General features: G+C 66.0%; 36 protein-coding genes and 1 pseudogene (1 of these 37 running past the window's edge). 10 read left to right on the top strand and 27 right to left on the bottom strand.

What is annotated here, in order from left to right; all coding sequences use genetic code 11:
• The 5 genes in view from eccA to A5699_RS23250 are tightly spaced (at most 30 nt apart) and all read right to left on the bottom strand, a layout consistent with a single transcriptional unit that may run on beyond the window.
• Nucleotides 1–130: the start of a type VII secretion AAA-ATPase EccA gene (gene eccA / locus A5699_RS23270; protein WP_067774575.1), read on the bottom strand. It extends 1,595 nt beyond the left edge of the window; only the first 130 of its 1,725 coding nucleotides appear in the window; its start codon is at nucleotides 128–130; its stop codon lies off the left edge, out of view.
• On the bottom strand, nucleotides 123–689 hold the full coding sequence (locus A5699_RS23265) for a secretion protein EspD (RefSeq protein ID WP_067774535.1): 567 nt from the start codon (nucleotides 687–689) through the stop codon (nucleotides 123–125). The genes eccA and A5699_RS23265 overlap by 8 nt, the downstream gene beginning before the upstream one ends.
• A gap of 13 nt (nucleotides 690–702) precedes the next feature.
• Nucleotides 703–1,551 (bottom strand): ESX secretion-associated protein EspG, encoded by an 849-nt coding sequence (locus A5699_RS23260; protein ID WP_067774533.1) that lies wholly within the window; start codon nucleotides 1,549–1,551, stop codon nucleotides 703–705.
• A 12-nt stretch (nucleotides 1,552–1,563) separates the two neighbouring features.
• Nucleotides 1,564–1,875, bottom strand: coding sequence for an ESX-1 secretion-associated protein (locus A5699_RS23255; protein WP_067774530.1), 312 nt, complete (start codon nucleotides 1,873–1,875; stop codon nucleotides 1,564–1,566).
• A 30-nt stretch (nucleotides 1,876–1,905) separates the two neighbouring features.
• On the bottom strand, nucleotides 1,906–3,501 hold the full coding sequence (locus tag A5699_RS23250; RefSeq protein WP_067774528.1) for an EspA/EspE family type VII secretion system effector: 1,596 nt from the start codon (nucleotides 3,499–3,501) through the stop codon (nucleotides 1,906–1,908).
• Nucleotides 3,502–3,890: 389 nt separating this feature from the next.
• Between A5699_RS23250 and A5699_RS23245 the strand changes: the two genes are divergently transcribed.
• Nucleotides 3,891–5,366: a MinD/ParA family protein gene (locus A5699_RS23245; protein ID WP_067774526.1), complete on the top strand. Its 1,476-nt coding sequence runs from the start codon at nucleotides 3,891–3,893 to the stop codon at nucleotides 5,364–5,366.
• A gap of 9 nt (nucleotides 5,367–5,375) precedes the next feature.
• Here A5699_RS23245 and A5699_RS23240 read toward each other — a convergent pair whose 3' ends face one another.
• Complete coding sequence (locus A5699_RS23240) at nucleotides 5,376–6,167, bottom strand: helix-turn-helix transcriptional regulator (RefSeq protein WP_067774523.1); 792 nt, start codon at nucleotides 6,165–6,167, stop codon at nucleotides 5,376–5,378.
• Nucleotides 6,168–6,554: 387 nt separating this feature from the next.
• Here A5699_RS23240 and A5699_RS23235 point away from each other — a divergent pair, with 387 nt between their 5' ends.
• Nucleotides 6,555–6,848 carry a WhiB family transcriptional regulator gene (locus A5699_RS23235; RefSeq protein ID WP_067774520.1) on the top strand — a complete coding sequence of 98 codons (294 nt, stop codon included), beginning with the start codon at nucleotides 6,555–6,557 and terminating at the stop codon, nucleotides 6,846–6,848.
• Nucleotides 6,849–7,053: 205 nt separating this feature from the next.
• Here the strand turns inward: A5699_RS23235 and A5699_RS23230 are convergent, their stop codons facing one another.
• Entirely contained in the window at nucleotides 7,054–7,311 is a 258-nt protein-coding gene (locus A5699_RS23230) for a DivIVA domain-containing protein (RefSeq protein ID WP_067774517.1), read from the bottom strand.
• A 53-nt stretch (nucleotides 7,312–7,364) separates the two neighbouring features.
• Between A5699_RS23230 and A5699_RS23225 the strand changes: the two genes are divergently transcribed.
• Complete coding sequence (locus A5699_RS23225; protein ID WP_067774513.1) at nucleotides 7,365–8,330, top strand: pirin family protein; 966 nt, start codon at nucleotides 7,365–7,367, stop codon at nucleotides 8,328–8,330.
• A 2-nt stretch (nucleotides 8,331–8,332) separates the two neighbouring features.
• Here the strand turns inward: A5699_RS23225 and A5699_RS23220 are convergent, their stop codons facing one another.
• The 4 genes from A5699_RS23220 to A5699_RS23205 form a co-directional block, all read right to left on the bottom strand.
• Nucleotides 8,333–8,842: a pyridoxamine 5'-phosphate oxidase family protein gene (locus A5699_RS23220; RefSeq protein WP_067774509.1), complete on the bottom strand. Its 510-nt coding sequence runs from the start codon at nucleotides 8,840–8,842 to the stop codon at nucleotides 8,333–8,335.
• 63 nt (nucleotides 8,843–8,905) lie between these two features.
• Entirely contained in the window at nucleotides 8,906–10,063 is a 1,158-nt protein-coding gene (locus A5699_RS23215) for a hypothetical protein (RefSeq protein ID WP_067774506.1), read from the bottom strand.
• A 1-nt stretch (nucleotide 10,064) separates the two neighbouring features.
• Nucleotides 10,065–12,515 carry a hypothetical protein gene (locus A5699_RS23210; protein ID WP_067774504.1) on the bottom strand — a complete coding sequence of 817 codons (2,451 nt, stop codon included), beginning with the start codon at nucleotides 12,513–12,515 and terminating at the stop codon, nucleotides 10,065–10,067.
• Complete coding sequence (locus A5699_RS23205; RefSeq protein WP_067774501.1) at nucleotides 12,512–14,476, bottom strand: hypothetical protein; 1,965 nt, start codon at nucleotides 14,474–14,476, stop codon at nucleotides 12,512–12,514. The genes A5699_RS23210 and A5699_RS23205 overlap by 4 nt, the downstream gene beginning before the upstream one ends.
• A gap of 648 nt (nucleotides 14,477–15,124) precedes the next feature.
• On the opposite strand from A5699_RS23205, the gene A5699_RS23200 reads away from it, so the two are divergent.
• Entirely contained in the window at nucleotides 15,125–16,204 is a 1,080-nt protein-coding gene (locus tag A5699_RS23200; RefSeq protein WP_067774498.1) for an acyltransferase, read from the top strand.
• Nucleotides 16,205–16,221: 17 nt separating this feature from the next.
• Here the strand turns inward: A5699_RS23200 and A5699_RS23195 are convergent, their stop codons facing one another.
• The 6 genes from A5699_RS23195 to mtf2 form a co-directional block, all read right to left on the bottom strand.
• Complete coding sequence (locus A5699_RS23195; protein ID WP_067774495.1) at nucleotides 16,222–17,022, bottom strand: GAP family protein; 801 nt, start codon at nucleotides 17,020–17,022, stop codon at nucleotides 16,222–16,224.
• An 8-nt stretch (nucleotides 17,023–17,030) separates the two neighbouring features.
• On the bottom strand, nucleotides 17,031–24,767 hold the full coding sequence (locus tag A5699_RS23190) for a non-ribosomal peptide synthetase (protein WP_067774492.1): 7,737 nt from the start codon (nucleotides 24,765–24,767) through the stop codon (nucleotides 17,031–17,033).
• Entirely contained in the window at nucleotides 24,764–35,116 is a 10,353-nt protein-coding gene (locus A5699_RS23185; protein WP_067774488.1) for a non-ribosomal peptide synthetase, read from the bottom strand. The genes A5699_RS23190 and A5699_RS23185 overlap by 4 nt, the downstream gene beginning before the upstream one ends.
• Before the next feature lie 23 nt (nucleotides 35,117–35,139).
• The gene (locus tag A5699_RS23180; protein ID WP_067774486.1) at nucleotides 35,140–35,370 is read right to left on the bottom strand and encodes an MbtH family protein; all 231 of its coding nucleotides are present in this window, start codon (nucleotides 35,368–35,370) and stop codon (nucleotides 35,140–35,142) included.
• Nucleotides 35,371–36,076: 706 nt separating this feature from the next.
• Complete coding sequence (locus tag A5699_RS23175; RefSeq protein WP_067774484.1) at nucleotides 36,077–36,322, bottom strand: hypothetical protein; 246 nt, start codon at nucleotides 36,320–36,322, stop codon at nucleotides 36,077–36,079.
• A 119-nt stretch (nucleotides 36,323–36,441) separates the two neighbouring features.
• Complete coding sequence (mtf2, locus tag A5699_RS23170) at nucleotides 36,442–37,263, bottom strand: fatty-acid O-methyltransferase Mtf2 (RefSeq protein WP_082957841.1); 822 nt, start codon at nucleotides 37,261–37,263, stop codon at nucleotides 36,442–36,444.
• A 119-nt stretch (nucleotides 37,264–37,382) separates the two neighbouring features.
• On the opposite strand from mtf2, the gene A5699_RS23165 reads away from it, so the two are divergent.
• Nucleotides 37,383–38,633 carry a glycosyltransferase gene (locus A5699_RS23165; protein ID WP_067774482.1) on the top strand — a complete coding sequence of 417 codons (1,251 nt, stop codon included), beginning with the start codon at nucleotides 37,383–37,385 and terminating at the stop codon, nucleotides 38,631–38,633.
• A 128-nt stretch (nucleotides 38,634–38,761) separates the two neighbouring features.
• Nucleotides 38,762–39,985, top strand: a complete 1,224-nt coding sequence (locus A5699_RS23160) for a class I SAM-dependent methyltransferase (RefSeq protein WP_067774479.1) — start codon at nucleotides 38,762–38,764, stop codon at nucleotides 39,983–39,985.
• A gap of 7 nt (nucleotides 39,986–39,992) precedes the next feature.
• On the opposite strand, the pseudogene A5699_RS23155 reads toward A5699_RS23160, so the two are convergent.
• From A5699_RS23155 to A5699_RS23130, 6 genes and pseudogenes are all read right to left on the bottom strand, one after another.
• A pseudogene (locus A5699_RS23155) lies at nucleotides 39,993–40,775 on the bottom strand (class I SAM-dependent methyltransferase); the annotation flags it as partial.
• A 147-nt stretch (nucleotides 40,776–40,922) separates the two neighbouring features.
• Nucleotides 40,923–41,711, bottom strand: a complete 789-nt coding sequence (locus A5699_RS23150) for a TylF/MycF/NovP-related O-methyltransferase (protein WP_067774477.1) — start codon at nucleotides 41,709–41,711, stop codon at nucleotides 40,923–40,925.
• Nucleotides 41,712–41,900: 189 nt separating this feature from the next.
• On the bottom strand, nucleotides 41,901–43,169 hold the full coding sequence (locus A5699_RS23145) for a glycosyltransferase (RefSeq protein WP_067774475.1): 1,269 nt from the start codon (nucleotides 43,167–43,169) through the stop codon (nucleotides 41,901–41,903).
• 78 nt (nucleotides 43,170–43,247) lie between these two features.
• Nucleotides 43,248–44,048 (bottom strand): TylF/MycF/NovP-related O-methyltransferase, encoded by an 801-nt coding sequence (locus A5699_RS23140; protein WP_067774473.1) that lies wholly within the window; start codon nucleotides 44,046–44,048, stop codon nucleotides 43,248–43,250.
• Between the two features lie 256 nt (nucleotides 44,049–44,304).
• Entirely contained in the window at nucleotides 44,305–45,039 is a 735-nt protein-coding gene (locus tag A5699_RS23135) for a class I SAM-dependent methyltransferase (protein ID WP_067774568.1), read from the bottom strand.
• A gap of 197 nt (nucleotides 45,040–45,236) precedes the next feature.
• On the bottom strand, nucleotides 45,237–46,493 hold the full coding sequence (locus A5699_RS23130) for a glycosyltransferase (protein ID WP_067774471.1): 1,257 nt from the start codon (nucleotides 46,491–46,493) through the stop codon (nucleotides 45,237–45,239).
• Between the two features lie 425 nt (nucleotides 46,494–46,918).
• On the opposite strand from A5699_RS23130, the gene rfbA reads away from it, so the two are divergent.
• On the top strand, nucleotides 46,919–47,785 hold the full coding sequence (gene rfbA, locus A5699_RS23125) for a glucose-1-phosphate thymidylyltransferase RfbA (protein WP_067774468.1): 867 nt from the start codon (nucleotides 46,919–46,921) through the stop codon (nucleotides 47,783–47,785).
• A gap of 265 nt (nucleotides 47,786–48,050) precedes the next feature.
• The gene (locus A5699_RS23120) at nucleotides 48,051–48,386 is read left to right on the top strand and encodes a hemophore-related protein (protein ID WP_067774465.1); all 336 of its coding nucleotides are present in this window, start codon (nucleotides 48,051–48,053) and stop codon (nucleotides 48,384–48,386) included.
• A gap of 107 nt (nucleotides 48,387–48,493) precedes the next feature.
• Here A5699_RS23120 and A5699_RS23115 read toward each other — a convergent pair whose 3' ends face one another.
• The 4 genes from A5699_RS23115 to A5699_RS29365 all read right to left on the bottom strand — a co-directional run bounded on the left by A5699_RS23115 (nucleotide 48,494) and on the right by A5699_RS29365 (nucleotide 55,012).
• The gene (locus A5699_RS23115) at nucleotides 48,494–51,424 is read right to left on the bottom strand and encodes an RND family transporter (protein WP_067774463.1); all 2,931 of its coding nucleotides are present in this window, start codon (nucleotides 51,422–51,424) and stop codon (nucleotides 48,494–48,496) included.
• 6 nt (nucleotides 51,425–51,430) lie between these two features.
• Nucleotides 51,431–54,298 carry an RND family transporter gene (locus tag A5699_RS23110; protein ID WP_067774457.1) on the bottom strand — a complete coding sequence of 956 codons (2,868 nt, stop codon included), beginning with the start codon at nucleotides 54,296–54,298 and terminating at the stop codon, nucleotides 51,431–51,433.
• Between the two features lie 10 nt (nucleotides 54,299–54,308).
• Nucleotides 54,309–54,728: an MmpS family protein gene (locus tag A5699_RS23105; protein ID WP_067774455.1), complete on the bottom strand. Its 420-nt coding sequence runs from the start codon at nucleotides 54,726–54,728 to the stop codon at nucleotides 54,309–54,311.
• Between the two features lie 125 nt (nucleotides 54,729–54,853).
• On the bottom strand, nucleotides 54,854–55,012 hold the full coding sequence (locus A5699_RS29365) for a hypothetical protein (RefSeq protein WP_157561417.1): 159 nt from the start codon (nucleotides 55,010–55,012) through the stop codon (nucleotides 54,854–54,856).
• A gap of 395 nt (nucleotides 55,013–55,407) precedes the next feature.
• Between A5699_RS29365 and A5699_RS23100 the strand changes: the two genes are divergently transcribed.
• Together A5699_RS23100 and A5699_RS23095 are read left to right on the top strand one after the other, a co-directional pair.
• Nucleotides 55,408–56,484, top strand: coding sequence for an acyltransferase (locus A5699_RS23100; protein ID WP_067774566.1), 1,077 nt, complete (start codon nucleotides 55,408–55,410; stop codon nucleotides 56,482–56,484).
• 289 nt (nucleotides 56,485–56,773) lie between these two features.
• On the top strand, nucleotides 56,774–57,526 hold the full coding sequence (locus A5699_RS23095; protein WP_157561416.1) for a hypothetical protein: 753 nt from the start codon (nucleotides 56,774–56,776) through the stop codon (nucleotides 57,524–57,526).
• The last annotated feature ends 145 nt before the right edge of the window (nucleotides 57,527–57,671 follow it).

Here is a 57,671-nt window from a genome sequence, read left to right as displayed (position 1 = left end):
GGCCTACCCAGGCGTCACACGCAGTCTCGTCGTAACTGGTGATCTCGGTGAACATTTCGAGTGAGCGGGCCGGAGAGCTGCTCAGCATCCCGACTGCGGTGCCGAACATCCCAGCGAGATGGTCAACCATGATCGCCTCCATAGCGGGTCGAAAAGACCTGGGCCCGAGCATCATCGGCTTGCTCCGGGGTGGGCAGATTCAGGTCACGGGTCAAAAAATCGCGGGTCGCCGCGTCGTCGTGGCCATGCTCACGCATTCCCGCGAGCATGAACGAGTACTGGGCGGACTTGGCCTGTTGTGCGGCCAGGTCCGCGATGAGCAGGATCTCCTCGGCGAGATCCCGCTCGCTCAGATCGGTGATCTTCGGCGCCAGCTCGATCTGCTGAACCCGACCATCCATGTACGCCGTCACCGTGACAGTTTCAGGTGGATTGGTGACGGTGAACAGCGGAACGGCCAGTTCATCGTCGTCGTCACGCTCGAAGAACCCGGGCACCGTCCCGTCGGAGATGGACCCGTCGGACGTGTCATCGGATACCGCGCCGTCGGATATGGCGAGGTCGTCATAGGTGCCGAGCGCGTCCAACCCCAACGCATTCGAATCGTCGTCGGAATAGTCGAAATCCAGCGCCGAGAGGCCGTCGTAGTCGTCATCGTCGTCCGGATAGTGTGGCGGAAAGTCACCCACCTTGGCGGCCCTTTCAGTGCAGGTAGGAACTATCCGACTCGGACTTGTCGAACCACGAACCCGAGGGCAACAACTCGACCAACCCGTCCAGGGCCCGCTGCAGGTTGTCCTTGGTACCGGTCAGGAAGCTGCCGTAGAGCTCACCGTTGACCCGGCGCGGGATGGACACGATGCGTCCCTGCTTGGAGTCCAGGACACCGGCGGCCACGTCGACCTGGGAGATGGTGCCGCCCGGATTCCGCTCGGACGCGATGAGTTCCACCCAACTCTCGGGCTCGGAGATGATGTTCGCGTACACCCGGGCCGAGGTGGGCGGGATCCCGTAACCGGTGAGCTCGTCCGCGGTCCGGCACTTGGCCAGGGTTTCGGCGACACCGGTCAACGGTTCGACATTGGCCGGTGAGCCCTCGCCGAGCACGGTCGTCACCATGCCGGCCAGACCCACCTGCGCAGCCACCCGCTGGAACACCAGGATGTCGTTGTCACGGGCGACGACCACGTGCCGACCGCCCTTGCGGCACACCACAAACCGGATCATCTTCCCGCCCACGTCACGACGCCACCAGCGGCCCTCCAACGTGCGGTCGGGCCGGCTCAGGGTGTCGAGCATGGCGGCCACCTCGGGATGGGGGTTGCCGTAGACATCCAGCACGCCCTGGGCCATGAGGTCACGGGCCACCTGGTCCCACACGATCTCGCGCAGGTCGGGTTGGGGGATGTTCAACCGGATGCCCATCGAGGGCGGAAAGTCGGTGAGGCCCAGCTTGTCGGCGACGACCAAAACCCCGTCGATGGTCAATTCGACCCCGACGACGTCATCGATCGCCTGTACGTTCGCGTCCGCGCTGAAGGAAGAAGTCATCTGTGCGCCCCCCTATCGAACTGTCCCGCTGAGGGCGTCGCCCATTGCCGAATCCGTCCGGTCGTATCCGCTCGCCGCGCGGGTGAGCTTGTCGCCGAGGTCCTGTGACACCTGGGCCATACCGTTGCCCGCGGCTCGGCGCGCGGTCAACGCGGCTTCCACCGCCGTGGCCGTCGACGACGAAATCGGTCCATGTGTCATGCGCACGGAGGCGTCGAGACCCTCGACCGCCGCCGTGGCCAGCGCCAGACCGGAGGCAGCCTCGCCCTGTCTGACCGACAACTCCTGCAAATGAGCGGTGGCAACCCGCAAATCACCCGACATGAAATCCCCTCGATCCCTGTACCTGGATTCTCACCGCTCGATCACGGCAGCAGATCCGGGTACACCGCGGTCTAATGTAGCCGCCGCCGCGACATGCAGCGGGCCCTGCTCGAAATCCGCCCCGACATGCACCGGAGCCGGCCCGGCCGCACCGCCGCCGGCCGCCATCGCCTCGAGGTCGGGTGGCAGGGTCTTGGCGGCCTCGCGATCCGGCTCGGCGTCCATCAGATCGGAGGGTCCGTCGAGGGAAACCGCAGGCGGCAGGCCGTCAGCCCGGTCCTCGTCGGCCCCGTCGGCCGACTCCTCGTTCTCGTCCTCGATGCCGTCCTTGTCGTCCTTGTCGTCCTTGTCGTCCTCGTCGTCCTTGTCCTCTTCGCCGTCCCGGTCTTCGTCCTCGTCAGGTCGGCCGTCGCCGTCGACATCCGTCGGACCTGCGGCCAGGTCGCCCGACGCCTTGTCGAGCTGTGCGGCCTCGGTGCCGCCCGCCATGGCGGGCCCGGCCGCTTGACCGGCCATCTGCGCGGCCTGGCTCGCCGCCTGGGTGGCGGCTTGCGCGGCCTGTCCGGCCGCCTGCGTGACCCCGCTCAACATTCCGCTCAGGGGGCTCATCATCGAGCCCAGCAGTGTGCCCATCGCGCCGGCCGCATCACCGGCCGCATCCGACGCCGGCGCACCGGCGCCTGAGGTCGACGGTATCGATTGCATCGACGGGGCCGACGACGGAGCGCCACCGGCACTACCACCCCCACCGCCCGACGGCATTCCGCCTCCGCCGCCCGACGGGGCTCGGCCTCCACCGGACGGGACGCCCGGCGCGCTCGACGCCGGATCGTCCGGCGCACTGCCGACGGGCGGCTCGAACTCTGCGCCGGTGGGCGCCGCTCCGGCAGCCAGGGTCTGGTACTGCGCTGCCGCCGTCTGCAGAACCGCCGCGTTCTCGTTGATCTGGCCGCGCAAGGTGTTCAGGTCGTCGTTCGACTCACCGACGGCCTTGGCCACCATCGCGATCTCGGCACCCATGCGGGCGGCCGGACCGAAACCGGGGATGATGCCCGCGCTCGTGGTGAGCAGGCTCATCGAGCCGAGCCAGTCGGAATGAGCGTCGAGCTTGGCGCGGGCAGCCGAGATCTCGCCGGCTTCCTTGGTCAGCACCCCGGCCACGGTGTTGTCCAACTCGATCATCCGCTGCACCCGGCCCACCTGTTCGGTGTTGCGGGCCGTGTAAGCGCTGGCCCCGCCGCTGTTCCAGCTCTCGTTCGGGACGGCCGAGGCGAGTACTTGGCCGGCCGCGCTCAACTTGGCGGCGGCGTCGCCGAAGCGTCCGCCGTTCTCCGGGGCACCGACGCCGGTGCTCTTCTTCATCGTCTCGATGGTCTGCTGGCCGGCCGCCAGGATGGGTGACCGCGCGGCCCGGACCAGAAGTGTGCCGATGCGCGTCTCGAGAAGGTCGGCGGCTTTCTGCCCGAGTTCGATCACCTGGCTGCCGAGCTTGGCCACCTGCTCGAGTTGGGCCCCCACGGTGTTGCGGACGATGAACTCTCCGGCCTTGACGGCGCGCTCGGTCCACTTCGCGTTGTTCTCGATCACGCCTTTGCCGAAATCGGCAATCTCGCCCAGCAGTCCCATTCCCCGTTTCCCCTTCGCCGCAACAGAGGTTACCAGCGCATCCGACCCGGTCAGCGCACCAATTTCCGGCCTCAGAAGCGGCCGAAATCCGGTTCTGAAACCGCTGCGGCACACGGTTTATCGCAGTTGAGTCCGGGTTTTATCGGGCCGGTCCACCGGTGGCCGCATTGCCGGGCCGGTGACTCGGGCGCCGCCGCGACGGTCCGTCGACCCCACGGCCCGTCCGGGCCGTCAGCTACCGTCACATGTGGTTGTGAACTTTGCCGCCGGTATTTGCTGGTGCGTTATTTCGGCCGGATTGTGGTCGGATCCTGCACCGCGGGCGGGTTGTGGTCGATACTTGAGCACTGTCAAAGTTCCCGTGTGTGAGTTCCGGAGGAGATTCAGGCGTGTCCGACCCCGACGACACCTTGCGTAGAGAGCTCGGCTGGACGGGTCCGGAGGAATCCCACTTCGAGCCCGACACCCGACCGACCCGGCGTCAGCCTCCGGCGCCGCCCTCGATCCCCGGGCGCCCCCCGGTCGACTTCACCCCGAAGCCATCCGGCAACTCCGAGTCCGACGATCCACAGGGCGTCCCCACCGATCCCGACGCCGAACGGGCCCGCAGCACCTTCCGCGAGGCGCCGGCGGCCCAGCCGTCCCCGCAACAGCAACAGCCGCCGCAACAACAGATGCCACCGCCTCCCCCGCCTCCGGTGCCGTCGCCGCCTCCGCACGACTCTCGGCCGGTACCGCCCCGGCCCGATGCGTGGGAGCAGCACCCGCCGGGCTGGCAGCTTCCGTCCCAGCGTCCACCCGGCCCAGGTGGGCCGAGCGGTCCACCGCACCAGCCCTATGGCCCGCCGCCGGGCCAGCCGTGGCCCGGCGACGGTGGTTTCGCACCGGAGCAGGGTGGGATGCCCGAGGCCCCGCCGGTACCGCCGGGCTCGTACGCCGATCGGATCCGGGTCAACGACCTCGTGCCGCCCAAGCGGCAACCGCCCGGCAGTGGTTGGCGGCTGTTCGTGTACCGGGCCACCTTCGGGCTGGTCAACCTGGGCCCGTCGGCCGACGACATCCGTCAGGCCGAGCTCGAAGCCAAGATCAAAGGCGCCCTACGCGGTCACTACAAGGTGGGCGTGATGGGCAAGGGCGGGGTCGGCAAGACCACCGTCTCGGCCAGTGTCGGGTCGATCTTCGCCCAGCTGCGCCAGGACGACCGGGTGGTGGCCATCGACGCGGACACGTCGTTCGGCAAGTTGGGCAGCCGTGTCGACCCGCAGGCCCAGAGTTCGTACTGGGAGCTGGCCAACGACAAGCATCTCGACTCGTTCGCCGATGTGCGCAGCCGGGTCGGCAACAACGCGGCCGGACTGTTCGTGTTGGCCGGTGAGGGGACGCCCGCCCGCCGCCGGGTGCTCGATGCGGCGATTTACCGCGAGGCCACCACGCGGCTGGACAAGCACTTCTCCATCTCGGTGGTGGACTGCAGTTCCACCATGGATTCGCCGGTCACCCAAGAGGTTCTGCGTGACCTCGACGGGTTGATCGTGGTCTCCTCGCCGTGGGTCGACGGCGCCGCCACCGCCGGTCAGACCCTGGACTGGCTGGCCGCCCACGACATGACCAGCCTGTTGCAGCGCACGGTCGTGGTGCTCAACGACTCCGACGGCCACGCCGACAAACGCACCCGCTCGATCCTGGCCGGACAGTTCTCGGGTCAGGGGCAGCGGGTGATCGAGGTTCCGTTCGACGGGCATCTGCGCCCCGGTGGGGTGGTGGACCCTCGGGAGATGTCGACCGCGACGCGGCGACGCTTCCTGGAGATCGCCGCGGCCCTGGCCGAGCACTTCCCCACCCAGGACGACCGTCGGGACCGGTAACCCGACCGATCAGCGCATCGCGCCGATCAACGCCTCGAGGGCGTGGACGGAGGGTGCGTCGACCGGGTACTCCGCCTCGGCGCGCGCCACGGTGTCCTCGGAAACCCCGGCGGCCGTGGCGGTTTCACCGATGGTGAGGTTCGACTGCCGGCGTGCGGCGTACAGCCGTTGCCCCAGCGTGGCGCCGGGCGCGGTGGCGGCCAGCGTGGTCAGCTCGTCGATCTGGCGGCGTACCGCGCTGAGCGCCTTGATCAGCGCCGGGGTCACCATGCTGAGGCGTGCGGCGCGCGATGCCACCGCTTCCAACTGCCGCAGATCGGCCAGCACGGAGGTGACCCGCGGGGTGAACTCGGGGTCGCCCACCGCGGGCAAGGTGGCGATCGTCGACTCGAGGGTGTTCACCGCGGTCAGCACCGCCTGGGCGATCAGCGGCACCTCGTCGCTGGCCGGCGGCGTCGTGGTCAACGGCACGGCCGGCGGCTGGGCGGCGACGACGGTCGGTGGGTCGACGAACGCCGGTGCGGACATCGCCGGATCGGGCACCGGAGCACCCTGACGCAGCCGCGCGATGGTGCCGGGCGGCCAGCGCAGCACCTCTTCGAGCTTGAGCCTGGTGCGCTCGCGCGGCCAGCTGCGACCCTTTTCGAAGGCGATGAGCGCCCCGGCGTTGATGATTCCCTCGGCGGCGAGGCTGCGCTGGCTGATGTCGAGTTCGCGGCGGCGGGCCGCTGCTGCAGCACCTGCGCGGATAAGTCCGACATCGAACTCACCAGTGGCGAGATCGTACTCAGCGTCGGTCATTCGGGGCTGTTCCTCGCCGATGTGCTCAGCCTCAGCGCAAGCGCGGAAGCGGTTGTCGGGACCCGTCAATCCTAACCCCCGACTGAAGCACCGCTACGCATTAGGTTTTTCGCAGATACAGCAAACAACTCCGATGCTACGGCTTGGTGACGGATCGAACCGTACTTACGCTACGGGTACACCGAGGTACCTGGTGGCGTTCTGACGTGCAGTTTTAGATCCAAATGGCCTTTACCCAGGTGGTGACGTCTCGTTACCGGTGCGAATTTTCGTAGCGGCAGCACGCTTCGGTTTCGCTCAAACTGTTGCATCGCTACGGTTGTTGCTATAGCGTTCCTCCCAACGCGGTACGCACCGCAACAGAAAGCCCTAACAGGAGCAGCAAGCATGAACGCACTGATGTCCAACGGCATCCCGCTCGGCGTGTGCACCAGTGATCCGGAGCGGTGGACCTCCACCCCGGACGACCAGGCGAAGGTCATCTGCCGGGAATGCCCGCGGCGGTGGCTGTGCGCCCGGGAGGCCTGCGAACTACCGCGCGCCGAGGGGCTGTGGGCCGGGATCATGGTTCCCGAGGCCGGCCGTGGCCGCAGCTTCGCGCTCAAGCAGCTGCGATCGCTGGCCGAGCGCAACGGTTACCCGGTCCGCAAGCTGCGCCTGGTGTTCCCCGACGCGGCCTGACTCTTGATTGCCCGGCCCTTGCGCTGCCGATTCGAGGGGACGGCAGGGCAAGGGCAGGTTTCCACTGGGGGAGGAATAGGGGCCCGGGGTATCTCGTTACACCCGCAGACGGTGCCGGGCATTGCCCCGGGCCCCACACCAGAACCGTCGCTTCGAGCGACCACGCGCCGCGAGGCGCAGTGACGGCACCGTCCCCTCTTTTCGGCTATCGCTCAAGCGTGGCGGCCACCGCGTCGAGCAGAGTGTCTACCTCGTCTTCGTCATAGCCGCGCTGGAACAGCGGTGGCTTCGGGAACACGATGTGGCGGACGTCGTCGGCTCCCAGGTGCCCGCGCCCGTCGAGGCGGCGGGCGACGAGCGCGAGAAAATCGTCCACCGACTTCTTGTCATAGCCGCGCTTACCCAGCGGCGGTTTCGAAAACGCGGTACTGCGAACATCTTCGGCAGTCAATCCCCCGGTCATGCGGTCATGCTAACCGCCGGTGACCATCGCCGAACGCGGTTACCGTGAGGTTCATGAGCAACACCGACCCGGCGCCCGCGGAAGTCACCTGCGCCAACTCGGGGTACACCGGTGTCCTGCACGCACGTGAGGTGCCCCTGGGCGGTCCGCGCGCGATCCTGGTGCGGCGCACCCTGCCGCAACGCGACCGGTCCATGATCGGCGCGTGGTGTTTTGCCGACCACTACGGCCCGCACGACGTCCGATCCGGCCGCGGCATGGACGTGCCGCCCCACCCGCACACCGGGTTGCAAACGGTGAGTTGGCTTTTCGACGGGCTGATCGAACACCGCGACAGCGCCGGGGTCCACGCGTTCGTCCGTCCCGGCGAGCTCAACCTGATGACGGCCGGCGCCGGGATCTGCCACTCCGAGGTATCCGTCGAGCCCACCACGATCCTGCACGGCGTACAGCTGTGGGTGGCGCTGCCCGACACCGCCCGCGATACCGACCGCGACTTCGCACACCACGCGCCGCCGCCGCGCACCGTCGACGGCGCCACGCTCCGGGTGTTCCTCGGTGAGTTGGAGCCCGCGCGGTCCCCGGTCCACACCTTCACACCGCTGCTGGGCGCCCAGATCGACCTCGACCCGGGGGTGGTGTTGACGCTGGACGTCGACCCGCAATTCGAACACGGGGTGCTCCTCGACCAGGGCGCGGTCGAGGTTGCCGGCAGCGCACTGGATGTCGCCGACCTGGCCTACCAGGGTCCCGGCTGCGCCCAGCTGGAACTGGCCAACCGCGGCGCGGGCCCGGCGCGAGCAGTTCTGCTGGGCGGACCACCGTTTCCCGAGGAGCTGGTGATGTGGTGGAACTTCGTCGGCCGCAGCCACGAGGACATCGCGACCTACCGAGAACTGTGGCAGGCCAACGATGCCCGGTTCGGTGACGTGCACGGCTATGACGGCACGATCGCCAGGCTGCCGGCACCGCCCTTGCCGAACGGGCGGCTCAGGCCCCGCCCTCGGCCGTCGAACTAGGGTCAGCTACCCGCGGTCAGATATTGCGCGGTGTTGCCGCCCACCGGCATCTCGGGCAGACCGAGCTTGCGGTGATCCCAACTGCGCAACCGGCTCGGCACCACGCGCACCGCGATGCGGTTGTTCATCATCTGGTCGACGAACGGCCGCATCTCGTCGGTGTAGGGGCCGGTGTAGCGTTCCCACACGCTGATGCCCACGCGCAGAAGGGTTTCCGGGTCGTCGACAATCTCGGCGGTCCCGTCGATGGACACGCCGCGCAGGGTGTCGTAGGTGTCGCCGTCCTCGATCATCACCGTGATGGTCGGGTCACGACGCACGTTGACCGCCTTCTGCGACTTGGCCTTGGTCTCGAACCAGATCTCGCCGTCGAGCACCGCGTACCACATGGCGACCAGGTGCGGTCGGCCGTTGGGCAGCACCGTGGCCATCGTCGCGGTCCGGCTGTGTTCGATGAATTCGGCGATCTCCTCGTCGCTCATGACGATCTTTGCCCGCTCGTTCTTACCCACCTGCCACCTCTCTGCTCACGTCAGCCCACCATAGCCACGCCGGTTCAGGGTCCCCCGCCCGCTTCAGAGCACGCCGAACTGCGAGGTCACCCAACGCACCGGATCCACACACCGGAACGGGGCGATTCCCCTGGCGTGCACGCGGTTTCCGTTGGGCGCATGCCCCAGCGCCGACACCGCGAAGTACCGCCCCTCCAACCGGGGGCCGGTGGACGGGTTCTCCACCGCCGCCACGATCGAGCCGCCGTGCAGACGCACCAGCAGGCTGCGTACCTCTTGGTCGAGTAGTTGACCGTCGACGTCGTCGTAGTGCTTGCCGTCGGACGTGTCGCGCAGGAACGCCGCGCCGCCGTTGGACATGACCAGGGCCCATTCCGAGCCCTGCACGTCCCGAAGCGCCCGCAGCACGTCGAACTTGGACAGGATCACCGCCAGCTTGGGCCGGCCGGGATACATTGCCAGCAGCAGATTGCCCAGCACCGAGCGCGGCTCGCCACCGCTGAACGGCTGCGGCGGCAACAGGTCCTGCAGTTGATCGCGGATGGCCTTGACCCGCAACGGATCGAACATGAAGAACACCGCGTCGGCGTGGCCGAAGAACTGGAAGGGTGGTGCCCGCAGGTCACCGTTCTCCAGATCCTCACCGGCGACATCGCGCAGCACCAGGAAGCGCCGCACCCCGTGCCAGACACCGATCGAGAACACCAGCGGCTCACGCTGATTCGGCGCCTGGGTGTGCACCGTCGGGGTGGGCGGCAACAGGCCGCGCTGAACATACAGCGGGCCTTCGTAATTGGTGGCGTAGTTCTGCGCGGTGGCGCGGGTGACCGGCTCCAGGACCACACCGAAGCGTTCGCACAACAGTTCCAGCTGCTTGATCAGCACCGCGATATAGAGGCTCTTGCCCGTCGCCCGGGCACCGGCCAATGCGATGCAGATCGCGTGGCCTTCGCGGAAGCCGTCGGGAAGCGTGAAGTGGCAGACCGGACAGATCTCCACCGCCGCACCCTGCAGCGCGCGGCTGGCCTCCGACACCGGCGGCGGCGGGCCGTTGTAGCCGGGGGACCGCGTCCAGGTGTACAGCGCACCGCAGTCGGCGGGCGCGCCCACGTAGGCCGAGGCGACATCGTCGCGGTAGCGGGTGCCTCCGGCCTGGGCGGGCAGCGTCCACAGGTGGTTGTTGGGGCTCAGTGCGGTGAAGCACCGTGGGCATTTGCTCATGTCAGCCCCGGCTCCCCCGCAGTCGCTCCACCAACGACGGCTGCTCGCCCCGCCGCGTCATCAGCCTGTTCACCATTTTGCGGTACCCGCGCATCGTCCCCTCGGAGTAGTCACCCGACATCTGCGCCATCAACATCACCACGGATTCCGCCTCGACGCCCGCCATGGTGGTCGCCACCTGGCCGGCCAGCACGCCGGCCAGCTGATCCATCGGCTCGGGCAGGTATGCGCCCGCCTCGGCCCGCAACAGGCTGATCGCCATCACCGGTGCGGGCGCCAGCTGGTCGCCGTTGACCAGGGGCAGCACCCGCTGGACGGCTTGCGCACGGTATCCGGACTCGGCCGCCAACGCCTGGCAGGCCAACGGATACGGCTGCCCGGTGAGCAGGCCCAACAGCGCGAAGCTCAGCAGCCGCACCGCGAAATCCGGGTGCACCCCATCGGGTTCCAGGCCGGCCAGCGCCTGATCCCACAGCGGCACATACGAACTCTGATGAGTGTGCAGATAGTGCCGGTGCAGCCAATCGTTCGGCTCGATGTGGCGGACGGCGGCACAGGCCACCGTCGCGCTGTCGCCGTTGTCGTCGATCACCTTGCCGGCCAACTGACGCAACGCCGCCGAGTCCGCCGCGCCGACCAGGGTGCGCAACGCTGCCGGGCCCGGCAGCGGCTCGGCACCGACGGCGAGCAACAGGTCCTCCGGATTCCAGACCGAGGCTGCGGCGGCGGCCTCGAAGCGCTCGGGCTCGGTGGTGCGTAGCCACCACAGCTGCGTCCCGGGATCGCCGGGGTCGACCGCGCCGCGCCGACGCGACCGCAAACCCCGCAGCGCGGCACGAATCCACACCTGGTCCCAGGGTTGGGCGCTCGCCAGTTCGGCGGGCCCGGGCACCGGGCCGGCCTCGGCCAGCCAGTCCAGGACGTCGTCGTCGATCGTGGTGGCCTCGACGTCGCCGTCGCGCAGCAAAAGTGCCCCGAGCGACAGCCGGTCGGCCGCGCCGATCAGGCCGCGCACCTGCGGTTCGGCGAGCCCGGGGAGTACGCCGTCCACCAACGCCGCCTCCAGGCGATCATCGGCCACCCCGGCCCGCAACAGCAGGTCCACCGTTCTCAACAACCGGTCGACGCCCAGCTTCCGGCTGCGCTCCAGGGCCGGGCCGATGGCCACCCGGACCGCCGAAGGTGTTGGTTTCCCGTGAAACGTTCTCGGCCCCAACGGGATTGGACCGGCCTGCGCCATCCAGGCGTCGTCGTCGATGGCGCGGACGAAGTAGGTGGCGTCGGCATGTGCCGCACCGGCGCCGTCGGACAACTCGTGCATCGCCCGCCAGGCGTCGGCCGTCGTCACCCCGACCGCGCTCGCGAGCACGTCGGCGATGATGTGCGCCGCCTCGGAGCCCACCACCGCACCCGCCGGGGAGTGCGCGGCGATCACCTCATGGGCCTCCACCTGGGCGTCGGCGAACTGCGGGTGCCCGGCGACCGCCATCGCCATCGGCCAGGCCGGATGCAGACCGTCGTCGCGTACCTGGGAGGACAACGTGTCGATGTCGTCGAGCACCCGCCGCGCCGAGACGGTATCGAGCAGCACCACCTGCGCCATCACCGACCACCGGGTGACGGTGATGTGATGCCCGCCCGCCGTGCGATGCGGATCACCGCCGAGCTCGCCCAGCGAGATGTTCTCCGCCTCGTTGATCAGCACCATGCCCGGTTCCACCGCGACGAGATCTTCCAGCGGTACCGCGGTGAGCACCTGGCCGTGGTGCGGCCCGATCTGATCGGCCCGGTCGAAGGTCGAGAAACTCAGGCCTGCCGCGGTGCCCGGTGACATGAAGAAGCTGACCAGACCGATCCACTGCGCGGCGGCATCCGGCGACTGCACACCCAGCACCACCGGCGGGCCGCCGGCCATCGCCGCGGCCACCGCGTCGAGCAGGACGAACAACGTCGCCAGCCGCCACGTGGTGGGGTCCAGCGCGAAGGCCACCACGCTGTCCTTGGTCACCACCGCACCCGGAGGCGGAATTTCGGCCGGCAATGCGGCCCGGGCCACCGCGGCCGCTCCGTAGGGCCGCAACCAGCCCGGCGACCGCCACCATTGGATCGCCCGATGGCGCGGGTGGGTATTGGGCGCGCGGTCCAGGAGGACGTGCGCAAAGACGTTGCCCGGCCGTCCGGTGGAGTCCGACCCGGCCGGGAAGGTGTGCCAGTACGCCGCGCCGTCCTCGACGCGGCGATAGGCCAACCGGCGCGGCCCATCCTCGAGTTGCTCCGGAGTGGGGAAATCCGGTGCGGCCTCCACCGGCCGGAACACGGTGTACACCCCGGCGATCAGGGCCTGGGTCTCCCCCGGGGTCAGGCAGCCGCCGGTTTCTTTGATCTGCCAGCCGCCTGCCGTGCCGACGGCGTCGAACGAGGTGTAGGCGAGCTGGCCGTAGCGCGATGTCATAACACCGTCGCGGTGAGCTGCAGGGTCTGCACCGGGGGGTCCAGCAGCGCGAGGGTCCGTAGCTGCGCGGGGTCCGGGATATTGAGGAACAGCCGGATCCAGCCGTGCAGCCCGCTGACATTGGCTGCCCACAGCTCGCCGCTGCCCGAGGTGGTCAACGCGCTCCAGCGCAGTTGCTTGGACGGCTGATCGGCCAGCTGGCCCTGCGCGTCCAGCGGCGCCACGTCGACGGGCTGGCCGTCGTGCACGCTCAACGGCATCCGCTGCGGGTTGTTGACCAACACGAACGACGGCGACCCTGGGACGTCGTATTCCGAACGCACCGCCACGGTGGCGGTGGTGGGATAACCGGCCTGATCACGGCCGATCCGCACGGCATACTGCAGGCGCAGCATGCCCGGATATTCGATGCTGGCCACCGGACCGGTGACCCGGCGACCGCCGGAGAACGCCACCGGCGCCAGATGCAGCGAGCAGCCGGCCACCGGCAGGGCCCCGGTCAGGTGCATACCGCCGTACTTCTCGTAGTCCTCCAGCGAGATCTCGAAGGACCTGCCGGTCAGCCCGGCGCGGGGATCGTGGCCCTTGGGTGCCAGGGTCACCACGACGCCCGCCGCGCCGTCGGGCCAATCGAAGGTGAGCACCTGCTTGTTGCAGTACTCGGCGAGCTCGATGTCGCGGATGATGCCGGTACGTACCGCCGAGACGGTGCGGCCCAGCACCGCGCGTCCGGCCAGCACGGTCACCGGGGTGACGTAGGCCCGGCTCCAGCCCTCGGGCCATGGCACGCCGGACATCAACGTGCGGCGGCTGCCGTCGGGCTGGGACTGATCGACGACCGCTCGGTGCAGCCGCAGTTCGGGAGTCAAGCCGACCTGTTCGAGCGCGTTCTCCGGCAGTTCGGTGGAGACATTGCCGGCGCTCGGCCCGCTCTGACTGAGGTAGACGACGACCTCGGCCCCGAGTGCCGTCCAGGACACGTCGAACGATGCGCCGTCGAAGCTCGAGTCGACCGAGATGTCGGTGACCGCGGCGAGCACTGCCGACACATCGAGGTCGACGTCGTCGGGCTCCGAGACCACCGCGACCCCGTCGACCTCGGCGGCGCAGCGCGCCCGGTAGCGGTACCGCCGACCGCGCACGGCACCGGTGTCGACGAACCCCTCGCGGTTGTCTTTGTCGGCCAGGATCCGGTGACGCGCCTCGTCGATCTCGGTCTCGCCGGCCTCCTCGATCGGTATCCGGTACACGTGCACGACACACGGCGACGGCGGCGCCGTCCACTGTCCGATGACCAGGCCGGAGTCCTCCCGGATGGCCACGTCGCGAAGCGGGGCGACCAGTACTCCGGCGGCATGCAGCACCGGACGCGTGCTCAGGGCATCCGAGCGCGACGCTCCGGTGATCACCCACACCTGGTAGTAGCGCAGCGGTCCGGTCAGCGGGCGGTCGTCACTGGCCGCCGACAGCGGGGTGGCGGCCACCAGATCGGCGTTCTCCGGTGACCGAGGGGCCCGGTCCTCGGCGCTGACCACCCGGTACAGCACCACTCCCCCATTGGCCTGATAGTCCGGCCAGCTCAACTCGACGGCATCGGGACGGGATTCTCCCCGGCGGAACGCGATGGCGTGCACGGCGCCGGGCTGCGGCGCCCGGGTGTCCGACTGGGCTTCCGGCGGATGGTCTGCGGGGTGATCGACGGGGTGATCCGGGGCCGGGGAGTCCAGCTCGGCCAGCACCCGGGCCATCTCTTCGGCGTGCTCGGCCACTGAACCGGGCAGCATCTCCCGGATCTGCTCGACATCGGTGCGGCCGGATCTGAGCACCAGCCGCAGATGTGCCTCTTTGAAGCTGCGGGCCGCGACCGCACCCGAGTCGACCAGCTGTTGGCGCCAGGCCAACAACGGCGCCAGCCGCGGATCCGCGTCGTCGGAATCGTCGACGGGATACAGATCGGGCATCAGAACACCAAATCCCCGCCGGGCGGCCGTCGTGATCGCACCGGCAGCTCGAACAGCGCGAACTCCTGAGGTGTCAGGCCTTCGCGGGCCTGCACAGCAGAAACGCTACCGCAGGTGCCCCCTGCTCACCGCCACATGGTGGGTCGCCGGCCCACGAAACTGCGGCGCGCTTGATCAGGCGTACGACAGCACCCACTCCCCCGGCTTCGATGCGCACCCCGACTCCGCCGGGCCCGCGGGCGGCGGACCGGCCGCACCATATTGCTCTCAACGTCAAAAATGTCGGCTCGCGGGCGAACTTCACCGCAGACGGTAACGATGGCAAATGAACGTCGCGACACCACAACAGCCTTGGCGCCGACGTTGGCCGTAAATTGACGGACCTCACCATTTATTCATTCGAATGCCATGAGCTTGACGCATACGCTGCGGTCAATTTTTTTGGCGCGGCCCCGAATGCTCCGACGTTAATCCCCCACGTCGCAACAACTCTCGCCTGTCACATTTCAGCAAATTTGACATTGATCAAAAGCCAAGTGCGCCTTGGGCATACCGTCGGCTTTCCGCCTGATCCCGCGCTTTACCGGCGCTCAGTTATGCCAATATTGTTTGCGGAACACAACAGCGGAGCCTTTTGGGGGTGGCGCCATGACGCTTGGGCAGGTATTCGACAAACGCCACAATGCCCTCACCGCCTGGCGCCTGGTTCTCGCAATTGGCGTGGTTTTCTGGCACTCCTGGCCTCTCACCGGGCGAGAGATCGACAATGTCCCGCTAACCCGCTTGCTCAGCGACATGTTTGCCGACGGATTCTTTGTCATTTCCGGGTTCTTGATCACTGCGGCCTGGATTCGCCGGCCCCACCTGAAAGAGTATTGGGCGTCGCGGTTCTTACGGATCTTCCCGGGACTCTGGGTGTGCCTGATGATCGTCGCGTTCGTCATCGCGCCGATCGCGGCCAAGATTCAAGACAGTTCGTTGACGCTGTCCTCCCAGATCGCGTATGTGGTCAACAACGGCCTGCTCAACGTCGCGTACGGCGGCATCGACGGGACCCCCACGGACGTTCCCTTCCCCGGCATCTGGGACGGATCGATCTGGACGTTGTTCTTCGTTCTGCTGTGTGACGTCTTGGTGTCGGTGGTCGGGTTTCTCGGATTGCTGAAGCGGCGCTGGACCATCCCGACGATGTTCGTGCTGGCGCTCTGTTGGTCGGCCTACGTCTCCTACACGCCGCCGGGCTACAGCATGGCGCAGATGCTGGCCCGATTCGCGGTGGTCTTCCTCGCGGGCGCCATGTTTTACCAGTACCAGGACAAGATTCCGGCCCGGTGGTCATTGGTCGCGCTCAGCGTTGTCCTTGTCGCGGCCTCCGGGTTCATCCAGAACTACCGGATGTTGGGCGTCTTACCGCTGGCCTACGCGATCATCGTTTCGGGCGCACTGATCCGGAAATCGCGTCTGCGCAACGATTTCTCCTACGGCGTGTACATCTATGCGTTCCCGGTCCAACAATTGCTGGCCGTGTGCGGGCTGGCGCCTCTGAACCCATTTCTGTTCTTCGTCCTCGCCACAGCCGCCGTGCTGCCGATCGCCGCCCTGAGTTGGTTCGTGGTGGAAAAACGAGCGTCAGCGCTGAAAGCCCGTATTTTCAAGCAGGCCGCCAAAAAGCCGGCCGAAAATACCGTCGCCGAAGCGCAGACGCCGGTGGCGACGCCGCGGAATTAGCGTGCGCCCGCCGAGCTTCAGATCAGCCCGGAGCCCTTCACCGTCTGCCAGATACCGATCAGGGTGAACAGCACCGCCAACACCAACAGCCGGTGTTTCCTCGACCATTCGTGCAACGGTTCGAGAAGAGCGGCGGTGCGGGCCGGTGAAACCACGTAGCTGAGCAACGCGATCTCGAACACGATCAGCATCGCGAACACGAACACCACACTGGCCACCACCTGGGTACCGATCGCGGCCCCCGACCCGGCGATCAGCGTGGCCACCAACAACACCAGCGGCGGCGGCGCGATATATCCCATGCCGAATACCAGACCGATCCACAGCGCGCCGTTCTCCCAGGCCTCGTGCAAGCGGTGGAACAGCCGCCGGAGCGGGTCGTAGAAGCGCGACCACGCGGTGCGGATACGGCCCGGCGCCGGCCGCTCACGCTCGGGCTCGCCGTCGAGCACCAACGTCGACGAATGCCCCTGCGGGCCAGCCGGGACCGTCTGCTCGACCCGCTTCTTCTGCCGGATCCGCATGACCAACAACGCCGCGATCACCAACCAGGCGATACCCATGCACAGCTGCAGGGGCTGGATCCCCGACGTGGGGCTCGGATTGACCAGGTCCTGGGCCGCCGAGGCGAATGACGGAACAGCGTGAAGCACCAGCACCGGTACCACGAAGGCCGGCACATTGACGATCATCGCGCCGATCCAGAACGCCAGCAGGTTCGACAGCGGCCGGGGCCGCGAGATCACCAGCAGGATGAAGCCGAGCAGTACCGGGTTGAGTGACACGAAAAGTGCCATGCTCAAAATGTCGCCCCACATTATCGGCCCTACAACATCCCGAGCAACTGCAGGTCAGTTACGTATTTGACGATGACCTCCGGCGTCACATGGGGAATGTCGTTTGCCGCACCGACTTTCGCCTCCCGCACCGCAGCGTGGAACCGGTCGGCAGGAGCGTAGGAGCCCAGCGTCGGCTCCGGTGGCTGCAACTCCCCGGCATGCTGCTTCAGCAGCGTCAGCATCTGCAACACCGAGTTCTGGCGCTGCCGTTCCGGCAGGTCCTGCAACCGGGTTTCGAACTGGCGCAACCACTCTGAGAAGTCGTCGATGCGCGTGATCGGATAGCCCGCCTCGATCAGCCAGTCGATATAGGTGTCGATCCCGACGCCGTCATCGTGCGGATTCATCACGTGGTAGGTCTCGAAATCGGCTGTCGCCGAACGCGCCACCTGCCAACCCAGCGTGGTGATGGCCTCCGCGACGAAGTCCACCGGCAGCCCGTCGAAGTGCGCGCGCTGCCGCTCGCCATCGTGGCCGAGTCGGTAGAAGGACTTCGGCGCCACACCGGTGGCCACGATGCTCAACACCATGCGGCTGACGGTGTCGGCCACATTGAGCTGCCCGGGGTAGGTCGTCTCGGTCAGGATCATGCCCGAGCGGAACACCGCGACCGGCAACCCGCACAGATCGTGGGCCTCACGCAGCAACACCTCACCGGCCCACTTGCTGTTGCCGTAGCCGTTGGCGTAGCCGGCGTCGACCGTACGGGTCGCGCTGATCTCGCGGATGTCGGCGTCCTCGGTGAACTTCGACGGCTCGATCTGGCGGCCCACGTCGGATGTGGAGATGTAGTTGTACGGCTTGAGCTTGGCGGTCAGGGCGAAGCGGATCAGCTCGGCGGTGCCGACGACGTTCGGACCGAACAGCTCGCTGTAGGGCAGCACGCTGTTGACGAACGCTGCCGAGTCGACGATGAGATCGACGCTCTCGGCCAGCCGGCGCCACCGCTGCGGGTCGAGTCCGAAGTCGGGTTCGCCCTTGTCTCCGGCGACGACCTCGAGCCGTTCGGCGGCCAGTTCCCGGAACCGGCGTTGCAGCACCGGGTCGGTGTCGAACGTGGCCTCCAACCGGCGGCGGGCGTCCTCGTCGGACTTGCCGCGCACCAGGCAGATCACCTTGTCGTCGACGCGGCGCAGCCGCTGCAGCCAGTCCAGCAGCAGGTACCGGCCGAGGAAGCCGGTGGCCCCGGTCAACAGGACCGTCTGCACGTTGCCGTCCGGCCGCGGCAGGACGCGGGCCGTGCGCAGGGTGGCCGAGTCGATGAACTTGTCCAGCGTCAGGTCACGGGCATGCACCTCGATGGCGTTGTGGCCGTGCACCGAGGCGAAGCTGACGCCGCTGGGGCTCTGGGTGTCGAAGGCGGTCTCGCTGTCGAGCTGCAGGCTCAGGCCGGCCACCGTCGGCGTCTCGAACAAGGTGCGCACGGCGAGGTCCACCTCGAGCGTGGTGTTGACCGCCGCGATCACCCGCATCGCGGAGATCGAATCGCCACCCAGGTCGAAGAAGGACTCGTCGACCCCGACCCGGTCCATACCGAGGACCTGGGCGTAGATGCCGGCGATCTTTTCCTCGACGGCGTTGGACGGCGCGCGGTAGCGCGCGGCGTCCTGGTAATTCGGCGCCGGCAGCGCACGACGGTCCAGCTTGCCGTTGACCGTCAGCGGCAGAACGTCGAGGACGACGATCGTCGACGGCACCATGTAGGCCGGCAGCCGCACGCCCAACTCCTTGCGCAGCTGGGTCGGATCGCCGTGGCCGGTCACATAACCGACCAGCCTCTTGTCGCCGGGACGGTCCTCGCGGGCGATCACCGCGGCCTGGTTCACCCCGTCGAGTTCGGCCAGCGCCGCCTGGATCTCCCCCAGCTCGATGCGGTAACCGCGGATCTTGACCTGCTCATCGGCACGGCCCAGATACTGCAGTTGCCCGTCCTCGCCCCACTTGACCAGATCACCGGTGCGGTACATCACCTGTCCGGCAGCGTCGGGTCCGCCGAACGGGCAGGCGACGAACCGCGACGCGGTCAGCCCGGCACGGTGCAGATAGCCGACGGCGACGCCGCGGCCGGCCAGGTAGAGCTCGCCGACCACGCCGGCAGAGACCGGACGCAGCCACTCATCGAGGACGAACGCCGCGCCCGAGGGCACCGGCGCACCGATCGGGACGACGGCCCCGGCCCGCTGCGTCTTCTGCAGCGGCGCGCTCATCGTGCCGTAGATCGTGGCTTCGGTCGGCCCGTAGGCGTTGATCATCACCCGACCGGGTGCCCACCGATCCACCACTTCGCTCGGGCAGGCCTCACCGGCCACCACCAGCGTGGTGTTCTCCAGGCCCTCGGGCGAGAGCATCCCGACCGCCGACGGGGTCTGGTAGAGCACGCTGACCTTCTCGGCGACCAACAGATCGTGCAGGTCGTCCGGTGAGCCGGCCACCGACTCGGGGACGACCACCAGCTGCGACCCGTGCAGCAGGGCGCCCCAGATCTCCCACACCGAGACGTCGAAAACGAGTGAATGCCATTGCGACCACACCTGTCCCGGGCCTGCGGGCAGGTCGGGGTGCAGCTGCTGGAGCACCTGCGTCACGTTGCCGTGGGTGACGGCCACACCCTTGGGCGTGCCGGTGGTACCCGAGGTGTAGATCAGGTACGCGATGTCGTCGGCCGACGGCGGCAACAGGTCGGCGGTGGGATAGATCAGACCGGCGGATTCCACAGCCGGATCGTCGACCTCGACGATCTGTACGTCGGTCCCGTCGAGGCGGGAACGTAGTTCGGCGGTCGTGATGGCGACGATCGGCGCGGCATCGGCGAGCATGAACTCCAAACGCGTGGCGGGCACGGCCGGGTCGATCGGCAGGTAGGCCGCCCCGGTCTTGAGCACCGCCAGGATCGCCACGATCGCCCGGTCGGAGCGCGGCGCCAGCAGGGCCACGGTCTGTCCCGGCCCGGCACCCATGAGCGCCAACAGATTTGCCAGCCGGCGCGCGTCCTCGTCGAGCTCGTCGTACGTCAGCGTGCAATCGCCGAACGTGAGCGCGGGCGCACCCGGGTCACGGTCCACCTGCCGGCTGAACATCTCCGGGATCGAGATCGGTTCGGCCACCGGTTGGTCGAGGATGCCGCGGTTGCTCCACTCGTCGAGCCGGTCATGTTCGGCTGCCTCGAGCACGTCCATCGAGGAGAGACGGCGCGTCGGGTCGGTGGTCATGTCCACCAGCAGCCGCTGGAACCGCTCCACCAGGCCGTCGATCACGGCGACGCTGAACACGTCGCTGTCGAACTCCAGCCGCAGGCCCAGCTCGTGGCCCGGCAGGGCCATCACCGACAGCGGGTAGTGGTTGTACTCGCGGTTGTTGAACTCCGTGACCGCCAACTCCTGCACACCCATGAACGCGCTGGTGTCGATCGGATAGCTCTCGTACAGGAAGAGCGTGTCGAACAGCTGCTCGTGACCGGAGAGGTGGTGAATGTCGGTGAGCGCCAGGTGTTCGTGCTCCAGGGTGTCGTTGTGAGCGCGCTGCAGCTGCTCGAGCAACTCGGCCACCGTCGTGGTGGCGGTGGTGCGGGCCCGCACCGGAACCGTGTTGATCAGCAGGCCCACCATCGAATCCGCGCCGGGCAGGTCGGTGGGCCGACCCGAGACGGCGGTACCGAAGGCGACGTCGTGCTGACCGGTCAACCACATCAGCAGCTGGGCCCAGGCGGCCTGCAGCACGGTGGCCACCGTGGTGTGCTGTGACCGCGCGAGCTCACCGAGTGCCCGGGTGGTCTCGGCCGATACCCGGTAGGTCTCGATGCCGCGGGGGCCGGGCTCGACCGGCGGCGCGACCAGCGTCGGAGTTTCGAATCCCGCCAACAGGTTTCGCCACGCCACCTCGGCCGCGGGACGATCCTGGCGGGCCAGCCAGTCGACGAAGTTCCGGTACGACGCCGGTGCGGGCAACCGCTGGCCGAAGTAGCTGGCGAAGATCTCCTGCAACAGGATCGGCAGCGACCAGCCGTCGATCACGATGTGGTGGAACGTCAACACGAACCGGTGTTCGTTGCCCGAGGTGCGGATCAGCGCGGCCCGGAACGTCGGCCGCTCGGCCAGGTCGCACACGGCCCCACGCTCGGCGTCGCAGAGCTGCCGTACCTCCTCGTCGGGGCTCTGGTCGTCCCCGCGCAGATCCAGGTAGCGCCAGGCCATCACCGGATCCGCCGGGATCACCTGCACGGGATCACCGAACTGCCCGCAGAAGCGGGCCGCCAGGTTGGGATGGCGAGCCACGACGGTGTGCAGTGCATCGCGTAGCCGGTGCTGGTCCACCACACCGGTCACGGTGATGTCGAGCTGCACCGCGTAGACATCGTCGTGGGCCCCTTCACCGCGGGCGAAGGTGGAGTGGAACAGCAGCCCCTGCTGCACCGGAGTCAGCGGCAGCACGTCGGCGACGGCGAATTGCTGCTGCAGCTCGTCGATCTGGTGTTGGGTAAGCCGGGCCGGAAGCACATCCGACGGGGTCAACCCGCCGCCGCCGGAACGCACGTGGGCGCAGATCCCCTTCAGCGCCTCGAACCACAACCGGCTGATCCGGTCCACCTGGTCCGGACCGAGCACCGAGGGCGCCCAGGTCCACGCGGCCTGCAGGCACGGGCCGGCGTCGGTATCCATGGTGCCGGCGTTGAGTTCCACGGTGTGCATCAACGGCATGGCCACGGCCGAGGCCGCCCCGGTGGCCGACAATGCGTCCTGGTCGATGCGCCACAGCTCGTCGGACAGGTCGCCCACGCCCGCGCCGAGGCGGCCGAGGTAGTTGAACCCGATCGTCGGGTCCGGTCCGTCCAGCTCGACGTCGTCGTTGAGGTAGCGCAGCATCCCGTAGGTCAGGTCGTCGGGCAGGGCGCGCAACTGTTCTTTCGCCGCCTTCAGGACGGGTCCCAGTTCGGCCTCGCCGGAAATCACCTGTTCCCAGGGCAATTCGGCCATCTGCAGCGCCACCGGGTATTTGGTGGTGAACCAACCCACGGTGCGGGACAGATCGACGTCGGCGGTGTCCTGTCCCCCGATGTCCTCGTTGCGGCCGTGCCCCTCCACGTCGAAACTGATCGGCCTGTTGCCGGTTCCCAGGTATTCGGCCCACGCCAGGCCGAACGCGATCAGCAGGATGTCCTGGACCCCGGCGTGGAATGCCGCGGGCACCTCGCCCAGCAGCTGCCGGGTGGTCTCGACGTCCAACTCCAAAGACAGCTGACCGGCGTTGGCATAGGTGTCCACCTCGGGCCGCAGCGCCGGCAACGCCTGGGGCACCGCACTCACCGCACGCCAGGCGTCGACGTGCCGGACCACGTCCGCGTCCGCGGCGTGCTCGGTCAGCAGGTGCGACCACCGGGCAAAGGACGTCCCGCCGGCCGGTAGCTGCACCGGTTGTCCGGTGTGATGCTGCGCCCAGGAAATGTTCAAGTCTTCCAACAGGATTCGCCACGACACGCCGTCGACCGCCAGGTGGTGGATCATCAGCACCAGCTGGCTGGTGGCAGGCACCCACAGGGCGCGCAGGAGCGAGCCCGCGGACGGATCCAGATGCGTCAACGCCGTCACCAACGCCTCGTCGGACAGTCCCTCGACGACCGACAGGCAGTCACGGGCATTCACCGCACCCGGGTCGGGCACGTTCAGCGACCACTCACCCTCGGCACCGGTCTCGGCGCGCATCCGAAGGGTGGCGTGCCGATCGAGCAGTGCCTGCACCAAGACCACCACGTCGGCCTCGGTGGCGCCGTCGGGCGCCTGCAGCACCACCGTCTGGTTGAACTGGTCCACCGGGCCGGGCACTTCGCGCAGCCACCGCATGATGGGCGTGGGCGACACCGGGCCGGTGCCTTCGTCCACCACGGCGTTCTCCGGATCGGCGAAACCCGCCACCCGCGCGACACCGGCCACGGTCTGCTCGACGAAGATGTCACGCGGCCGGCACCGCACACCGGCCGCCCGGGCCCGCGCCACCACCTGCATCGACAGGATGCTGTCGCCGCCCAGATCGAGAAATGAGTCGTCGACGCCGACCTTGTCCACGCCCAGCACCTGGGCGTAGATGTCGGCGAGGATCTCCTCCACGGGGGTGCTCGGTGCGCGGTAACCGTTTTCGGCACTGCGGTATTCGGGCGCCGGTAGGGCGCGCTTGTCGAGCTTGCCGTTCACGGTCAGCGGGAACGCGTCGACCACCACCACCGCGGCGGGCACCATGTAGGCCGGCAGCCGCTTGGCCAGCGCCGCACGCATGTGAACCGGATCGGCGTTGCCGGTGACATACCCGACCAGCCGTTTGTCACCGGGACGGTCCTCACGGGCGATCACGACGGCCTGGGTCACCCCGTCCAGCCCGGCCAGGGCGGCCTGCACCTCGCCCAGTTCGATGCGGTAACCGCGGATCTTCACCTGCTCGTCGGCCCGGCCCAGATACTGCAGCTGTCCGTCCTCGCCCCACTTGACCAGATCACCGGTGCGGTACATGACCGACCCGGGGGCGTCGTCCCCGCCGAACGGGCACGCCACGAACCGGGAGGCGGTGAGCCCCGCCCGACGCGCATAACCGACGGCCACGCCGGCACCGGCGATGTACAGCTCACCGACCACGCCCTCGGGGGCAGGCCGAAGCCACTGGTCGAGCACGAACAACGCCGCGCCGGGGACGGGTGAGCCGATCGGCACGATCCCGCCGCCCTCACCCGACGCCGTCAGCGGCGCGCTCATCGCCGCGTAAACCGTTGCCTCCGTGGGACCGTAGGCGTTGATCATCACCCGGCCCGGCGCCCAGCGCTGTACCAATTCGGTGGGGCAGGCCTCGCCGGCGACCACCAGTGTCGTGGACTCCAACCGCTCCGGCGACAGCATGCCCGCCGCCGAGGGGGTCAGGCACAGCACACTGACCTTCTCGGTCAGAAGCAGGTTGTGCAGGTCATCGGGTGAACTGGCGGCGGCCTCGGGTACGACCACCAGTCGTCCACCGTGCAGTAGCGCGCCCCAGATCTCCCACACCGAGACGTCGAAGACGAGCGAATGCCATTGCGACCAGGCCTGACCCGGCCCGGGGGGCAGGTCGGCGTGCAGGCGCTCCACCAGTGAGGTCACGTTGCGATGGGTCACCGCAACAGCTTTCGGCACACCGGTGGTTCCCGACGTGTAGGTCATGTAGGCGAGATCTTCGGGCCGGGGTCCCGGCAGAGCAGTGCTCGACTGGGTGTCCACCTCGGGGTCGTCGACGCCGATCACCGCCACTGCAGAGTCGTCGAGACGGTTGCGCAGATCCGCCGTGGTGACCGCGGCGATGGGCGCCGCGTCGGTGAGCATGAACGCGATTCGCTCATCGGGATGCGCCGGATCGACGGGCAGGTAGGCGGCCCCGGTCTTGAGCACCGCCAGGATCGACACAATGGCCTCGCCCGAGCGCGGAATCAGCATGGCGACGGTCTCCCCCGGACCGGCGCCATGCGCGGCCAGCACGTGCGCCAACCGATTCGAGGCCTCGTCGAGTTCGCGATAGCTCCAGGACCGCTCGCCGCAGACCAGCGCCATCGATTCCGGGGTCCGCTCCACCTGGGCGCTGAACAACGCCGGAACCGTGACCGGATCCGACGCGGGGTGGCCCAAGACCGCCCGATTGCCCCACTCGTCGAGCCGATCATGTTCGTTGTCGTCGAGAAGATCGAAGGACAACAGTGTTCGACTGGAATCGATGCTCATGACTGCCCCCTCGTGTCTGCGGTCATGGCTTCGAGTACCCGCCTGAACCGCGTGACCAACCTTGCGATTCGGACCGAATCGAAGATGTCGGAATCGAATTCGACACGTAAGCCCAGTTCATGGCCGGGTACGGCCTGTACCGAAAGCGGGTAGTGGTTGTACTCGCGATTGGTGAAATGGGTGATCGCCAGATCATTGACGCCCGACAGGGCGGCCGTGTCGATCGGATAATTTTCGTAGACGAACATCGTGTCGAACAACTGGTCGTGACCGGTCACCCGGTGAATCTCGTTGAGCGCCAAGTGCTGATGATCCAGAGTTTCGCTGTACGCGCCCTGGAGTTGATCCAGCAAACTTGCGATCGTGGTGGCCGGGGTGAACGTGGCCCGCACCGGCACGGTGTTGATCAGCAGGCCGACCATCGACTCGGCGCCGGGAAGGTCGGTCGGGCGCCCCGACACCGCGGTGCCGAAAGCGACGTCGCGCTGGCCGGTCAGCCACATCAGCAGCTGCGCCCAGGCCCCCTGCAGCACCGTGCTGACGGTGGTGTGACAGGTACGGGCCAATTCGCCCAGGGCCTTGGTGGTCTCGGCCGACAGCTGGAACGACTCGACCCCGCGGCGCCCCAGTGCGATCCGGGCCGGCGGCCCGACCAGCGTCGGGGTGTCGAAGCCCGCGAATACCTGGCGCCACGCGTCCTGCGCTGCGCTGACGTCCTGGTCAGCCAGCCAGGTGACGAATCGCCGGTACGGAACGGGTGCCGGCAGCCGGCCACCGAAATAGCCGGCGAAGATCTCCTGCAACAGAATCGGTTTGGACCAACCGTCGAGCACGATGTGGTGGTTGGTGAGCACGAACCGGTGTTGATTGTCGCCGGTACGGATCAGCGCCGCACGGAACGGCGGCTGATCACCCAGCCCGCCGACCGCGGTCCGTTCGGCGGCGCTGAACTGCTCGATCTGGGATTCCACGTCACTTTCCGGCACACCGGTCAGGTCCAGGTACTGCCAGGCGAGCACCGGCTCGGCCGGCAACACCTGCACCGGCACACCGAAGTCCTCGACAAAGTGGGCGACGATGTTCGGACGACGCCTGATCACGTCCTGCACCGCGTCGCGCAACCGGTCGGCGTCCAACGGGCCGGCCACCGTGATGTCGAGTTGCACCGAGTACAGGTCGTCACCGCCCTGCCCGGAACCGGTGTGGAACAGCAGACCCTGCTGCAGCGGGGTCAGCGGCAGCACGTCGGCGACGGCGCATTGCTGTTGCAGCTCATCGAGCTGCGGTTGCGACAAGTGCGCCGGCGCAATGTCGGACGGGGTCAGCCCGCCGCCACCGGCGCGGACGTGCGCACAGATCCCGGCCAGCGCCTCGAACCACAGCCGGCTGAGCCGGCCGACCTGGTCGGCGTCCAGGGCCGAGGTGGCCCACGTCCAGGTGGCGTGCAGCCGCGGACCGTCCTCGGTTCCGTTCGCGGCGTCGATCGTGCCGGCGTTGAGTTCCACCGTGTGCCCCAGCGGCGTCGGCACCGCCGAGGCCGTCGCGGTGACCGAGACCGCGTCCTGATCGATCCGCCACAGCTCGTCGGACAGTTCACCGGCACCCGCACCGAGGCGGCCCAGATAGTTGAAGCCGAAGGCCGGGTCCGGACCCTCCAGACCGACCTCGGGATTCAGGTACCGCAGCAGCCCGTAGGTGATCCCGTCGGGCAGGGCCCGCAGCCGTTCCTTGGCTTCCTTGATCACCGGTCCCAACGCGGAATCACCCGAAGTTACTGTGTCCCAGGTCAGTTCACCCGGCAGCAGCTCGACGGGATACTTGGCGGTGAACCACCCGACGGTGCGCGACAGGTCCATGTCGCCGGCGAGTTCCTCGTCGCGGCCGTGACTCTCGACGTCGACGGCGATCGGATTACCTGCCGTGCCGAGGAATTCCGCGGCCGCCAGACCGAACGCGATCAGCAGAATGTCCTGCACGCCGGCGTGGAACGCGGCCGGGACCGCACCGAGCAACTGACGGGTGGACTCGACGTCCAACTCCACCGACAACTGCCCGGCGTTGGCGTAGGTGTCCACCGCCGGTTGCACGGCCGGCAGCGCCGCGGGCACCGAGGCCACCTGCCGCCACGTGTCCGCAAGGGCGACCACCGCCGGCTTGTGTGCGTACTCGTTGAGCACCGAGGACCAGCGCGCAAAGGACGTGCCCACGGCCGGCAACTCGATCGCCTGCCCGCTGCGGTGCTGCGCCCAGGCGATGTTCAAGTCCTCCAACAGGATCCGCCACGACACCGCATCCACGGCCAGGTGGTGGATCATCAGGACCAGTGCACCGGTGTGGGGCACCCACAGTGCGCTGACCATCTCGCCGGCGGCGGGATTCAGGCGGGACCGCGCTGCGATCAAGGCCTCGTTCGACAACTCGTCGACGATGTGCACGTAGGCACCGGCATCCACCGTGCCCGGCTCCGGCACCGCGAACGACCATGTGCCATCCGGGCCGGCTTCCGCGGTCAACCGCAACATCGCGTGCCGGTCCAACAGGGCCTGCAGCACGATCACCACGTCGCTCTCGGTCACCCCGTCGGGTGCCCGCAGCACCACCGCCTGGTTGAACTCGTCTGCGGACGCGTCGAGTTCGTGCAACCAGCGCATGATCGGCGTCGCCGGCACCGGGCCGATCCCCTCGTCGGCCACCGTGGTCTGGCCGTCGGCGGAGACCACGACCTGTGCCAACCGGGCCACCGTCTGCTCGACGAAGACGTCGCGCGGTCGGCACACCAGACCCGCGGCCCGGGCGCGCGCCACCACCTGCATCGACGAGATGCTGTCTCCGCCGAGGTCGAAGAACGAATCGTCCACGCCGACCCGCTCGACCCCGAGCACCTGGGCGTAGATGCCCGCCAGGATCTGCTCGACGGCATCGTGCGGTGCCCGGTACTGATCGGCATCCTGGTATTCCGGCGCGGGCAGGGCCCGCGTGTCGAGCTTTCCGTTCACGGTGAGCGGCAAGGTGTCCAGCACCACCACCGCGGTCGGCACCATGTACGTCGGCAGGCGTTCGGCGAGCGCGGTGCGGGCGGCGGACGGATCGACCGATCCGGTGACGTAACCGACGAGGCGTTTGTCGCCTGGACGATCCTCACGGGCGATCACGGCCGCGTGCTCGACACCGTCGACGACGGCCAGCGCAGCCTGCACCTCACCGAGTTCGATGCGGTAGCCGCGGATCTTGACCTGCTTGTCGGCGCGTCCCTCGTACCGGAGTTCGCCGTCGGTCCCCCACCGCACGAGATCGCCGGTGCGGTACATCCGTTGGCCGGGTTCTCCGTACGGGCACGCCACGAACCGCGTCGACGAGAGATCCGGACGGCCCACGTAGCCGACCGCCAATCCGGCGCCGGCCACATACAGTTCGCCGACCACGCCGACCGGGACCTGACGCATCCACTCGTCCAGCACGAAGAACGCCAGATGGCCCAACGGCACCCCGATCGGACTGGAGTTGCTGTCGAGGTCGGCGCCGGTGATCTCGCGGTACGAGGCATGCACCGTGGTCTCGGTGATCCCGTACATGTTGATCAACCGCGGTGAATTCGGGTGGTTGCGCATCCAGCCGGAAAGCCGCTGTGGCTCAAGTGCTTCACCGCCGAACACGACAGTCTCCAGGGCGACCTGCCGGCCCACCTCCGGCGCCAGCGTGTCGGCGGTCTGCAACGCATAGAAGGCCGACGGGGTCTGGCTCAGGACGTTGACCTGCTCGTCGACCAAGAGGGCATGCAGGTCTTCGGGCGAGCGGACCACCGCATCCGGTACGACCAGCAGCCGTCCACCGCTGAGCAGCGGTCCCCAGATCTCCCAGACCGAGTAGTCGAAGGCCAGCGAATGGCACTGGGTCCAGACCCGGCCGACGGCCAGTTCGACGCCGAGCGTGTCGAGCAGTGTGGCGACGTTGCGGTGAGTTATCGCCACGCCCTTGGGCATTCCGGTGGTGCCGGATGTGTAGATGATGTACGCGACGTCGCCGGCTTCAACGGTGGCCGGTAGGTCGGTTGCGGGCTGCGCGCCAATCGACGCGTCGTCGATGTCGACGATCGGCACGCCGGACGGCTCCAGCCGGTGGCGCAACTCGGCGGTGGTGAGCGCAACCACCGGTTCCGCGTCGGCCAGGACGAATTCGATACGGGCGTCGGGGTGCGCCGGGTCGATCGGCACGTAGGCCGCCCCGGTTTTCGCCACGGCCAGGATCGCGGTGATGGCCTCGGCGTTGCGTGGCAGCAGCATCGCCACCCGCCGGCCCGGGGCGGCGCCCCGAGCAGACAGCACCTGCGCCAACCGGTTCGACGCCTCGTCGAGTTCGCCGTAGGTGATCGACCGGCCGTCGTCGGTGAGCGCCACCGCTTCCCGATCGCGGGCCACCTGGGCGGCGAAGAGTTCCGGAATGGACCGGACCGCCCGGGCCGGTGCGGCCAGCGCTGCACGGTTACCCCAGTTGTGCAGCCGGTCGTGCTCGTCGGCACCGAGCAGATCGATCGACGAGACCCGGCGGGCCGGATCGGCGGCCATGACCGCCAGCACCTGCTGCATCCGATTGGCCAGCGCCGCAATGTCGGTCGTGTCGAAGACCTCGCTGTCGAACTCGATGCGCAAGCCCAGCTCGTCACCGGGCATCGCCACCATCGACAGCGGGTAGTGGTTGTATTCGCGACTGGCGAAGTCGGTGATACCCAGCTCCTGCGCACCCAGGAGGGCCGCGGTGTCCACCGGGTAGTTCTCGTAGACGAACAGGGTGTCGAACAACCGGTCATGTCCGCTGGCGCGGTGAATCTCGGCCAGTGCCAGGTGTTCGTGTTCGACGGTGTCGTTGTGGACCCGCTGCAGTTGGTCCAGCAGCTCCGCCACGGTGGTGTCCGCAGCGATCTTTGCCCGCACCGGCACAGTGTTGATCAGCAGGCCCACAATCGATTCCGCGCCGGGCAGATCCACCGGCCGGCCCGATACCGCAGTACCGAACACCACGTCACGATGGCCGGTCTGGGCCATCAGCACCTGGGCCCAGGCAGCCTGCAACACCGTGTTGATCGTGGTGTGCTGAGCGCGGGCCAGCTCGGCCAGTGCACCGGTGATCTCGGCCGGGAGTCGATAGGACTCGACGCCGCGCTGCCCGGCCGGTGTCGGCGGGCCGACGAGCGTCGGGTTCTCGAAACCGTCCAGTACCTCCCGCCACACCGCCTGCGCCGCAGCATGATCCTGATCGGTCAACCAGCGCACGAAGTTGCGGAACGGCACCGGTGCCGGCAGCCGGTGCCCGTGGTAGCGGGCGAAGATCTCCTGCAGCAGGATCGGCAGTGACCACCCGTCGATCACGATGTGGTGGATGGTCAGCATCAGGCGGTGCCGGGCGTCGCCGGTACGGAGAAGCGCAACCCGGAACGTGGGCGCACCGGCCAGGTCGCAGACGGCGCGGCGTTCGGCCGCGCCCAACTGTTCGACCCGCTCGTCACCGTAAAGTGCGGTGTCAGAATGGGTTTCGGCCCGCAGGTCGACGTACTGCCAGGCGATCGTCGGATCGGCCGGAAGCACCTGCACCGGCTCACCGAACTGCTCACTGAACCGGGCGGCGAGATTGGGATGGCGGGCGATGACGTCCTCGACCGCATCGCGCAGCCGGTTGGGGTCGAGTTCACCGGTCACGGTGACGCCGAGTTGGACCGCGTAGACGTCCTCGGCGATCCCGTCGGCCGCGTCCTGCGCGAAGGCGGACTGGAACAGCAGACCCTGCTGCAGCGGGGTGAGCGGCAGGACATCGGCGATCCGGTACCGCTCGGTGAGCTCGTCGATCTGCTGCTGCGTCAGGCGCACCGGGGCGACATCCGACGGGGTGAGGCCGCCGCCGCCAGACTGCACGTGGGCGCAGATACCGGCCAGCGCCTCGAACCACAGCGCACTGAGCCGTTCCACCTGGTCGCGACCGAGCACCGAGGGCGCCCAGGTCCAATTGGCCTGCAACCGGGGCCCGGCGCCGGCATCCTCCAGGGTTCCGGCGTTGATCTCGAGGCTGTGGGCCAGCGCCATCGGTATCGCAGCTGCCGCGTCGGTCATCGGCAGGCTGTCCTGGCTGATCCGCCACAGGTCCTCGGAGAGTTCGGCCGCGCCCGCGCCGAGGCGGCCGAGATAGTTGAAGCCGATGGTCGGGTCATCACCGCCCAGATCGACATCCGGATTGAGATAGCGCAGTAGTCCGTAGGTCATGCCGTCGGGCACCGCGCGCAGTTGTTCCTTGGCCGCCTTGATCACTGGACCGAGCGCGGCACCGCCGCCGGCAACATGCACCCAGGTCAGTCCGCCCACCGCCAGGGCCACGGGGTATTTGGTGGTGAACCAGCCCACGGTCCGGGACAGGTCGATATCGGAGATCCGGTCGATCCCGAGGAGGTCTTCACTGCGGCCGTGCCCTTCGACGTCGATGCCGATCGGCCCGCTGTCGGTACCGTCGCCGGCGAACTCCGACCAGGCCAGGCCGAACGCGATCAGCAGGATGTCTTGTATCCCAGCGTGAAACGCCGCCGGCACCTCGCCCAACAACATCTGGGTGGTGGCTTCGTCCAACGTCACCGACAACCGTCCCGCACCGGCATAGGTGTCCAGCTCCGGCTGTACGCGCGGCAACGTCGCCGGGGTCGCCGAGACCTTCCGCCAGGTGTCCGCGTGCCGAACCACGTCGGTGTCCCGGGCATGCTCGGCCAGCAACTCCGACCAGCGGGCGAACGATGTTCCGCCGGCCGGCAACGTGATCAGCTGGCCGCTGTGGTGCTGCGCCCAGGCGATGTTGAGGTCTTCCAACAGGATTCGCCACGAGACCCCGTCCACCGCCAGGTGCAGGATGACCAGGGCCAACTGGTTGGTGTCCTGCGCCCACACGGCGCTGACCATCGATCCGGCACCCGGGTCGAGCCGCGATCGTGCGTCCTGTACCGCCTGCTCGGACAATGTGCCGACCACCCGCAGGCATTCACGCGCGTCGACGGTGCCCTTGTCCGGGATGGACAACGACCAGTCGCCGCTGCTGTCGGTCTCGGCGCGCAACCGCAGCGTGGCATGTCGGTCCAGTACCGCCTGCAGGATGGTGACCGCGTCGGCATGCGTCGCGGCCGCGGGAGCCTGAATCACCACCGTCTGGTTGAACAGGTCGGTGCGGCCCGGCATCTGCTGCAGCCACTGCATGATCGGTGTCGCGTTCACCGATCCGGTGCCTTCGTCGACGACGGCCGCCTGGCCGCCGGCGAGTTTGGCCACCCCGCCGAGCCGCGCCACCGTCTGTTCGACGAAGACGTCGCGCGGCCGGCACCACACGCCGGCCGCCCGGGCCCGCGCCACCACCTGCATCGACAAGATGCTGTCGCCACCGAGATCGAAGAACGAATCGTCCACGCCGACCTGCTCGACGCCCAGCACCTGGGCGTAGATGCCGGCCAGGATCTCCTCGACCGGGGTCCCCGGAGCGCGGTATTCGCGTGCGCCGCCGGTGTATTCGGGAGCCGGCAACGCGCGGGTGTCCAGCTTGTTGTTGGAGGTCAACGGCATCGCGTCGAGCACCACGACAGCGGCCGGCACCATGTAGGGCGGCAGCCGATCGGCGAGCTGCGCCCGGGCGTGGACCGGGTCTGCGGTGCCGGTGATGTAGCCGACGAGTCGCTTGTCGCCGGGGCGGTCCTCACGGGCGATCACCGCAGCATGGGTGACGCCGTCGACCCGGGCCAACGCGGAGCGCACCTCACCGAGCTCGATGCGGTAGCCACGGATCTTGACCTGCTCGTCGGCGCGGCCCAGATACTGCAGTTGTCCGTCGGCGCCCCAGCGCACCATGTCGCCGGTGCGGTACATCCGTTGTCCCGGTTCGCCGAACGGGCAGGCCACGAACCGCGACGCGGTCAGATCCGGCCTGCCGATGTATCCGCACGCCACCCCGTCGCCGGCGACGTAAAGCTCGCCGACCACGCCGGTCGGAACCGGTTGCATCCAGGAGTCGAGGACGAACAACGCCGCGCCGGGCACCGGCGAGCCGATCGGCACCACTTCCGATTCACCCGCCCCGGCCCGCAGCGGCGTACTCATCGACGCGCAGATCGTGGTCTCGGTGGGCCCGTAGGCGTTGAACATCACGCGGCCGTTGGCCGCCCAGCGGTCCACCACGTCGGTCGGGCAGGCCTCCCCGGCGACCACGAGCGTCGCGTGCTCGAGGCCTTGGGCCGGAAGCATCGCCACCGCCGACGGAGTCTGGGTGAACACCGTGATCTCTTCGTCGACCAGCAGGCGGTGAAAGTCTTCGGGTGAGCCGGCCACGGATTCGCCGACCACCACCAAGCGCCCGCCGCGCAGCAGCGCATGCCCGATCTCCCATACCGAGGCGTCGAAACCCAGGGAATGGCACAGGGGCCACACGCCGTGCCGCGGCAGGCTGGCATCCAGCGAGAGCATCAGCTGCGTGAGGTTGTGGTGGGTGACCGCGACGCCCTTGGGGGCTCCCGTGGTACCCGAGGTGTAGATGACGTACGCGATCTCGTCGGGCACGGGCGCAGGCGGGGCGGTGGTGGGCTGTTCGGCGATCTCGGGATCGCCGAAGTCGATGATCGGGAGGTCGAAGCCGTCCAGCCGGGACCGCAACGCGGGCGTGGTGATCGCCGCGACGGGGCGGGCGTCGCCGAGGATGAACTCCAGCCGTGCCTGCGGCACCGCGGGATCGACGGGCAGATACGTGGCGCCGGATTTGAGGATTGCCAACATCCCGATCACCGCCGAAGCGGTGCGCTGTGAGAACAGCGCCACCCGCTGCCCCGGCCCGGCGCCGCGGGCGGACAGCACGTGGGCCAGCCGGTTGGACGCCTCGTCCAGTTCGCGGTAGGTCAGCGAGCGGCCCTCGAACGTCAGCGCCGGGGCGTCGGGAGCGGCGGCCACCTGGGTGGCGAACAGTTCCGGGATCGACACCTTCGCCGGGGCCGGCTGTGCGAGCACCGCCTGGTTGCCGAACTCCGCGAGCTCGGAGGTTTCCTTGCTGTCCAGCAGCTCCAGCGAGGACAGGGGCCGGTCCGGATCGGCCGCCATGGCATCGAGGACCCGTTGGATATGGGCGGCCAGCTCGGACACCTCGAAGTCCGCGAAGGGGCGGCCGGCGCCCGCGGTGCTCAGAAAGAGCTGATCGCTGGACCCGATGAAGAACAGGCCGAAGTGCCCCATCGGACCGTGATTGGTGTAGGAGACGGTCACCGGGGCGCCGGCCAGGTCGAGCGTGAGCCGGGCCGGGATGAAGTTGATGGCCACCCGATTGGAAACATGACGCCGTGCGCCGCCGTCCCCGTCCAGGGTGTGCACCGGGAAACGCTGGTGCTGCAGCAGTTCTCGCAGGCGTTCGTCGACGTGGCGGCAAAACTCGCCGACCGTCCAGTCCGGTGGGGACTTGAGCACCAGGGGCGCGACACCGGCGAGCATGGCCGGCAGTGTCTTGGTCACCGAGGTGACCCGGCGACTGACCGGGAAGTCCAGTGTGACCTCAGAGGCGTTGGCCGACCAGGCGCGGACCAGAAGTGCGCACGCCGCGGTGGTGACCGAATAGCGGCGGATCCGCAGATTCTTGGACAGTTCTTTTATGTGTCGAACCGCCACCTGATCCACTTCGACCGAAGCCGAGGGTGCGTAGGCGTCACGGCCGTTCTCCGAGCGCCGCAATCCCTGGTCGATCCCGCTCTCGGACGGGCGGTTGGTGCTCCAGTAGGCGCGATCGTCCTGGAAGTCCTGGGATGCTTCGTAATCCGCTTCGCAGTCGACCAGATCCTGTAGCGAGCCGAAGTAGGCCGGCGGTACCGGATCCCCGGAGACCAGCGCCGTGTAGATGGTCGCGATCCGGCGGCTGACCAGCGCCATGCCGATACCGTCTACCGAAATATGGTGGCCCAAACCGAATAGGAAGTACTCGTTCGGCTTGGTGCGGAACAACGCGAACGTCACCAACCGATCGGTGAGCGGCATCGGGGTGTGCTGAATGGCCGAGGCCAGTTCCAAGACCTTCTGAACGGGATCGGCACAGTCCCGCAGGTCGTGATACGTCAACTCCAGGTCTGAGTAGTCGACGGGCTTCTGGAGAACCTGACCGTCGACCTCGACAAAGGCAGCACGCGCCGGCTCGGCCTCACCGAGGGCCTGCCGAATCGCCTGCTCGAGGAGCCCGCGCTGAACCGCGCCGTCGATTCTCCCGAGCAGCCCGAGTTGCCACTCTGTCCCGGCGAGACCGCTTTCCTGCGAAAGCCAGATATCCAACTGCCCGCGGGAAAGCGGCAGTGCCCCGCCCTCAGATTCCATTATTCAACTTCTCCAGAGACCAATTAGCGCTGAATAGACCCGTCCTGCGCCAACCGCTCACGCAGGCTCTTCGGACGTATGTCTGCCCAATTCTGCTCAATGAACTCCAAACATGCAGAACGGTTCGCCTCGCCATAGACGACCTGCCACCCCGCAGGCACATCTGCAAAGCTCGGCCACAGGCTGTGCTGCTCCTCGTCATTGACCAGGACATAGAAGCTGCCGTTGTCGTCGTCGAATGGGTTGATGCTCACGTTTCTCCAGGTTGTTCAGCGGACTGCGCAAAGATATCGCAAACATACGGTAGGCCGCACAAGCGAGTTCCCGCTTTTGGTGAAGTCCAATCCGGGCCCCGGCTCAGCGAACTTCCCCTAGTTTTACTAGGCAGTTAACTGGACTTTCAAGATCAGGCGAATGTGTGAGGTCATCCCGATTTGACGTCGCCGTCACGCTATTGCGTATTTTCGCAGATTGTGAGTTTTGTGTGGTCTGGCTGTTGGCTAAGGAGATGGACAGTCTCAAATTGCCCTGAACTTCCCGCGATAGCAAATCTCGGCGGACAATCCCGTTTTACCACGCCCCGCGCGCGCCGAACGGTCGACACAATTCATTGATCGGCTACGAAATTAACTATTTGTCCGTCATGTGGCTGTTTGGCCAGTTCACCGCGCGGGGGAGGGACCTGTTCACCAATTGCTGAATCTGCAATAGCCGAGGCTGTCGAGAGTCGTTCGACGTCAAGGCATCTCAGCGAGCAGGGCCATCCTTCGCGACGGGACAACTTCAGCAACGAACGGTCGAGCCGCCAAACCCCTTCGGAAACTTAAACTTTGGCCGGTTTTCGCTGCATGCGGAAGTGAACGGGCATTCAACCGACGAGCAGCCGCCGGCAATCACCGTGCCGCCGACAGCAATGTCCGATCATGGGTTGCGCCGGGGCGCCGACGCGGCGTCGAACCGCTAGGGGCGCGACGGTGCGGATTCGTCTTCGGTGCCCCTCAGCGCCGAGGAACCGGACGGCATGAGCATCAGGAAGACCGGGAATTTCAGCTTGACGCCGCCCGCGACGGGCATCCGGATCGCGAAGGAAACGACTTCCAGCTCGAGGCGTTTGCCACGCTGAGTCTCCATCTCGAGGCGGCCGGGCAAGTGCCTGGGCGTTGCCAGCCAGCCAAGGCCGCGTTCGATCGACTCCAGCAGGTTCATGCCGCCACTATACCCACCGACGAGCTGCACAAACGCGGGACGCGAACACCGCGCCGATCATCTCCAGCCCTAATCCCGCTGCGTTACAGCGGTGTTCGAGCTGTCGGTGACGCGGGCCGTCACCGTTTGACAAAGGAGTACATGCGGTACACCGACGAGCCACCCGGGCGCAGATCTTCGCACGCTCTCCGGGCCGGCTCGAACTTACGGGCCAGCCATCGCAGTGGCACCGGGGTGGCGCGTTCGAAGACGTGCCGCCATTGCGCCAGGTTGTGCTCCATTCCCCGGACCACCTCGGCATTGATCGTGCGCTCCGAAAGCAGCTGCAGCGGCGAGGCTGCCAGTTCTGCCTCCCAGGTCGGGATCTCTGCCACCATGCGGACATCGGTGTAGAGGAAGTGCCCGCCCGGTCGTAGTACCCGCGTCACCTCATCGAGGAAGCGGGGGAAATGCGGGTACAGATGCGACGATTCGACGTTGATCACGGCGTCGAACGTGCCGTCGGCAAACGGAAGATCCTCGGCGTCTCCACGCCTGAACTCCAAATGAGGCACCTGGTGGCGCTTTTGGCAAAACGCAATCGCCTCCGGGTTGAGATCGATCCCCGTGTAGGACTGCGGAAGCAACGTGCGGGCCAGATAGGAGGCGCCCCCGCCATGGCCACACCCCACCTCCAGCACCCGCGCTCCGGCGAGCTCTGCCTGGGTCGCGGTCGCGTGGTAGAGCTGGATGAAATACCGGTTGGGTTCATCCGAATCCACAAGGGGCACAGCCAGTGCCGGGTCTTCCTCGTATCCGTAGTTGAGGAACACCACGTCCTCGGATTGGAGCCGGCGGGTGGCGTACGGATAGATGAACTTCTGCGCGAACTGAACAATTCTGTCGCTCTGATTCTTTACGAACCGGTCGCGCCCGTCCCGAACCGCACCTTTGAGAGCCATACGACCAACTATTGCAAAGTCTTGGGCGGTATGGTCGATTGCGCCGGAACACAGGCGTTCGCGCCGCTCGCGCCGGATGCGTACGACAACTGGAACGGCAACGGAAAGGTTGTGGCCGGATGAAGTTTGCGCTGGCATGTTACGGAACTCGCGGTGATGTCGAGCCGTCCGTCAGCGTGGGGTGCGAGCTGCAGCGCAGAGGTCACGATGTCGAGCTGGCCGTACCTCCGGACCTGATCGACTTCGCCGAGGCCGCCGGACTTGAGGTGATCTCCTACGGACCGGAGTTGAGCGAGTTTCTGCGGGAGGACTTCCTGCGAAACTTCTGGACCAGGTTGATGCGCAACCCGGTCGGCTCGTTGCGCGAGCTGTGGGCGCCCATCGCCCGCTACTGGCCGGAGACCAGCAAGACGTTGATGATGTTGGCTCGCGATGCCGACCTGTTGTCGACGGGCCTCAATTACGAACAGCCTGCGGCAAACGTCGCCGAGTACTACGGCATTCCGCTGATCGCGCTGCACCACTTCCCGATGCGACCCAACGGACGGCTGGTTCCCAGCCTGCCGTCGACGGTGGTGCGAGCGACCGGCAGCATCTCCGAATGGCTCATGTGGCGTTCCACCAAGAGCGCCGATGACTCGCAGCGCCGCGAGCTGGGCCTACCCGAGTCCACGAGTCCGTCGCCTCGGCGGATGGCCCAGCAGGGGGCACTCGAGATCCAGGCGTACGACGACCTCGCGGTGCCCGGGCTGGCGGCCGAGTGGGCGAAGTTCAGAGGCCGTCGTCCGTTCGTCGGGGCGTTGACGATGGAGTTGACCACCGCGGCCAACGAGGAAGTGACGTCCTGGATCGCCGATGGGCCGCCCCCGATCTGCTTTGCGACCGGCAGTATTCCGCTTGAATCACCGGCAGCGACAATGGAAATGATCAGCTCGGCGTGCCGGCAGCTGGGTGAGCGAGCGCTGATCTGTGCCGGGGGGACGGATTTCGGTGACACCTCGGGGTTGACCGACGTGAAGGTGGTCGGCGCGGTGAACTATGCCGAGGTGTTCCCGGCCTGCCGGGCAGTGGTTCACCACGGCGGCTCGGGCACCACTGCAGCCGGCTTGCGCGCCGGAATACCGACCCTGATCCTGTGGAGTACGGCTGATCAGCCGTACTGGGGTAATCAGGTCAAACGCCTGAAGGTCGGTACCGCGCGGCGTATCTCGGCAACCGACCGACGGACACTGGTAGCGGATCTGCGCACGATCCTCGATCCGCAGTACGCCGTCCGGGCCCACGACCTGGCCACCCGAATGACCGGCCCGCGCGAGAGCGTCATTCGGGCAGCAGACCTTTTCGAGGCGCAAGCCCGGCGACGGCGCTGAGCACCCCGATCCGTGTTACGTTGCCGAAAGGGGACTTCTCAAGTCCGGGAACGTCATAGGCTTGTGGCGAGAAGACATTCCGGACGCGAAACGCGCCGATGACTTCGGCGGGCTTATAGGGGGCTGCGTTGACCACATACGAATGCCGGATCTGCGGCGGCGACCTACGCGAGGTTCTCGATCTCGGTCGGCAGCCGGTCTCCAATGCCTTTACCAAGCGCGAAAATGCCGAGCGGGTACCCACTTTCCGGCTGGCAGTGGGAATCTGCTCGGGTTGCTCCATGGTGCAGCAACTCGAGACAGTGCCGCCCAATGAGATGTACCGCGCCGATTATCCGTACCGGGCTTCCGGATCGATGCTGATCAGTAGGCACTTCGAGGAAGTGGCCCGGCACATCATCGAAACCTCGTTGCACGGCCCCGACGGGTTTGTCGTCGAAATCGGCAGCAACGACGGCGTCATGCTCAAGACACTCAGCGCCGCGGGCGTCCGGCACCTCGGGGTCGATCCGGCGGCCGGCGCGGGGGAAGTGGCGCGGGCGCATGGCGTCAACGTCCGGACGGACTTCTTCAACGAATCGACCGCCAAGGACATTCTCGCCGAGCACGGGCCCGCGAACCTCATCTTCTCGGCGAACACGTTCAGCCACATCACCCGGCTGGACTCGATTCTTCGTGGCGTCGACCTCCTGCTGGCGCCCGACGGGCTATTCGTGTTCGAGGATCGTTCGCTGGCGGATATTCTCCGGCACAACTACTTTGACCAGATCTACGACGAGCACATCTATCTGTTCTCCGTCAGCTCGGTGAAGATGATGGCTGCGCACTTCGGCTTCGAGTTGGTCGACGCCGAGCATCTACCGTTGCACGGCGGGTCGATCCGCTACACCCTGGCCCGGGCCGGCAGTCGACCGCCCACCGATGCCGTGGCCGAGTTCCTCGCCATGGAGAAGGCCGCCGGAATCACCGAACCGGTGACCTTTGACCGGTTCGCAGGCCAGATCGGCAAGATCAAGACGGACCTCGTGGCGCTACTGGAGCAGTTGCGGTCCGAGGGCCGAACTGTGGTCGGCTACGGCGCCACCTCGCGCAGCGCGACCGTGCTCAACTACTGCGGTATCGGGCCGGAACTGCTTCCCATGGTGTGTGATTCGACGCCTGAGAAGCAGGGCACGGTCACTCCCGGGTCGCTGATCCCCGTGTGCGCGCCCGACTCCTTCTCCAAGCCCTTCCCGGACTACGCGTTGCTGTTCGCCTGGAACCATGCCGAGGAGATCATGGGGAAGGAGCGTCAGTTTGCCCAACAAGGTGGGCGCTGGATTGTGTATGTACCTCAGGTTCAACTGGTGTGACCACCGTGGGCGGCTTGATCAGGATGCCCTGGCCGGTGGGTAAAGCACAGATCATCACGCCCAGCTCGCGTGCGACCTCGTCCATGGCGATGCGCTGCTCGTCACGACCACGGTTGGCGTAATCGTCCAACAACACCATGGCGCCCGGTGACAACCGCGGCCAGAAGTACCGCAGGGTGGCCACCTCCGGTGGCGCACAGTTCATGTCGATGTGCAGGAACGCCACGGCGGCCGCATCCACTTGCTGCAGAGTCTCGGGGACAGCGCCCACGATGATGCGTTGATTGGTCCATTGGGCGAAGTTGGCTCGGACGATGTCCGCCGAGTTGCCATAGATGCCAAAGTCGAGCGCGGCCTGGTTGCGCACCAGCGCCCCGGCGCCTCGCTCCTGTTCGGAGACGAACCGCGGATCCATGCCGGCGAAGGTGTCCAGAAGATAGAACGTCTTGCCCAACGTATCCCAGTTTAGGTATTCCATGATTGCGCTGCTGAGGAACCCGTGGCTGACACCGCACTCGACGAAGTCACCCTCGACCTTGGCGGCGGTGGCCGCCGCCCACAGGCCGACGTGAACTCGCCAGTGCCAGTGGTGGATATCTTCACCACCCAGCGCCTGCACACCGCGCTGATAGGCCCGCTGAAAGTCGGGATCGTCCATGAACGCGTAGTTGTTGAAACAGATCAACGCGTCATTGGAATAGACGTTGGGCAAGAGCGTGCGCGGGACCCAGTACGCGGTACGCAGGCCGGCCCAGGCGATCCGGAACTTCAGGGGCCAATTCTTTGCCATGCGACGACCATAGCACTGCCTTCGCAGCGCGTGATGCTGCAAAATGCGTCGACATGGTTTGCAGCACAGCGTTTTAGCTTGCACTTCGGGTCGCGCCAGAAGCCACGCGGCGGCCACAGCCACCCAGCAATTGGTAGCTGGAGGGTGTCAGTTCGGCGGCTTGAGGATCAGGCCTTGCCCGGTCGGCAGGGCGCAGACCAGCACGCCCAGCTCTCGAGCCACCTCATCCATCGCGATCCGCTGTTCATCGCGCCCGCGGTTGGCGTAATCGTCGAGCAGCACGATGGCCCCCGGCGACAGTCTCGGCCAGAAGTACCGCAGTGCCGCGACCTCTGGTGGGGCACAGTTCATGTCGATGTGCAGGAAGGCAATCGTGTCCGCGTCCACCTGGTCGAGCGTCTCGGGCACGGCGCCCACGACAATGCGTTGGTTCTTCCACTCGGCGAAGTTCTGGCGGACCCCGTCCACCGAGCTGCCGTACATGCCGTTGCGGACATGCTCGTCGCTTCTCTCCAGCGCACCGGCCGCCTTCTCGCTGGCCGTCACATAGCGGGGATCGAGCCCCGCAAACGTGTCGAGCAGGTAGAACGTCTTCCCCAGCCGGTCCCAGTCCAGGTACTCCATGATCGCGCTGCTGAGAAAGCCGTAACTGACTCCGCACTCGACAAAATCGCCCTCGAGCTTGCTGGCGCTGGACGCCGCCCACAGACCGACGTGGACGCGCCAGTGCCACTGGTACCAATCCATGCCGTTGAGGGCGCAGGCTCCGCGCTGGTAGGCGCGCTGAAAGTCGGGATCGTCCATGAACGCAAAGCTGTTGAAACAGATCAACGCGTCATTGGAGTACACGTTCGGCAGCACCTTGCGCGCAAGCCAGTACTCCGCGCGCACCGCCTTCAACCAGAAGCGGGTGGGGAGTGTCAGCCCTTTAGCCACGAGCGCAACCTTAGCATCGGCGGGTACCACGCAGGCCCAGAAACCGAGCGCCGCTGCGGTCCCTTGGTGGAGGCGGAATTCACTGTTGCGCAATGGATTTCACTATCCGCAATGTGCACCCGAGCCCCTTTCACAGTATCGACCTTGCCTTTGCATCGAGCATGGCGGTGTTGGCAAACATCGTGCCGGTCAGGCAAAAGACCGGGCGCGGGCGAAACTTTCGACCAGATCGGCAGTTTTTGCCACACTCTCCGCCGCCGGCGTCATGCGAAGGGCGACCTCGCGGGCTCGCGCCGCGCATTCCGGCGTGAGGACCTTCCGCAGGTCGGCCACCAGGGTTTCCTTGGTGGTGCTCGAAAAACTGCGGACAGCACCGACATTGAGGAGTTTCACGCGGGACGCCCACACGGGCTGGGCCCCATCGATCCACAGCACCAGTGTCGGCACTCCTGCCCGCAGACTTGCGGCCAGGGTACCGGCCCCGCCGTGGTGGACCGCGGCGCGGCAGGCCGAGAACACCGCCGCATAGTTCACCGCCCCGACCACCTTGACATGCTCGTACTGCGGGACATCGCTGTAATCGCTCCAGCCCGAGCAGATCAAGGCGCGCTGTCCCAGCTCGGCAGACGCCGAGGCGATCATTTCGACTGTGGCAGAGGGCGAGTGGACGGGCATACTGCCGAAGCCGAAGCAGACCGGCGGCGGCCCTTCGGCGATCCACGACGAAACCTCTTCGTCTGCCTCCGTCGACAGTTCCAGTGTCAACGTCCCGACGAATGGTCGCTCGTTGCGCCAAGGCGCCCATTCCTCCGCCAAACCAGGGAAGCAGACCTCGTCGTATCCCTGGATCTCGAGTGCTCCCCGTTCGGCGATCCGCCGAGATACCGGACCCGTGGCTTTCGGCAGACCCAACTCCCGGCGCTGCGCGTCTTCGACCTTCTTGTTCAGCCGCCAGCCGAACCAGTCGTACGTCCACATCACCGCACGGGCCAGCGGTGCCGGAAGGCGAGACAGCAGTCGACCGTTGACCCGGATCGGCGTGTTGTGCAGCGTGGCGAATGGAATGCCGTGGAACTCAGCCACATTCGCCGCCGGTTCCTGGTAGCTCTGGCCGACGAACAGCACGTCCGCGTCCTCGGCCAACGACACCAGTCCGGCGCTCATCTGTGTCCAAGCTTGGTCGCTCAGAGCCCACATCTCGCGCCACAACCGCCGCAGTTCCCGCACGTTCCAGAATCGATGGAAGAAGCAGGTCCAGAAATCCCGGTACACGCCCAGCCACTTCTGGGTGTTCAAGCCGTAGGGGACCGCGACCAGGCCGGCGTCCTCTGCGAATCCCACGAGATCGGGAGGTACCGCGATACGCACGTCGTGCCCTCTACGCGCCAATTCACGACCGGCGGCCACGGACGGCTCGAGATCGCCTCGGGTCCCGTAGGCAGCCAGAACGAGTTTCATTGCGGGTTCTTGCCTTTCAGTGAGCCACCGGGGACGGTGAGGCAGGTCCATTTCCCGAGCAGACCTGCCACCGCACCGTCACTCCTTGCGCCAGAGCACACCGGTTCCGTCGATGTTCACAATGGGCGCCGAAATCCCGTGCTTGGACCGGTAATCGGTGACGGCCTTCCGGCAGCCTTCGATTGCGTGGTAGTCGTCGATGATGCAGAACCCGCCGGGGGACAGCCGGTCGTAAAGACCATCCAGCCCCTGGATGGTGGATTCGTAGAGATCACCGTCGAGCCGCAGCACCGAGATCCGTTCGATCGGTGCATCGTGCAGGGTGTCCTTGAACCACCCGGCCACCACGCGCACCCGGTCGTCCAGGAGGCCGTAGCGCCGGAAGTTCGCCCGGACGTCCTGCTCCGACACGGCCAGGATGGGCGCGGCGAGATGTAGCCGATCGCCCTTGTCGGCCTTGTAGTTCGCCGCGTCAGGCGGCGGCACACCCTCGAATGAGTCGCAGAGCCAGACATTTCGCGTCTCGTCACCGTAGGCAGCCAGCACGGCGCGCATCAGGATGGACGCCCCACCGCGCCACACGCCGCACTCGACCAGGTCTCCGGGGATGTCGTCGGCGATCACCGTTTCGACACATTCCTGGAGGCTGGTGAGCCGCTTCATCCCGATCATGGTCAGCGCCTCTGCGGGCCAGTCCAAGCCGAGGTCGCGCTTACGCTGATCGAACGGACGCTTCCGGACCAGCATGGTATTGCCGATCTTGAAAATTGGGCGGTGCAACCAATTCCAGCCCACCGGCACTAATTCGTCGACCCCGTACCTGGTGAGGTCCTGTCGGAGCAGGTCCAGATAGGCAGACCGGGTGTCGTGATCCGTCACGGTCAAAAAACTGCCCCCTAACTCGGATGCGGGTTCGGTGTCGAGCCTAGCCCGCAGGTGTCCTGCCTCAACGCATTTCCGTTGTAACGACCGGTGTTCCAACTCTAATGCCTGAGCAAACCCGCGGTCGAATTCGGCGGGGGAGTGCGAAAAAGGCTAATGCGGGCGCTCATGATTGCGCGTGAGTACTGTGGGCAGATGCCGTTTTGACGCCGCTGCGGCAAATAAACCGCTCATGCGCTGGGGGTTCAAGATCTCAGCGGAAAACGGCGCGGGACAGCTTCTTCGGCTCGGCGGCACGGTGTATCACGACCACGGAATCCACCACCTCGATGCGGTCGATGATGGTCGCGGCAAACGGCACTTCGAGTTTTGCGAGCCGCTTCGGGTGGCCTTCCATGAACTGGAAAACCGATTTCGTCCGTGCATACGGGGCGTGGATCGCATCCATCAACCACTTGGTGAAGTCGATGAACGATTCCCGCTGATCACGGTATGACGTCCAGTAGTTGGCGCACACGTCTTCCACCAGGTAGACACCGCCCGGCTTGAGGCGCGGGAACAGGTACTTGAACGACCCGATCATCTGCTTGGCCGTGTGACCGCCGTCGTCGAGCACCGTGTCGAAGGGCCCGAACTCGTCGAGCACGCTCTGCAGGAACGCGGTGTCCGTCTGGTCGCCGATCCGGACGTGAATGTCGTTCGCCGGTGAGTCGTACTGTGCGGCTTTGGGACTGATGTCGAGCCCCACGATGGTGGCCTCGGGTAGGTAGTTGCGCCACATCTGCAGTGAGCCGCCGCGATCCACCCCGATCTCGAGCAGGCGTTCGGTCTGGGTCATGGCCGACTGGTAGACGCCCAGGTAATGCCGCAGCTTGTGGATGTTGTGGGCGTTGTCGAAGATCTGCCCGATCTCGCTGGCCGGTGGCGGAGCGTCATCGGCATGCATGGTCACCGTCCGGGCCAGATCCGGACCCAGCGCGGTACGCATCCGCTGCCAGTCTTTGTACGGGTAGCGCCGCACGATGAACGGGGGTCGCTGCTGTAATGCCAAGCGGAACATGCGCATCCTCTACGACGCCTGCGAATCGGCGAGTGTGTCGCGGGACGGCGAAAGTGGTCGAGACACCATCCGGCAAGGGTACCGGCGGACGAGATCTGTTACCGCAACTCGTGAAACATGACGACTCAACGCGAGGGCAGCCCCTCGATCAGATCGGCCGCCTTCATGATGCTGTCGGCCGGTGGCGTCATGTTGGCGGCCAGTGCCCGGGCTCGAGCTGCATACTCCGGGGTGAGTATCCGGCGCAGGTCGGCGACCAGGGTTTCTGAGGTGGTCGTCGAAATGCTGCGGGCGGTACCCACTTTCAACCGTTTGAGCTGGTTGCCCCACAGCGGTTGGTCACCGACCGACCACAAGATCAGGGTCGGTGTGCCGCAGCGCAGGCTGGCGGCGGTGGTTCCCGACCCGCCGTGGTGCACCGCGGCTCGACTGGCCGAGAACACTTTTGCATAGTTGACGACGCCGGCCACCTTCACGTGTTCCGGAACCGGGATGCCGCTGAGGTCGGTTCCCCCGGCGCAGACCAGCGCGCGTTCACCGAGTTCGGCACACGCCGCACTGATCATCGCGAGGGTGTCGGCCGGAGATTCCACCGGGATGCTGCCGAACGCGAAGCAGACCGGAGGTGATCCGGCGGCGATCCAGTTCTCGATCTCTCCGTCCGCGCGAGTCGACAACTGGAGGGTGAGGGCGCCCACGAACGGCCGCCGGTCGTTTCGTTTGGACCATTCCGCGGCCAGCCCGGGGACACAGACCTCGTCGTAGGCCTGGATCTCCAGGGCTCCGCGTCGGGCCATCCGCACCGGTGCGGGACCGGTGCCGGGCGGCAGGCCGAGTTCGGCCCGTTGGGCATCCTCATACTTCCTCGTCAGCCGCCAGGCCAACCAGTCGTAGGCGACCATCCCGGCCCTGGTTACCGGAGCCGGCACGATCGGGAAGAGCTGTCCATTGGGCCGCCACGGCATGGTGTGCAAGGTGACCAGCGGAATTCCGTAGTACTCGGCAACATTGGCAGCCGGTTGCTCATATCCGACCGCGGTCGACAACACATCGGCGCCGTCGGCGAACTCCAGGAGCGTCCGGCTCAACTCGGCCCACTGCTGGGTGACGGTGCTCAACGCCTCCCGGCACAGTGCCACCAACTCCTGCACGTGCCAGAAGTGCTTGGCCCAGGAGGTCCACAGGTCGCGGTAACCATCCAGCTGCGGTTCCACCGCCGGACCGTACTCGACCACCTGCAGGCCCGCCGTTTCGGCGAAGCCGACGAGATCCGGTGGCACGGCCATCTTGACCTCGTGCCCTCTGCGCAGCAGTTCTTGTCCCACCGCGACCGACGGCTCGATGTCGCCACGGGTCCCGTAGCTTGCCAATGCAATTCTCATGACAGATCCACACCCCCAACCGCTTGCACCTTAACCGCCGATCATGAAACTTGTTGCGCCGAATTGGTCTTTGTCCAACAGCGATGAAAAATTGCCGCGCGCTCGTCGCGACGGGATGAACCCACGTGTTCAAATGCGGCAAATCTGCTGACGACGTCGATGTGGCCATTCTGTGTGTTGACCGCAGGGCGTCACCGCCCCGGCAAATTCGGTTGATTGCTGTGGTCTTCGCCGCCCCGGCGGTGAAGATCCCTCTGGTCGGGCCGGGTTTTCGCGAAATTCGTGGGCGCCCGGTCCAGACCGATCCGTGGTCGCCGCCGGGCTAGGCTCGATATGGTGGCAAGCGTGTTTAGCCCTGACGCGTCAGAAAACGTCTCCGCCGCCACCGCACTCAACAACGCCGAGTTTTCCGAGGGGTAGAGCAGATGCGCGGAATTATTCTCGCCGGCGGTTCGGGCACCCGTTTGCACCCGATCACCATGGGGGTCAGCAAGCAGTTGCTGCCGGTATATGACAAGCCGCTGGTGTACTACCCGCTGTCCACCCTGATCATGGCCGGCATCAGGGACATTTTGGTGATCACCACCGGGGCCGACGCGCCCGCTTTCGAACGCTTACTCGGTGACGGGTCGGCCTTCGGTGTGAATCTCCGTTACGCCGTGCAGGATTCACCCGAGGGGCTGGCACAGGCGTTCGTGATCGGCGCCGACCACATCGGCACCGATACGGTTGCCCTGGCCCTGGGCGACAACGTGTTCTACGGTCCGCGACTGGGCACCAGCCTGCAACGCTTCCAAGATGTCAGTGGTGGCGCCATTTTCGCGTACTGGGTGGCGAACCCGTCGGCCTACGGGGTGGTGGAGTTCGCCGCGGACGGCACCGCGCTGTCCCTGGAGGAGAAACCGACCACTCCGAAATCGCACTACGCGGTCCCCGGCCTGTACTTCTACGACAACAACGTCGTCGAGATCGCCCGGTCGTTGCGCAAGTCGGCACGCGGCGAGTACGAGATCACCGAGGTCAACCAGACCTATCTGGATCTGGGTCAGCTCTCGGTCGAGGTACTCCCGCGCGGTACCGCGTGGCTCGACACCGGCACGTTCGACTCGTTGCTCGACGCCAGCGACTACGTCCGCACCATCGAACGCCGCCAGGGTCTCAAGATCGGTGTGCCCGAAGAGATTGCCTGGCGCGCCGGATTCATCAACGACGATCAACTGGAAGCTCGGGCCAAAGAACTACTCAAATCCGGGTATGGCTCGTATCTGCTGGAACTGTTGCAGCGCAAGTAGCCGGCAATTTTTCCGGCCCCAGCAACATCGTGCAGCACCGGAATTGAGCAGTTGTACAGGCCAATTGTCAGCAAACTGCAGTTGCGGGAAAGGTGAGGTACCGACGTCGGCGAATTGGCCTGTAACACCAGGCAATACGCAGCGGATAAGTGTGGTAGACCGGCATAAGGTTTGAGTCTGGGCCTGCGTGGCTAACCCAGCGTCGACCCAGACCCGCCGAGCTCTCAACTGCATACATCCGAGTGGGCATCACCAGGAGGGAAACATGAAGCTTCCGTACACCAAACTCGCCGTCACCGCGGCCGGGGTGGCCATGGCGTTGTCCGCCGGAGCCGGCCTGGCCTCTGCAGAGCCCGACCTCGGTCCGATGGTGGACTCGACGTGTACCTATGACCAGGCGATGAAGGCCGTGCATACCGAAAATCCCATGGCCGCACAGTATCTGGACCAATCCCCGCCGAACCAGCAGTTCCTCCGGGTGTTCTTGAGCTCGCCTCGCGATGAGCGGGTGAACCTGCTGAACAAGATCAAGGGCAACCCTGGCGTCGATCAGGCCCTGCCGGTCTTCACCCAGATGCTGACCAGTTGCACCAAGTACTGACCGATTGATCTGGCGGCCGACCGCCGCAGCTTTCTACCCCTGGGTCGTGGCACTCGCCACGAAACACCCAGGGGTAGAAATCGTTCGACACCCAGGTCGATGTCCCGCTATTCGATCCTCTTGATCGGCTGCGTCGTCGCCGAGTCGAGATGTGGCTCGCCGAGCAGGGAGCGGACCAGCGGACGCGGGCCGTAGGGGCGGAGCAAGGTACTGGCCGGACGCGGACGCACCCGTTGCGGCCACCAGAACCACCGACCCAGCAGTGCCGCTAGGGACGGGGTCATGAAGGACCGGACGATCATCGTGTCGAACAGCAGACCCAAACCGATCGTCGTACCGATCTGGCCGATGATGCGCAGATCGCTGACCGCCATCGCGGCCATCGTGCACGCGAACACGAAACCGGCCGACGTCACCACCTTGCCGGTGCCGCCCATGGCGCGGATGATGCCGGTGTTGATGCCGGCTCCGATCTCTTCCTTCATCCGGGACACCAGGAGCAGGTTGTAGTCCGATCCGACCGCCAACAGGATGATCACCGACATCGCCAGCACCATCCAGTGCAGAGAAATGCCAAGGATGTACTGCCACAACAACACCGACAGCCCGAACGAGGCGCCCAGCGACAACACCACCGTGCCGACGATCGACAGCGCCGCGATGAAGCTGCGGGTGATCATCAACATGATGAGGAAGACCAGGCAGATCGCGGCGATCCCGGCAATCCAGAGGTCGTACTTCGAACCCTCCTGCCAGTCTTTCGCCGTCGCCGCACCACCGGCGATGAAGATCTTGCCGTTCACCAGCGGAGTGCCCTTGAGCGATTCCTCGGCCGCCGTCCGGATCTGATCGATCCGTTGAATCCCCTCTGGTGATTGCGGGTCGCCACTGTGGGAGATGATGTACCGCACCGACTTTCCGTCCGGCGAGATGAAGGAGTTCATCGCCTTCTTGAAGTCCGGATTGTCGAAGACCTCTGGCGGCAGGAAGAACGAATCATCGTTCTTGGCCGCGTCGAACGCCTGTCCCATGGCGCTGACGTCCTTGGTGGTCTCGTCCATCTGAGCCATCAGACCCGACATCGTGGTGTGTGTGGTCAGCGACATCACGCGCATCTTCTTCATGAGCGCGATCATCTTGGGGAACTGGACCAGCAACTGGGGCATGATCGCGTCCAGCTTGTCCATGTCCTTGACCAGGACCTCCAGCGTGTCGTCGAGCTTGTCCACGCCGTCCATCGCATCGAAGATCGACCGGATCGACCAACAGATCGGGATGTTGAAGCAGTGCGGTTCCCAATAGAAGTAATTGCGGACCGGACGGAACATGTCGTCGAAAATCGAGATACTGCCCCGTAGTTCCTTGGTGACCTCTTGCATCTCGTGCGTCCGCTCGACCATGTCGTGGGTCGTCGCGGCCAGCTCGGTCATCACCTTGAAGGTGTGCTCCATCGAGTCGATCATCACCTGCATGTCGGCGGCCTGCTTGAGCATGTCGTCGATGCGGGCTCGCTGGAACTCGGTGGCCTGGACCTGCCCGGCACTCTGCAGGCTGAGCATGAACGGGATCGAGGTGTGGTCGATCGGGGTGCCCTCGGGCCGGGTGATGCCCTGAACCCGAGAAACCCCGCGCACCTTGAAGATTGCCTTGGCCAACTTGTTGAGCGTGATGAAGTCCGTCGGGTTCCGCAGATCGTGGTCGGCCTCGACCATCAGGATCTCCGGGGTGATCCGGGACTGGGAGAAGTGCCGTTCGGCCGCGGCGAACCCCATGTTGGCCGGGATGTCGCCAGGGATGTACAGCCGGTCGTTGTAGCTGGTCTTGTAACCGGGCAGGGCCAGCAGCCCAACCAGCGCCACGGCCAGCGACGCGACGAGGATCGGCCCCGGCCAGCGCACGACGGCGGTGCCGATGCCACGCCACCGCCCGGTCCGCATCACGCGCTTGGGATCGAGCAATCCGAACCGGCTGGCCACCACGACACCGGCCGGAACCAGCGTCACCGCAACGGCAACCGCGACGAACATGCCGATCGCACAGGGGATGCCCATGGTGTGGAAGTAGGGCAACCGGGTGAACGTCAGACACAGAATCGCGCCGGCGATGGTCAGCCCGGAAGCCAGCACCACCGGGGCCACGCCCCGATACATGCTGTAGTACGCCTGCACCCGGTCCTCGCCGTTTTGGCGGGCCTCCTGATATCGACCGAAAAAGAAGATGCCGTAGTCGGTTCCGGCCGCTATCGCCAGGAACACCAGCATGTTGACCGCGAACGTGGACAGCACGAACACCTGGTTGGCACCGAGAAATGCCACCACGGCGCGGGCCGCCGCCAGTTCGAAGCCCACCATGACCAGCAGCAGGATCACCGTGATGATCGACCGGTAGACCATGAACAGCAGCAGGAAGATGATCACCACGGTGACGGCGGTGATCTTCAGGATCGACCGGTTGCCGCTGTGTTGCATATCGGAAACCAGTGGTGCCGAACCGGTTACATAGGTCTTGACGCCCGGCGGCGGGGTCAGCCCGTCGACGATGCCGCGCACGGCGGCCACCGATTCGTCACCGAGCGGGGTGCCCTGGTCGCCGGCGAGATTCAGCTGGACGTAGGTGGCCTTGCCGTCGGGGCTCTGGACGCTGGACGCGGTGAGGCGATCACCCCACAGATCCTGCACGTGCTCAACGTGTTCGGGATCGGCGCGCAACTCGGCAATCAGTTTGGTGTAGTACTGGTGCGCGTCGTCACCGAGCGGTTGGTCGCCTTCCAGCACGATCATCGCGAAGCTGTCCGAATCGGACTCTTCGAAGTTGTGCCCGATGCGCTTCATCGCCTGAGCCGAGGGAGCGTCCTTGGGCATCAGCGACACCGCGTTCTGCTCCGCCACGTGCTCGAGCGCGGGGATCACCGACTTCCATTGCCCGCCAACCGAGGCCAGGGTGAGGACCACGATCAGGACCAGCCACGCCAGGATGATGACCGGCGAAAGCCAGCGAATTGTCCGCGCGATGAAGGGCGGCCGAGGTTGCTCGCTCATCCGGCGCTAATCCCTCAGCAGCAGCGAGCGCACCAGCGGCCGCGGTCCGGTCGGCCGCAGCATGGCGCTGGCGGGACGCGGGCGCACCTGCTGTGGCCACCAGAACCAGCGGCCCAGCAGCGCGGCGATCGACGGAGTCATGAACGCGCGCACCACGAGGGTGTCGAAGAGCAGGCCAAGACCGATGGTGGTACCCACCTGACCGATGGTCAGCAGATCGCTGACGATCATCGATGCCATGGTGGCGGCGAACACCAGGCCCGCGGCCGTCACCACCTTGCCGGTGCCCGCCATCGCTCGAATGATGCCGGTGTGAATACCCGCGTGGATCTCCTCCTTCATCCGGGAGACGAGCAGCAGGTTGTAGTCCGAACCGACCGCCAGCAGGACGATCACCGACATGGCCAGCACCACCCAGTGAATCTGCAGCCCCAGGAAGTACTGCCAGACCAGCACGGACAGACCGAACGATGCGCCCAGTGACATCGCCACCGTCCCCACGATCACCAGGGCGGCGACAAAGCTGCGGGTCATCAGCACCATGATCAGGAAGATCAGTGCCAAAGCCGACACCCCGGCGATCATCAGGTCGATCTTGGAGCCGTCGACGAGGTCCTTCACTCCGGCCGCGGTGCCGGCCAGATACAGCTTGGAGCTTTCCAGCGGTGTGCCCTTGAGCGCCTCCTCGGCTGCGATCCGGATCGGTTCGACGCGCGAAATGCCTTCGGGCGTCGCCGGATCACCGCGTTGGGTGATCAGCATGCGGGCCGCCTTGCCGTCCGGCGACATGAAGATCTTCATGATCCGCTGGAAGTCCTTGTTCTCCAGCACATCCGGCGGCAGGTAGAAGGAATCGTCGTTGTTGGATGCGTCGAACGCCTTACCCATGGCCGTCGCGTTGTCGTTCGAGTCATCCATCTGGGCGAAGATGCCGGACATGGTGCTGTGCATCGTCAGCATCATGGTGCGGGTGCTCTGCATGGTCGCGATCATGGTCGGGAACTGCACCAGCATCTGCGGCATGAGCACGTCTAACTTATCGAGCTGCTCGACGAGACCGCCCATTTTGTCGGTCACTTCATCGATACCGTCAAGCCCGTCGAAAATGGCCCTGATGGACCAGCACAGCGGAATGTTGTAGCAGTGCGGTTCCCAATACAGGTAATTCTTGAGCGGACGCCAGAAGTCCTCGAAATCCGCCATGTGATCGCGCAGTTCTTTGACGTCGTCCTGCAGTTCATGCGTGGTGCCCACCATGCCGTGCGTGGTATCGACCATCTCCTTCATCAATTCGTACATGCGCTGCATGAGGGCGATGGTCGTGGACATATCGTCGGCCTGCTCGAGCAGATCTTCCATACGCTCACGCTGGAATGGCAGGCTCAACCGCTGACTGGCGTTGGACATACTCAGCATGAACGGGATCGAGGAATGTTCGATCTGCGTGCCCTCGGGCCGCGTGATGGACTGCACGTTCGCGATACCGGGCACCGCGAAGACCGCTTTGGCCAATTTGTTCAGCACGAGCAGGTCGGTTGAATTGCGCATATCGTGGTCGGCTTCGACCACCAACAGATCGGGTGTGGCCATTTTGGATTCCGGGAAATGCCGGGCCGCCGCCGCGAAACCTTGGTTGGCCGGAATGTCCTGAGGAATGTATTTCTGGTCGGTGTAGCTGGGGTTGTACCCAGGCAGCGTCAACAGACCGATCAACGCAATGGACAACGTGGCCAACAGAATGGGGGCCGGCCACCGGACGATCGCCGTCCCGATACGTCGCCAACGCCGGGTGATCACCGGCCGTTTCGGATCGAACAGGCCGACCCGGCTGCCGAGGGCGATCGCCGCGGGCACCAGCGTCAGCGCCACCGCCACGGCGGTGATGATGCCGACCGCGCCGGGAACCCCGAGGGGCTGGAAGTAGGGAAGGCGGGTGAAGCTGAGGCACGCGATCGCACCGGCGATGGTCAGACCGGAAGCCAACACCACCTTGGCCACACTGCGATAGGCGGTGTAATAGGCCTGCTCGCGGTCCTCGCCGACCTGCCTGGCCTCCTGATAGCGCCCGGTGAAGAAGATGGCGTAGTCGGTTCCGGCCGCGATGCCGACGGAGACCAGCAGGTTCACCACGTAGGTCGTCAGACCGACCCAGCCGTGCATGCCGAGGAAGGCCACCAGGCCGCGGGCGACCTGCAGCTCGATGCCGACGGTCAGCAACAGGATGATGACGACGATGATCGAGCGGTACAACATGAGCAGCATCAGGAAGATGACGCCGATGCTGACCAGCGTGATCAGGATGACCGTGTTATTGCCGCTCTGGCCCATGTCGGCGACGATGGCCGCCGGCCCGGTGACGAAGGTTTCGACGCCCTCGGGTGCCTTGGTGTTCTTGACGACGTCCTGAACGGCCTTGACCGCTTCGTTGGCCTCGGCCTGGCCGAACCGGCCTACCAGGTTGAGCTGCACGTAGGCGGCTTTGCCGTCGGCGCTCTGGGCGGCGCCGGCGGTCAGCGGATCGCCCCAGAAATCCTGGATGTGCTGGACATGGGCGGTATCGGCCTTGAGCTGGCGGATCAGCTCGTCGTAGTACGCATGCGCCGCGTCACCCAGCGGCTCCTGCCCCTCCAGGACGATCACCGCGACACTGCTGGAGTTGGACTCCTGGAACAACTCGCCCATGCGCGTCATCGCCTTGACCGCCGGCGCATCCGCAGGGCTCAGCGACACCGAATGGTCCCGCTCGACCACTTCCAGCGGCGGGATCGCCACCGTCATGACCACCGTGATGGCCACCCACCCCAAGATGATCAGTGGGGAGAAACTGCGAATGAACGACGCCATTCGTGACTTGCGGTGCGTTTCGTTTTCCATGGTTTCCCGCTCACGCAGCCTTCAGGAGGCACGAAGTGAAGGCGTTCACCTGATTCGAGGTCTTTTCCGCCTTCACTTCGCCGTCGACGGTGATGCGACACCCGATCGAATTGCTGTCACCTTGCGCCATGATGCTGCCCACCGCGGTGGTCTTGCCGATATCGAATTCCAGCGTCCAGGGCAAGCTGACGTTCTTCACGAACTGCGGTTCGGCGTCCACGTCGAAATAACTGATACTGGCCACAGTTCCCGGCGCGCCGTAAACCTCATATGTCAACTTCTTGGGGTTGAATGGTTTCGAGTCAGCAACCTTGGTGTCAGCGTAGGTGGGGCGTTTGTCGGAGCCGAAGATGTTGTGCAGCCGCGAGACGGTGAATCCGGCCGCGGCAATCACCACAATCGCTAGTAACGGAATCCACAACCGCTGCAATAGCTTAAAAATCGTAGATCTCCTCCACTATCCCCCCACGCCCGGCACGTGCGCTGTGGCATAACGCACGACCTGAGGGGGGGCGCACCCTAGGTTCGTTGAAGAGTAAACCATGGCCTTCTCCGTCATATCAGGCCGTTGCCCGGCGGCGATATGCGAACAGAACGCCGATGACAGATCGGCGCGGCCGTAAATTTGGCGGAGAAATTCAATTCAAAGTCACCGCCGATTCCCTTGAATAACGGCGGTGCGTTTTCGGCAAAAAATTTGGTCGAATCCGTCAACAGGCTCAGCCTGCGGATTACGCGGGATCGCCGCCTTCTGGCGAACTTTTGGGCCCGGCTCGGGTTGTTGCTGTGATCGAGGTTCCGGGGTGCCGACAAGCGGGGGAGAGGCGGGACCATCGGGACTTAAGAGATCTATGGGAAAACTGATCGGTATCGCCGAAGCCGTCGCGAGGGCCCCTTCGGGGGCTGTCCACCGGCCACCTCGGGTGGCGCCGACCGCTGTTCGCGCCACCGCAGGAGCCGACGGCTGAGTGGGTGACGGGGCGCCGACGGACCCGACGCCGGCAAGCCCGCCGGAAAGCAATTTCTGGGAAATGCGAAGGGCCATACCACTTGCCGTGACATTCTCATTGATCATGGAAGGACTGCGCAGCAACCGCACAATCGCATCGGTGTACGACCCTCGGTGCAATGCGCTGAACTTCTGGCGACTCATCTTCGCGTCCATGGTGGTGCTGCAACACTCATGGCCACTCACCGGCCGTGACATCACCGGGCCCTTCGCCCAATTGTTCACCGAAGTATGGGTGGACGGGTTCTTCGTGATTTCGGGGTTTCTGATTACCTCGAGTTGGATGCGTCACCCGCATCTTCGCGATTATCTTGCCGCCCGACTGCTGCGAATACTCCCGGGTCTGTGGGTCTGCGTACTCGTGGTGGCATTCGTCATCGCCCCCGTCGGCGTGCTCTTGCAACACGGTGAACCACTGAAGTTCTCCTCGCAGATTTTATGGGCCGTCAACAATGGCTTGCTCAACGTCTTCTATGTGGGGATCGACGGCACTCCGAAAGATGTTCCGTGGCCGGGTGTCTGGGACGGCACGCTGTGGACGTTGATCTTCGAGTTGATGTGTTATGCCGCTGTCGCGGTGCTGGGCGTCACCGGACTGATGAAGAAGCGATGGCTGATCCCGACGGCTTTCGTCATCTCGCTGATCGGTGCCGCCCTGGCCGGATATCCGACACAGGATTTCCAGACCGTCCCCCAGATGGTGACTCGTTTCGCGCTGGTGTTCTCGGCCGGCGCACTCCTGTACCAGTTCCGTGACAGGCTGCCGGCCAACTGGTGGCTGGTCGGGTTGTGCGTGGGTCTTGTTGTGGCCGCGGGGTTCTTACCGAATTACCGGGTGTACGCGGCATTGCCGCTGGCATACGCCGTCATGGTGTCGGGCGCGCTCGTGAAGCATCCCCGGCTGCAGTTGCGCAACGACATCTCGTATGGCGTGTACATCTACGGGTGGCCGATGCAACAGCTGATGGCGATCATCGACCTGGACCGGCTGCCGGCCGGAGTGTTCTTCCTCGTCGCCACCGCGGCCACCATCCCGCTGGCCGCGGCGAGTTGGTTCCTGGTGGAGAAACGCGCCATGCGACTCAAACGGCGCCTGCAACGACGCGCAGAACCCGAGACCCAATATCTCCAGGAGGGTTCTGATGCTGCGGCCGAGTCGAAGGTACAGGGGCACTGAGGTTACCAGCGGTTCGAAGCAGGTCTCGGCTCGTCTCGTGTGTGATCAGTGACGGTGGACACCTCGATAAACAACGCCAGGACCACCGCTTTCCATCGGCCGCACCGGTCTATAGCGTCTGACCGTGGTGATGAAGAATCCACACGCCAGGTAATGAGACGCTGGCCCCACACCGCTGGACCGACCCCGTCACCTCCAACACCAGTGGCCCTCTTCTGAACCCGTTTTCGCGGGACCGTACCGTCGGGCCCCCAAAGTTTCATGTGCACTGTGGGGCTTGCCGCCTACGGTGAGCACGACACTTCTCGCGGCTGGCATTAATGCGCTCGAACGATGGGGGATTGATATGGACCATAGGCCTGACGAAGCTTCGGACGATGAATTGGCCGAAGCAGTACGCAACTTCGACGAGCTCTACGGCGACATGGAAAGCGCCCTGTGGTGCCTGTCAACGAACTCTCGCACTGCGTTGCTCCACGGTGATGGCGGCTCACCGATTCTCAAGGAGCTCGTATGGACGATCAGGAGTTGGTGGTCGGTACAGGGCGCTAGCCGAGAAACCGGGCCTGCGATGGCACGAGCGCTCGTCACACTCGAGTGGTCACCGGAGCTGTTCGAACCCGTTGAGACGCCGCCAGTCGACGGCGAAGTCGATGCAGTCCAACGGGTCATCGCCCTTGTTGAGCAGAGCAGGGCGTTCGGCGCTCCACGACGCGAATATTCACTCGCCTCCAAGGTCCTGCATTTGCTGTCGCCGTGGCGTATCCCGGTATACGACAGCTTCGTGCGATCACATCTCGGGATTGCTGAGCCCGGCGACCGCCCCGAGGAGACATACGCGCGCGTCGCTCACGAAATATTCCGAGCGGCGCGAAACGTAACCGTCGCAAACCCCGCGTGGATGGGCGATCAGGAGCCGCGTGCGCTGTTCCGTGCATTCGACAAGTACTACTGGTGGATCGGCGGCGGGCACGGCGCCACCTCGCCCCAGGTGAAAAACCCTTGGGCCGTAGTCGACAAACTCGGTCTCGAACGGTCATAAGCATTCGAGAACATCGGCGCCAGAACCGCTTCTGGGTGGCAGGCGCATAATTCGGATTAGGTGGATAACCCGAGTTGGGTCATTTGCCTTAGTGCCTTGATTTCTCGGATGCCAGCGCGTCGAGAATGGTTTTGACCTCGACGTT

Origin of the sequence: Mycobacterium sp. E802 (assembly GCF_001666875.1) — a bacterium.
Lineage (GTDB): Bacteria > Actinomycetota > Actinomycetes > Mycobacteriales > Mycobacteriaceae > Mycobacterium.
Note: the sequence above shows the minus strand (reverse complement) of the source record. Positions and strands in the feature narration are given on the sequence as shown.

What these genes read in the sequence shown, in the direction of transcription:
- A5699_RS23260 (WP_067774533.1), bottom strand. Translation starts at nt 1,551, where the DNA reads ATGACTTCTTCCTTCAGCGCGGACGCGAACGTACAGGCGATCGATGAC.
- A5699_RS23255 (WP_067774530.1), bottom strand. Translation starts at nt 1,875, where the DNA reads ATGTCGGGTGATTTGCGGGTTGCCACCGCTCATTTGCAGGAGTTGTCG.
- A5699_RS23250 (WP_067774528.1), bottom strand. Translation starts at nt 3,501, where the DNA reads ATGGGACTGCTGGGCGAGATTGCCGATTTCGGCAAAGGCGTGATCGAG.
- A5699_RS23240 (WP_067774523.1), bottom strand. Translation starts at nt 6,167, where the DNA reads ATGACCGACGCTGAGTACGATCTCGCCACTGGTGAGTTCGATGTCGGA.
- A5699_RS23235 (WP_067774520.1), top strand. Translation starts at nt 6,555, where the DNA reads ATGAACGCACTGATGTCCAACGGCATCCCGCTCGGCGTGTGCACCAGT.
- A5699_RS23230 (WP_067774517.1), bottom strand. Translation starts at nt 7,311, where the DNA reads ATGACCGGGGGATTGACTGCCGAAGATGTTCGCAGTACCGCGTTTTCG.
- A5699_RS23225 (WP_067774513.1), top strand. Translation starts at nt 7,365, where the DNA reads ATGAGCAACACCGACCCGGCGCCCGCGGAAGTCACCTGCGCCAACTCG.
- A5699_RS23215 (WP_067774506.1), bottom strand. Translation starts at nt 10,063, where the DNA reads ATGAGCAAATGCCCACGGTGCTTCACCGCACTGAGCCCCAACAACCAC.
- A5699_RS23210 (WP_067774504.1), bottom strand. Translation starts at nt 12,515, where the DNA reads ATGACATCGCGCTACGGCCAGCTCGCCTACACCTCGTTCGACGCCGTC.
- A5699_RS23205 (WP_067774501.1), bottom strand. Translation starts at nt 14,476, where the DNA reads ATGCCCGATCTGTATCCCGTCGACGATTCCGACGACGCGGATCCGCGG.
- A5699_RS23200 (WP_067774498.1), top strand. Translation starts at nt 15,125, where the DNA reads ATGACGCTTGGGCAGGTATTCGACAAACGCCACAATGCCCTCACCGCC.
- A5699_RS23195 (WP_067774495.1), bottom strand. Translation starts at nt 17,022, where the DNA reads ATGTGGGGCGACATTTTGAGCATGGCACTTTTCGTGTCACTCAACCCG.
- A5699_RS23190 (WP_067774492.1), bottom strand. Translation starts at nt 24,767, where the DNA reads ATGAGCATCGATTCCAGTCGAACACTGTTGTCCTTCGATCTTCTCGAC.
- A5699_RS23185 (WP_067774488.1), bottom strand. Translation starts at nt 35,116, where the DNA reads ATGGAATCTGAGGGCGGGGCACTGCCGCTTTCCCGCGGGCAGTTGGAT.
- A5699_RS23175 (WP_067774484.1), bottom strand. Translation starts at nt 36,322, where the DNA reads ATGAACCTGCTGGAGTCGATCGAACGCGGCCTTGGCTGGCTGGCAACG.
- mtf2 (WP_082957841.1), bottom strand. Translation starts at nt 37,263, where the DNA reads ATGGCTCTCAAAGGTGCGGTTCGGGACGGGCGCGACCGGTTCGTAAAG.
- A5699_RS23165 (WP_067774482.1), top strand. Translation starts at nt 37,383, where the DNA reads ATGAAGTTTGCGCTGGCATGTTACGGAACTCGCGGTGATGTCGAGCCG.
- A5699_RS23145 (WP_067774475.1), bottom strand. Translation starts at nt 43,169, where the DNA reads ATGAAACTCGTTCTGGCTGCCTACGGGACCCGAGGCGATCTCGAGCCG.
- A5699_RS23135 (WP_067774568.1), bottom strand. Translation starts at nt 45,039, where the DNA reads ATGCGTACCGCGCTGGGTCCGGATCTGGCCCGGACGGTGACCATGCAT.
- A5699_RS23130 (WP_067774471.1), bottom strand. Translation starts at nt 46,493, where the DNA reads ATGAGAATTGCATTGGCAAGCTACGGGACCCGTGGCGACATCGAGCCG.
- rfbA (WP_067774468.1), top strand. Translation starts at nt 46,919, where the DNA reads ATGCGCGGAATTATTCTCGCCGGCGGTTCGGGCACCCGTTTGCACCCG.
- A5699_RS23120 (WP_067774465.1), top strand. Translation starts at nt 48,051, where the DNA reads ATGAAGCTTCCGTACACCAAACTCGCCGTCACCGCGGCCGGGGTGGCC.
- A5699_RS23115 (WP_067774463.1), bottom strand. Translation starts at nt 51,424, where the DNA reads ATGAGCGAGCAACCTCGGCCGCCCTTCATCGCGCGGACAATTCGCTGG.
- A5699_RS23110 (WP_067774457.1), bottom strand. Translation starts at nt 54,298, where the DNA reads ATGGAAAACGAAACGCACCGCAAGTCACGAATGGCGTCGTTCATTCGC.